General features: G+C 64.0%; 54 protein-coding genes, 1 tRNA gene and 1 pseudogene (1 of these 56 only partly in view). 29 read left to right on the forward strand and 27 right to left on the reverse strand.

From position 1 onward, the window contains the following. The 8 genes and pseudogenes from AC629_RS14465 to AC629_RS14495 form a co-directional block, all read right to left on the reverse strand. On the reverse strand, positions 1 to 1075 hold a 1075-nt coding region (locus AC629_RS14465; RefSeq protein WP_143199136.1), incomplete at its 3' end, for a tannase/feruloyl esterase family alpha/beta hydrolase. Positions 1076 to 1170: 95 nt separating this feature from the next. After that, a complete protein-coding gene (locus AC629_RS14470) occupies positions 1171 to 2628 on the reverse strand; it encodes a GntP family permease (protein ID WP_084805394.1) in 1458 nt (485 codons plus the stop codon). A gap of 3 nt (positions 2629 to 2631) precedes the next feature. Next, a complete protein-coding gene (locus AC629_RS14475) occupies positions 2632 to 3651 on the reverse strand; it encodes a patatin-like phospholipase family protein (protein WP_084805395.1) in 1020 nt (339 codons plus the stop codon). A gap of 107 nt (positions 3652 to 3758) precedes the next feature. Then, positions 3759 to 5003, reverse strand: a complete 1245-nt coding sequence (gene serA, locus AC629_RS14480) for a phosphoglycerate dehydrogenase (RefSeq protein ID WP_084805396.1) — start codon at positions 5001 to 5003, stop codon at positions 3759 to 3761. Between the two features lie 99 nt (positions 5004 to 5102). Continuing rightward, positions 5103 to 6335, reverse strand: a complete 1233-nt coding sequence (locus tag AC629_RS14485) for a rhodanese-like domain-containing protein (protein WP_084805397.1) — start codon at positions 6333 to 6335, stop codon at positions 5103 to 5105. A 173-nt stretch (positions 6336 to 6508) separates the two neighbouring features. Further along, a complete protein-coding gene (locus AC629_RS14490; RefSeq protein WP_084805453.1) occupies positions 6509 to 7798 on the reverse strand; it encodes a DUF1963 domain-containing protein in 1290 nt (429 codons plus the stop codon). A gap of 153 nt (positions 7799 to 7951) precedes the next feature. Further along, positions 7952 to 8106 (reverse strand): annotated as a pseudogene (locus AC629_RS45285) (PepSY domain-containing protein); the annotation flags it as partial. A gap of 59 nt (positions 8107 to 8165) precedes the next feature. Continuing rightward, positions 8166 to 9050, reverse strand: coding sequence for a dihydrodipicolinate synthase family protein (locus tag AC629_RS14495; RefSeq protein ID WP_084805398.1), 885 nt, complete (start codon positions 9048 to 9050; stop codon positions 8166 to 8168). A 176-nt stretch (positions 9051 to 9226) separates the two neighbouring features. On the opposite strand from AC629_RS14495, the gene AC629_RS14500 reads away from it, so the two are divergent. Further along, a complete protein-coding gene (locus AC629_RS14500) occupies positions 9227 to 10639 on the forward strand; it encodes an FAD-binding oxidoreductase (RefSeq protein WP_084805399.1) in 1413 nt (470 codons plus the stop codon). Between the two features lie 23 nt (positions 10640 to 10662). Next, positions 10663 to 11343 carry a GntR family transcriptional regulator gene (locus AC629_RS14505; protein WP_084805400.1) on the forward strand — a complete coding sequence of 227 codons (681 nt, stop codon included), beginning with the start codon at positions 10663 to 10665 and terminating at the stop codon, positions 11341 to 11343. Positions 11344 to 11349: 6 nt separating this feature from the next. Here the strand turns inward: AC629_RS14505 and AC629_RS46800 are convergent, their stop codons facing one another. Further along, complete coding sequence (locus AC629_RS46800) at positions 11350 to 11514, reverse strand: hypothetical protein (RefSeq protein WP_168195481.1); 165 nt, start codon at positions 11512 to 11514, stop codon at positions 11350 to 11352. 229 nt (positions 11515 to 11743) lie between these two features. Next, positions 11744 to 12595, reverse strand: coding sequence for a DMT family transporter (locus tag AC629_RS14515; protein ID WP_245331861.1), 852 nt, complete (start codon positions 12593 to 12595; stop codon positions 11744 to 11746). Positions 12596 to 12871: 276 nt separating this feature from the next. Here AC629_RS14515 and AC629_RS14525 point away from each other — a divergent pair, with 276 nt between their 5' ends. Continuing rightward, positions 12872 to 13738: a beta-keto acid cleavage family enzyme gene (locus tag AC629_RS14525; RefSeq protein WP_084805403.1), complete on the forward strand. Its 867-nt coding sequence runs from the start codon at positions 12872 to 12874 to the stop codon at positions 13736 to 13738. A 46-nt stretch (positions 13739 to 13784) separates the two neighbouring features. On the opposite strand, the gene AC629_RS14530 is transcribed toward AC629_RS14525, so the two are convergent. The 5 genes from AC629_RS14530 to AC629_RS14550 are packed head-to-tail and all read right to left on the reverse strand — an operon-like array spanning position 13785 to position 19234. After that, positions 13785 to 15350, reverse strand: coding sequence for an ABC transporter substrate-binding protein (locus tag AC629_RS14530; RefSeq protein WP_084805404.1), 1566 nt, complete (start codon positions 15348 to 15350; stop codon positions 13785 to 13787). Between the two features lie 26 nt (positions 15351 to 15376). After that, positions 15377 to 16402, reverse strand: coding sequence for an ABC transporter ATP-binding protein (locus AC629_RS14535; protein WP_084805405.1), 1026 nt, complete (start codon positions 16400 to 16402; stop codon positions 15377 to 15379). Further along, a complete protein-coding gene (locus AC629_RS14540; protein WP_084805406.1) occupies positions 16399 to 17388 on the reverse strand; it encodes an ABC transporter ATP-binding protein in 990 nt (329 codons plus the stop codon). Before AC629_RS14540 ends, AC629_RS14535 begins: the two co-directional genes overlap by 4 nt. Next, the gene (locus AC629_RS14545) at positions 17385 to 18278 is read right to left on the reverse strand and encodes an ABC transporter permease (RefSeq protein ID WP_084805454.1); all 894 of its coding nucleotides are present in this window, start codon (positions 18276 to 18278) and stop codon (positions 17385 to 17387) included. The genes AC629_RS14540 and AC629_RS14545 overlap by 4 nt, the downstream gene beginning before the upstream one ends. A 14-nt stretch (positions 18279 to 18292) precedes the next feature. Then, entirely contained in the window at positions 18293 to 19234 is a 942-nt protein-coding gene (locus AC629_RS14550; RefSeq protein ID WP_084805407.1) for an ABC transporter permease, read from the reverse strand. A 206-nt stretch (positions 19235 to 19440) separates the two neighbouring features. Between AC629_RS14550 and AC629_RS14555 the strand changes: the two genes are divergently transcribed. The 3 genes from AC629_RS14555 (at position 19441) to AC629_RS14565 (ending at position 23999) form a co-directional block, all read left to right on the forward strand. Continuing rightward, positions 19441 to 20478, forward strand: a complete 1038-nt coding sequence (locus tag AC629_RS14555) for a LacI family DNA-binding transcriptional regulator (protein WP_084805408.1) — start codon at positions 19441 to 19443, stop codon at positions 20476 to 20478. 2 nt (positions 20479 to 20480) lie between these two features. Further along, positions 20481 to 21893: an amidase gene (locus AC629_RS14560; RefSeq protein ID WP_168195483.1), complete on the forward strand. Its 1413-nt coding sequence runs from the start codon at positions 20481 to 20483 to the stop codon at positions 21891 to 21893. Positions 21894 to 21977: 84 nt separating this feature from the next. Continuing rightward, entirely contained in the window at positions 21978 to 23999 is a 2022-nt protein-coding gene (locus tag AC629_RS14565) for a YgiQ family radical SAM protein (protein WP_084805410.1), read from the forward strand. Between the two features lie 280 nt (positions 24000 to 24279). Here AC629_RS14565 and AC629_RS14570 read toward each other — a convergent pair whose 3' ends face one another. Then, complete coding sequence (locus AC629_RS14570) at positions 24280 to 25359, reverse strand: alpha/beta hydrolase (RefSeq protein ID WP_245331862.1); 1080 nt, start codon at positions 25357 to 25359, stop codon at positions 24280 to 24282. A gap of 301 nt (positions 25360 to 25660) precedes the next feature. Then, positions 25661 to 25861: a hypothetical protein gene (locus AC629_RS14575; protein WP_245331863.1), complete on the reverse strand. Its 201-nt coding sequence runs from the start codon at positions 25859 to 25861 to the stop codon at positions 25661 to 25663. A 338-nt stretch (positions 25862 to 26199) separates the two neighbouring features. Between AC629_RS14575 and AC629_RS14580 the strand changes: the two genes are divergently transcribed. Beyond that, the gene (locus AC629_RS14580) at positions 26200 to 27294 is read left to right on the forward strand and encodes an AraC family transcriptional regulator (RefSeq protein ID WP_245331864.1); all 1095 of its coding nucleotides are present in this window, start codon (positions 26200 to 26202) and stop codon (positions 27292 to 27294) included. Positions 27295 to 27434: 140 nt separating this feature from the next. On the opposite strand, the gene AC629_RS14585 is transcribed toward AC629_RS14580, so the two are convergent. Continuing rightward, positions 27435 to 28811, reverse strand: coding sequence for a tetratricopeptide repeat protein (locus AC629_RS14585; RefSeq protein ID WP_245331865.1), 1377 nt, complete (start codon positions 28809 to 28811; stop codon positions 27435 to 27437). Positions 28812 to 29166: 355 nt separating this feature from the next. On the opposite strand from AC629_RS14585, the gene AC629_RS14590 reads away from it, so the two are divergent. From AC629_RS14590 to AC629_RS14605, 5 genes are all read left to right on the forward strand, one after another. After that, positions 29167 to 30189 (forward strand): LLM class flavin-dependent oxidoreductase, encoded by a 1023-nt coding sequence (locus AC629_RS14590; RefSeq protein ID WP_084805412.1) that lies wholly within the window; start codon positions 29167 to 29169, stop codon positions 30187 to 30189. Between the two features lie 45 nt (positions 30190 to 30234). Beyond that, on the forward strand, positions 30235 to 30360 hold the full coding sequence (locus tag AC629_RS49835) for a hypothetical protein (RefSeq protein WP_283846589.1): 126 nt from the start codon (positions 30235 to 30237) through the stop codon (positions 30358 to 30360). Positions 30361 to 30735: 375 nt separating this feature from the next. After that, positions 30736 to 35559 carry an NAD-glutamate dehydrogenase gene (locus AC629_RS14595; protein WP_084805413.1) on the forward strand — a complete coding sequence of 1608 codons (4824 nt, stop codon included), beginning with the start codon at positions 30736 to 30738 and terminating at the stop codon, positions 35557 to 35559. A gap of 28 nt (positions 35560 to 35587) precedes the next feature. Beyond that, the gene (locus tag AC629_RS14600) at positions 35588 to 35911 is read left to right on the forward strand and encodes a hypothetical protein (protein ID WP_084805457.1); all 324 of its coding nucleotides are present in this window, start codon (positions 35588 to 35590) and stop codon (positions 35909 to 35911) included. A 198-nt stretch (positions 35912 to 36109) separates the two neighbouring features. Beyond that, positions 36110 to 37093 carry an alpha/beta hydrolase gene (locus AC629_RS14605; protein WP_245331866.1) on the forward strand — a complete coding sequence of 328 codons (984 nt, stop codon included), beginning with the start codon at positions 36110 to 36112 and terminating at the stop codon, positions 37091 to 37093. Positions 37094 to 37104: 11 nt separating this feature from the next. On the opposite strand, the gene AC629_RS14610 is transcribed toward AC629_RS14605, so the two are convergent. Then, positions 37105 to 38634, reverse strand: a complete 1530-nt coding sequence (locus AC629_RS14610) for an MFS transporter (protein WP_084805415.1) — start codon at positions 38632 to 38634, stop codon at positions 37105 to 37107. A 167-nt stretch (positions 38635 to 38801) separates the two neighbouring features. On the opposite strand from AC629_RS14610, the gene AC629_RS14615 reads away from it, so the two are divergent. Beyond that, complete coding sequence (locus AC629_RS14615; RefSeq protein ID WP_084805416.1) at positions 38802 to 39656, forward strand: LysR family transcriptional regulator; 855 nt, start codon at positions 38802 to 38804, stop codon at positions 39654 to 39656. Positions 39657 to 39752: 96 nt separating this feature from the next. Here AC629_RS14615 and AC629_RS14620 read toward each other — a convergent pair whose 3' ends face one another. Continuing rightward, positions 39753 to 40238, reverse strand: a complete 486-nt coding sequence (locus AC629_RS14620; protein ID WP_084805417.1) for a MarR family winged helix-turn-helix transcriptional regulator — start codon at positions 40236 to 40238, stop codon at positions 39753 to 39755. 102 nt (positions 40239 to 40340) lie between these two features. Here AC629_RS14620 and AC629_RS14625 point away from each other — a divergent pair, with 102 nt between their 5' ends. From AC629_RS14625 to mctP, 6 genes are all read left to right on the forward strand, one after another. Beyond that, a complete protein-coding gene (locus AC629_RS14625; protein ID WP_084805418.1) occupies positions 40341 to 41504 on the forward strand; it encodes an MFS transporter in 1164 nt (387 codons plus the stop codon). Between the two features lie 154 nt (positions 41505 to 41658). After that, positions 41659 to 41961, forward strand: a complete 303-nt coding sequence (locus tag AC629_RS14630) for an alpha/beta fold hydrolase (protein WP_084805419.1) — start codon at positions 41659 to 41661, stop codon at positions 41959 to 41961. 298 nt (positions 41962 to 42259) lie between these two features. Next, positions 42260 to 42751, forward strand: coding sequence for an aminoacyl-tRNA deacylase (locus tag AC629_RS14640; RefSeq protein WP_084805458.1), 492 nt, complete (start codon positions 42260 to 42262; stop codon positions 42749 to 42751). Positions 42752 to 42845: 94 nt separating this feature from the next. Then, the gene (locus tag AC629_RS14645) at positions 42846 to 43268 is read left to right on the forward strand and encodes a CBS domain-containing protein (protein ID WP_084805420.1); all 423 of its coding nucleotides are present in this window, start codon (positions 42846 to 42848) and stop codon (positions 43266 to 43268) included. A 321-nt stretch (positions 43269 to 43589) separates the two neighbouring features. Beyond that, a complete protein-coding gene (locus tag AC629_RS14650) occupies positions 43590 to 43826 on the forward strand; it encodes a DUF3311 domain-containing protein (RefSeq protein ID WP_084805459.1) in 237 nt (78 codons plus the stop codon). A gap of 70 nt (positions 43827 to 43896) precedes the next feature. Continuing rightward, positions 43897 to 45450 carry a monocarboxylate uptake permease MctP gene (mctP, locus tag AC629_RS14655; protein WP_084805421.1) on the forward strand — a complete coding sequence of 518 codons (1554 nt, stop codon included), beginning with the start codon at positions 43897 to 43899 and terminating at the stop codon, positions 45448 to 45450. Positions 45451 to 45533: 83 nt separating this feature from the next. Here mctP and AC629_RS14660 read toward each other — a convergent pair whose 3' ends face one another. Further along, entirely contained in the window at positions 45534 to 45836 is a 303-nt protein-coding gene (locus tag AC629_RS14660) for a Dabb family protein (protein ID WP_084805422.1), read from the reverse strand. Positions 45837 to 45864: 28 nt separating this feature from the next. Next, entirely contained in the window at positions 45865 to 46590 is a 726-nt protein-coding gene (locus AC629_RS14665; protein WP_210419043.1) for an SDR family NAD(P)-dependent oxidoreductase, read from the reverse strand. Positions 46591 to 46816: 226 nt separating this feature from the next. Here AC629_RS14665 and AC629_RS14670 point away from each other — a divergent pair, with 226 nt between their 5' ends. From AC629_RS14670 to AC629_RS14685, 5 genes are read left to right on the forward strand one after another with little or no spacing between them, the layout of a single operon-like run. Next, the gene (locus AC629_RS14670; RefSeq protein WP_084805423.1) at positions 46817 to 47215 is read left to right on the forward strand and encodes a cupin domain-containing protein; all 399 of its coding nucleotides are present in this window, start codon (positions 46817 to 46819) and stop codon (positions 47213 to 47215) included. Positions 47216 to 47272: 57 nt separating this feature from the next. Next, entirely contained in the window at positions 47273 to 48490 is a 1218-nt protein-coding gene (locus AC629_RS14675) for an ABC transporter substrate-binding protein (RefSeq protein WP_502693014.1), read from the forward strand. A 17-nt stretch (positions 48491 to 48507) separates the two neighbouring features. Then, complete coding sequence (locus AC629_RS14680; protein WP_210419044.1) at positions 48508 to 49074, forward strand: SDR family NAD(P)-dependent oxidoreductase; 567 nt, start codon at positions 48508 to 48510, stop codon at positions 49072 to 49074. After that, positions 49019 to 49252, forward strand: coding sequence for an SDR family oxidoreductase (locus tag AC629_RS49840; RefSeq protein ID WP_283808475.1), 234 nt, complete (start codon positions 49019 to 49021; stop codon positions 49250 to 49252). The genes AC629_RS14680 and AC629_RS49840 overlap by 56 nt, the downstream gene beginning before the upstream one ends. A gap of 33 nt (positions 49253 to 49285) precedes the next feature. Further along, complete coding sequence (locus AC629_RS14685; RefSeq protein ID WP_210419045.1) at positions 49286 to 50122, forward strand: IclR family transcriptional regulator; 837 nt, start codon at positions 49286 to 49288, stop codon at positions 50120 to 50122. Positions 50123 to 50267: 145 nt separating this feature from the next. On the opposite strand, the gene AC629_RS14690 is transcribed toward AC629_RS14685, so the two are convergent. The 5 genes from AC629_RS14690 to AC629_RS14710 form a co-directional block, all read right to left on the reverse strand. Next, entirely contained in the window at positions 50268 to 50462 is a 195-nt protein-coding gene (locus AC629_RS14690) for an autotransporter domain-containing protein (protein WP_084805426.1), read from the reverse strand. After that, entirely contained in the window at positions 50456 to 50746 is a 291-nt protein-coding gene (locus AC629_RS50165) for an autotransporter outer membrane beta-barrel domain-containing protein (RefSeq protein ID WP_349531107.1), read from the reverse strand. The genes AC629_RS14690 and AC629_RS50165 overlap by 7 nt, the downstream gene beginning before the upstream one ends. After that, a complete protein-coding gene (locus tag AC629_RS14695; protein WP_349531106.1) occupies positions 50743 to 51729 on the reverse strand; it encodes an autotransporter outer membrane beta-barrel domain-containing protein in 987 nt (328 codons plus the stop codon). Before AC629_RS14695 ends, AC629_RS50165 begins: the two co-directional genes overlap by 4 nt. A 198-nt stretch (positions 51730 to 51927) precedes the next feature. Further along, positions 51928 to 52004: transfer RNA gene (locus AC629_RS14705), tRNA-Arg, on the reverse strand. A gap of 204 nt (positions 52005 to 52208) precedes the next feature. Then, a complete protein-coding gene (locus tag AC629_RS14710) occupies positions 52209 to 53708 on the reverse strand; it encodes a sensor histidine kinase (RefSeq protein WP_143199138.1) in 1500 nt (499 codons plus the stop codon). A gap of 349 nt (positions 53709 to 54057) precedes the next feature. Between AC629_RS14710 and rpmH the strand changes: the two genes are divergently transcribed. The 5 genes from rpmH to AC629_RS14735 form a co-directional block, all read left to right on the forward strand. After that, positions 54058 to 54192, forward strand: a complete 135-nt coding sequence (gene rpmH / locus AC629_RS14715; protein ID WP_008542748.1) for a 50S ribosomal protein L34 — start codon at positions 54058 to 54060, stop codon at positions 54190 to 54192. Between the two features lie 27 nt (positions 54193 to 54219). After that, entirely contained in the window at positions 54220 to 54630 is a 411-nt protein-coding gene (rnpA, locus tag AC629_RS14720) for a ribonuclease P protein component (RefSeq protein ID WP_084805427.1), read from the forward strand. Positions 54631 to 54646: 16 nt separating this feature from the next. After that, a complete protein-coding gene (gene yidC, locus AC629_RS14725; protein WP_084805428.1) occupies positions 54647 to 56500 on the forward strand; it encodes a membrane protein insertase YidC in 1854 nt (617 codons plus the stop codon). Positions 56501 to 56676: 176 nt separating this feature from the next. Further along, on the forward strand, positions 56677 to 57330 hold the full coding sequence (gene yihA / locus AC629_RS14730) for a ribosome biogenesis GTP-binding protein YihA/YsxC (RefSeq protein ID WP_084805429.1): 654 nt from the start codon (positions 56677 to 56679) through the stop codon (positions 57328 to 57330). After that, a protein-coding gene (locus AC629_RS14735; RefSeq protein ID WP_143199139.1) for a DUF423 domain-containing protein crosses the window boundary here: on the forward strand, positions 57327 to 57498 show its start. 197 nt of this gene lie beyond the right edge of the window; only the first 172 of its 369 coding nucleotides appear in the window; the start codon lies at positions 57327 to 57329; the stop codon falls past the right edge of the window. The genes yihA and AC629_RS14735 overlap by 4 nt, the downstream gene beginning before the upstream one ends.

A 57498-nucleotide genomic window follows, 5' to 3' on the forward strand; every position in this document is an offset into this window, starting at 1 on the left:
TCCAGCCGCCGGTCGGCCCGATCGCCGGCGTGTCCTCGCCCGACACGCCCCAGCCCGGATAGTCGTCGAGACCGTTGGCGAGCGCGAACGGAAATTTGTAGCTCGAATGCAGGGTGTCGACCGCCTTGATCTGCGCGTCCGTCAGACACTGATCGCTGCTCTGGCCATTGGCGCAGCGCAGCGTCTCGACCTTGAACGCCGCCTTGCAGGCCACGGGATCCTGCACCAGCGCATCATCGGAGCCGTCGGCCTTGTCGCAAGCCGCCCGCACTGCATCGGCCACGAGCTTCACCTGCGCCGGATTGATCCAGCCAGCGCCCATCGTCGCAAGGCCGGAGCGCGTGCCGGCATGCTGCAAGCCGACCCAGTTGATCACGGGCACGCGGGCAAAGATGCCATCGAAATCGTCGGGATAGCGCTGCGCCATGGTCAGGCCTTCGCGGCCGCCTTCGGACGAGCCCATGAAGTACATCTTTTCCGGCTTCTTGCCGTAGGCGCGCTCCATCAGCGCAACAGCCGCATCGCGCACCTTCTTGTAGGCACGATGGGCGAAATTCTCGAAGGCTTCGTCATTGAGCGCGAAGAGCTGCGGCGGTTCGCCCGGCTTGGACTCGTGGCCGGAATCGGTGCCGTAGGTGACGAAGCCGCGCGCCAGCGGCGACGGCTTGTCGTAGGGATAGGCGGGCGGCAGGCCAAGGCCGGTGATGAGCACGCCGTTGAAGCCGCCACCGCCATATTGCACCGAGCGACCGTTCCACTCGACAGGAAGATTGACCTGGAATTTGATCGGTGGCGCCTTGGGGGCGACAGGGTCGATATGGCCGAGCACCTTGCAGAAGCCGTGATTGGCGGGCGTGATGCGCCCCGACGGCGTCGGCCCACGCTCCGCAACAGCGAGCTGCGACGGCGCCTGCAGGGTCGCGGAATCGATCTTCACGGCGTCGGCGCCGCTATTGAGGCCCTTGCAGACCGTATCGGCATCTTCCGGAAGCGTCGCCGCGGACACGGCGTTCGTGCCAAGTGTGGTCATCGCGACCGCGAGCAACACACACAGTCCTGCACCCGTACGCGCCATCGTTTCCACCCTTTTTCTGTTCTCGCCTGATCCAGCAGGCGGCCGCATTCAATGCGACCTTCGCCGCCCCGTCAACGAAGGACATCCGTGCCTGGTCAGAACGATCCCAGCAAGCTGCCGACGCCGATCACGACGACCAGCGCCAACAGCGACGACACGATGCCCACCATCACGATGTCGAAATAGCTGTCGCGATGGGTCAGGCCGCAGATCGCAAGCAGGCTCACCACGGCGCCATTGTGCGGCAGGATATCCAGCGTGCCGGAGCCGATCACCGCAACGCGATGCATCAGCGCGAGGTCGATCCCGGTGCGCGAGGCAAGCTCGACATAGGTCTGACCGAGCGCGTCGAGCGCGATGGTCAGGCCGCCCGATGCGGAGCCGGTCAACGCGGCCAGGATGTTGGTTGCCACCGCCAGTGACACCAGCGGACCGCCTTCGATCGCGAGCACCCAATCGCGCACCACCGTGAAGGCCGGCAGCGCGGCGACGACCGCACCGAAGCCGACCAGGCTCGCGACGCTCAGCGCCGGCAGTACCGATGCATTGGCGCCGGCATCCATGCTCTGCCGCAATGCCGGCAACCGGGACCAATTCAGCACGATGGTCGTGAGAATCGCTGCAGCCAGCGCCACCACAACCGACCACACGCCCGCAACCGCGGCCAGCGACGTGTTGCCGAAGCGCTGCTCGGCAAGATAGGAGACGTCGAGCCGCGGCAGAACCACGAGCGACATCAGGAGATTGACGGCGACGACGACGACCAGCGGCACGATGGCGCTCACGATCGGCGACGGCGCGCTACTGCGATGTCCGTGCTGCAGCTCGGCCGGGTCGAACTCCCGCGCCGTCGTCGCGCGCTCGCGCACGAGTTCATCGGCGGCTGCACGCTCAGTCGCATCCTCCCCGTCCTCGTCGCCATAGCCTTCCCCGGCGCGGCGGGCCGCCGCTTCGGCCCGGCCCAGCCACCACAATCCCGTCGCGAGCATGACGAGGGAGGCAAGGATGCCGAGACCCGGCGCGGCAAACGGCGTCGTGCCGAAGAACGGCATCGGGATCGCGTTCTGGATCGACGGCGTGCCCGGCAGCGCCGACATGGTGAAGGTCGAGGTGCCCAGCACGACGGCCGCCGGAATCAACCGGCGCGGGATTGCGGCCGCACGAAACAGGGAACGCGCCATCGGCACGATGACGAAGAACGCGACGAACAGGCTGACGCCTCCGTAGGTCACCGCCGCGCCGGCCAGCACGACTGCGAGAACCACGCGACGCTCGCCCAGCTGCTCCGCCATGAATCCCGCAACCGACGTCACCGCCCCACTGTCGTCCATCAGCTTGCCGAAGACAGCGCCGAGCAGGAAGATCGGGAAGAACTGCGCCAGGAAACCGGCGGCACTTGCCATGAAGACCTGCGTCAGATTTGCGAGCAGCGGCTCGCCGCCGAAAAGCGCGGCGACAAGCGCGGCGAAAGGCGCCAGCAGTAGAACGCTCCAGCCCCGAAAGGCAAACGCCACCAGCAGTCCGAGCCCGACGAGAAGGCCGAGAAGACCCATACCTCAGCACTCCGACAGCAGGACATCGAGATCCGCGGTCGAGCGCTGGCCGATATCGGCGCCGTGCTCGGCGAGAAATGCCTCGGCCGCGAGCCGGCCCTCGGTCCGGAGCATCGAGACGAATTCCCATTCCGCATTGAGTTTTGACGATGCGCCGAACTTCGCCAGCATATCGCTCTTGATCCGGTGCGTCCGCATCTTCGCCCAACGCGCGCCCTCGCCGCTGCCGGGATCGGCGGCCTGGCGCAGCAGCGCGATCATGCGCAACTCCTTCATCAGCGGCGAATTGAAGGAGATCTCGTTGAGCCGGTTGAGGATCTCAGCCGCCGTGCGCGGCTCCTCCGGCCGTTCGGCCGGATTGATCTGGACGAGAATGGTGTCGTAGGCGCCGCTTTCGCGCACCAGCGGCGTGATCGTCGGGTTGCCGGCGAAGCCACCATCCCAATAGAGCTCGCCGTCGATCTCAATCGCGCGGAACATGGTCGGCAGGCAGGCCGATGCCAGCAGGACGTCGGCGGTGATCTCCGGATTGCGGAAGATGCGGCCGCGCCCGGTCCGCACGCTCGTCGCGGTGACGAACAGCTTGATCGATGAGTGCGCGAGGCGCTCGAAATCGATGCTCTCGGCCAGTACAGCGCGCAGCGGATTGTAACCGGTCGGATTGAGGTCGTAGGGCGAGAGCACCCGCGACATGAGGTCGGTGAGGATGTAGGCCGGCGACGTATCGAGCGTCCAGCGGCCCATTAGCCGATCGAGCGGCGAGCGCTGCAGCGGGCTGAAGGCCGCGGCCCGGGAGACTCTCCGCCAGTACTGATCAAGCGCGTCGCGCGCGCCCTCCGCGCCGCCCACTGTCCATCCGTGCGCCAGCACGGCCGCGTTCATCGCACCGGCGGACGTTCCGGAGATCGCGGCGATTGTGAGCCACTTTTCCTCGAGCAGGCGGTCAAGCACGCCCCAAGTGAACGCGCCGTGCGAGCCACCGCCCTGAAGTGCGAGATCGATCAGTACGGCGTCCCGTTCCATCGGCACCCACCCAACTGAAGCTCAAACTCGACGCGATTTATAGCACGCCGAGAATGACAGCAGTGTAGCGAGCTATGGCCGCGAGATGCAACCGCAACGTGATGGGCCTAGTGCTCGAACACGAGCCGCGCGCCGACCGTACCTTCGAGGCTGCGGATCTGCCGGAGCAGCGTTGCCGAATCCTGGCCGCCGAGGTCAGCGTCGAGCACGACGTAGCCGAGGTCGCCGGCCGTCTCCAGATATTGCGCGGCGATATTGATGTCGCGCTCGAGGAAGACCTCGTTGAGCCGCCGCAGCATGCCCGGCACATTGCGGTGGACATGGCTGAAGCGCGCGCCTGAGGGGCGCAGATGCAACTGCACTTCCGGGAAATTCACCGCACCCATGGTCGAGCCGGTGATGAAATAGTCGACGAGCTTGCGCGCCACCTCGCCGCCGATCCGCTCCTGCGCCTCCTCGGTCGAGCCACCGATATGCGGGGTCAGGATGACGTTGCCGAGCCCCTGCACCGGGCTCTTGAAGCGGTCCGCGTTCGAGGACGGCTCGACCGGAAACACGTCGATGGCCGCGCCGGCGATGTGACCGTCGCGCAGGGCGCCCGCGAGTGCATCGAGATCGACGACGGTGCCGCGGCTGTTGTTGATCAGGAACGAGCCCGGCTTCATCGCCCGCAGCTCCTTCTCGCCGATCATGCCGGCGGTCTCGGGGGTCTCGGGCACATGCAGGCTGACGACGTCGCTCTGCGCCAGCAGCTCTTCCAGCTTCTCGACAGGCTCGGTGTTGCCGTGACGGAGCTTGTCGGTGCGATCAAAGTAGATAACCCGCATGCCCATCGCTTCCGCCAGCGTGGAGAGCTGCGAGCCGATATTGCCGTAGCCGATAATACCGAGCGTGCGGCCGCGCACCTCGCGGCTGCCGGTCGCCGATTTGTCCCAGCCGCCTCCATGGGCCGACACCGAGCGCGGGAATATCTTCCGCAGCAGCATCACGATCTCGCCGATGACGAGCTCGGCGACGCTGCGCGTATTGGAGAACGGCGCGTTGAACACGGGAATGCCGCGCTTGCGCGCCGCCAGGAGATCGACCTGGTTGGTACCGACACTGAAGCAGCCGACCGCGAGAAGTTGGTCGGCGGCCGCGAGCACCTCATCGGTGATCTGGGTGCGCGAGCGGATGCCGAGCAGCGATACGCCCTTCACCGCCTGCCGCAGCGCCTCGCCGTCGAGCGCCTTGGTCAGCCGCTCGACATTATTGAAACCCGCGCTCCTGAAAAGGTCCACGGCGCTGTCGTTGACGCCTTCGAGCAGCAGCGCCTTCGCATTCCGCTCGGGGCCTTGGCCTGGGGCTGACATAGAATCTCCATCAATGGCGGCTTTGCCGCAGCTCATAGACCGCGGATGAAGCGCAGCACAATAGGGTTTGGATATGGGGAGAAGATGGCCGGGCGGTAGTCAGATCACGTAAAACCCGTGCGTGCCGTCACGGCGGAGCTGTTCGACCAGGCCATATTCCCAGTCGAGATAAGCCTGCATCGCGCGCTCGGCGACCTCGGTCCCCTCGTAGGGACGGCGATAGCGATGCGCCGGATCCAGCTTCGGAAGGACGAGCGGTGGCCCGACTTCGAGCGAGGCGTCATAGCCGCCTTCCAGCACAAAAACATCCCAGCCCATTTGCGCGAGCCAGGACGCCGTCATGTCAGCACGCACACCCTTGTCGTCGGTCAGGACGATGCGCGCACCGCACACCGGCGCGGCCATGTCGGTCTCCTGGACGAGCTGGCCGCCCGGATAATGGCGGAACCCGGGGAAATGACCGGCCGCATATTCCTCCGCGTCGCGCACGTCGAAGCGATACAGCGTGCGATCGGTCTCAGTGAGAAGCGCGGACATCTCGTTCGCGCCGATATGACGAACACCGGCGCGATAGGCGACGTCGCGCGCATTGGCAGGGCCGCCCTCGAACGGTCCGACCGCGCCGCGCCTATCAGCGCCGTGATCGAGCGTGTGCCGCGCCAGCGTCCAGCCGATCGTGCCGTTGCGCAGCGCCCGCACCTTGTTGGGTACGCCGGCATTGATCAGCGACTGCGTGCCGATGATCGAGCGGGTGCGACCGGCGCAATTGACGATGATCGTCGTATCGGGATCTGGCGCGGCCTGCCCCGCCCGCAGCACCAGTTCCGCGCCCGGCACACTCACCGAGCCCGGAATGTTCATGGTCGCGTATTCGTCGAAGCGGCGGACGTCGAGGATGGCGATGTTGGCCTTGTCCGCGATGAGCTTTGCGACCTCGTCGGCACTGAACGAGGGTGTATGACGGCGCGCCTCGACCAGCTCGCCAAAGGCCTTGGAGTAGGAATTGACGTCCTCGAACACCTCGTAGCCGGCGGCGCGCCAGGCCTTCAGCCCGCCGTCGAGTGCGCGGACGTTGGTGTAACCGAGACCCGCAAGACGCTCTGCGCCAGCGGCCACCAGCCCCTCGCCGTCATCATAGAGCACGACCGGCACATCCTTGCGCGGCAGCCTCACCTCGGCTTCGATCGCAATCCGGTTGACGGCCATATTGGCCGCGAACAGGGGATGGCCGGTGGCGTAGGCGGCCTCGGATCTGAGATCAAGCAGCGCGATCTCCTGGCGTAGGAGCAGTGCGCGGCGAATATCGGCGGAGGTGACGGTCGGAAACTTCATGGCGCGAACCCCGGGAAAACGGCCAAGAGCTTTTGAACGATTGTCGTGACGTTGGCTAGCCATGCCAACGAGTAGGGGAAAAGGCGGCGGCCCTCTCGGACATGGCCAAATCGAGGGGGATGCGATGCTCGGCGCCCTTGGCGCGTTCGCAATCTCACCGTTCGGACATTACGCTAGTCGCATTCGTATGTGGCGACAGCCTGCGAAAAGTCGAGCTCCGCGAGGGCATCCGGATCGATCCAAAAATGAAGGACACACCCGATGTTGGAGTGCCAATCAAAAAATGCGAGATCGCCTTGTATCTGGAGCAATAAAATGTCCTCCGAATGCTCCTCCGTCGCATCTTGCGGACCGCTGCCATATCCCAGCATCTGGTGAAGCGCCGTGCTGAAATGACGGTATTGCCCATCTTTCGCGGTCGGAGTCTTCCAGCGGTTCTGCCGCGCGAGGTTCACAAGATAGCTGAGCGGGGCGTCGTCGCGAATATCGACGTCCTTGGCGGCCATGCAGCGGACCGTATGGTTGATGGCATTGCCTAGGTCCGCCGAGATCTCGCTCGTGTACGTGGATACCTGCCCCTTCATCTTCTTGTAGGCCTGCGCGACGTCGAGCCACCAGGACCTGAAGGTCGCTTTTGTATCCGCATCGACATCATCCATTGGGGTCAGCGCCCGACAACGCTCAAGCCACCCGATTGCACCGACGCGAAGGCGCTTCAATTCCACGGCTGCCTCGTCGATGAGCGGCTTGTAATAGGACCCAGGTGTTAGATCGCGCTGCACGTGCGACAACACCGATCGAACTACATAGGCGATCAGGAGCCAGTTGAAGGGCCAATGCTCATCTTTCTCATATTCGGACTCACTTCTAAATTGAAGCAGATCCAGTTCCTTCGGCTCGCCCGGGCCCAACGCCTTACATAGTTCCTCGATCATGAGCTCACCGCCCACGGCATCCTCGGAGAAGAGGAAGTCGCGGAACGGCCGGAAAGAAAGTGGGTACTTGAACTCGACCTTGGAATGAAAATCGAGGGCTGGATCGAGCCACTTGACCTGGGCGTCACCGTCGGTGCCGGCGAGCGGCATCAGATCCGGCGGTGGGGCACGGTCGGCATACGTATCACCAGCTGTATCACTATAGAGGACGCGACACGGTGGATGCCCTTCGCCAACGAATACCGAACTGCAGAAGAAATAGAGCGTGCCTCGCTTCGGAAGCGGCGACCATTTAGCGCCAGGCACTTCGGCCAGGTCGATCTGGGCCACGAAGGTGAGCGCAACTGTCTCCAACGTCTGATTCGCTGTGACCTCCGCCGTCGGCCACTCGAGTTGCGGGGGCAACCTGGGGAGGCCGCCGAAGAAACTGCGCGCCGGGTGCGTAAGCGGCACGGGCAGGTCACTGCGTCTAACAAGCACGGCAGGGAGTGCCGTTTCTTCGATCTCATCTCGTTCGGATAGCGCCATCCAGACCACCGCGACCCTAGCGTGTATTGCAAAGATCGAACAATTTCACGAAACCTAAGACAAGTACTTCTTGTCCGCCGCGCGGCATGCGCTTCGTTGCGCCCCCGCGAGGAGCCGCTTGGGGACTACTGAGCGGTCGAACCGGCCTCGCGCTCACTCGCCCGGAACGAGTCGCTCGAGCTCTGCGCCAGGCGCCGCAGCTTGCGGAGCGACAGATAGAGCAGGATGCCAGTGGCGGAGAATAGCGGCATCAGCGCCGCGGCGGTCATGAACGCGAGCTTGCCGGGCCAACCCAGAACCGCGCCACGCAAGCCGCGACATTCTGCACGCGACTTCACTGCAACCTGTCGAGGCGTTTGCCGCGATCTCACGCGATGGCAGGTGCCATCAGTTCGTCAAGCTTCCGCTTGAGCGCCGTGCCATCGGTCAGCGCGCGGAGCGGCGGCCGCACGCGCAGCCACGCGCGATCGCCGGTCTGCGCCGCCAGGATCGCCTTCAGCGTCGCAAGGAAGGATGGCGTCTTCACCACAACATCGATCGCGGCTTGCATGCGCGCTTCGACATCCTTGCCGTCGATCATGCCCTTGACCAGCGCGGGCATGACATTGGCCATGCCGCAGATGGTGCCGGCCCCACCAGCGGCGATCGCGCGGGTGATATCGGCTTCGTTGCCGACGGTGATGGCGAGCTCGGGAGCGGCGGCTCGGAACGCCTGGAACTGCTTGAAGTCACCGCTCGAGTCTTTCAGACCCGCGACCAGCTTGCCGTAGCGCTTGCGCAGATTCGCGGCGACAGTCGTCGGGATCGCAACGCCTGAGACCTGCGGGATATGATAGAGCGAGGCGCGCAGGCGTTCATCGGCGACGCCATCGATGATCGCGGCAAAGGCATCCTCGATGCCCTCCGGCGTGACGGAGCGATCGAAGTAGGGCGGCAGCAACAGTACGTGTCGCAGGCCGAGGCCGAGCACGGCGCGCGTCAGCACGACGCTGTCACTGATGGCGGGAAAGCCGCCGCCGACCCCAATACGTTCCGGCGCGACGCCGGCCTTGAGGACAGCCTCGATGGTCGCGACGCGTTCGGTGACATTGAAGGAGGTGCCCTCGCCGGTGGTGCCGAACAGCACGACACCGTCGACGCCCTTGCCGAAGAGCTGCTTGGCGTGGGCGGCGAGCCTTGCGGAATCCACGCTGCCGTCCATCGCCAGCGGCGTCGCCGATGCCACCCAGAACCCGCGAATTGCCTCCGTCATCGCACCATCCCCTGCTGTCGCTTCGGACTAAGCGCCTGATCCATAATGATCTTTTGCGCTTCCCCAAGCCTTGTTTTTGCTTTACTTTTCATCTTGTACCTTACATACAAGATAGAGGCAAATCTCAGCCCCTATGGGCGCCCAGCAGGCGCAGCCAGATCTTGAGGAGGTCGCGCATGGAAATGGTGACCCCGACCGGACATCCCGGCCAATTGCTCGGTGCCCTGCGCGACAAGCTTGGCGCGGCCGGAGTGCTCATCGGCACCGATGTGCCCGCGCGCAATTGCAACGACTGGAGCGCGAGCCTGCCGCAAACGCCGCTCGCGGTGATCCGCCCGCTCGATGCGCAAGGTGTTGCCGACGCGATCGCTACGTGCCGGCAGGCGCATCTGCCGTTCGTGCCGCAGGGCGGATTGACCGGGCTGTGCCGCGGCGCCTCGCCCGAAGCGGGCTGGGTCGCGATCTCGCTCGAGCGCATGACCGGCATCGAGGAGATCGATCGCGCCTCGGCGACGATGACGGTGAAATCAGGCACGCCGCTGGAGACGATCCAGAAGGCCGCCGACGAAGCCGGCTTCTTCTTTCCGCTCGACCTCGGCTCGCGCGGCTCCTGCGCGATCGGCGGCAATCTCTCCACCAATGCTGGCGGCAATCGCGTGATCCGCTACGGCATGACGCGCGAACTGGTGCTCGGCCTCGAAGTGGTCCTTCCCGACGGCACCATCATCACCAGCCTCAACAAGCTGATGAAGAACAACGCCGGCTACGACCTGAAGCATCTCTTCATAGGTTCCGAAGGCACGCTCGGCATCATCACCCGCGTGGTGCTGCGGCTGTTTCCCAAGCCGCGCTCGACCATGGCCGCGCTCTGCGCGCTGAAGGACTATGCGGCGGTGGTCGCGCTGCTGGATGCAGCGCGAAGCGGGCTCGGTCCGCTGCTGTCGGCATTCGAGGTGATGTGGCCGGACTATTGGGACGTCATCACGACGCGGGCCGGCGTGAAGCCGCCGGTCGCGGCGGGCCACGGCCTCTACGTGCTGGTCGAGGCACAAGGCACCGACGAAAGCCTCGATGCGCCGCGTTTCCAGAGCTGGCTCGAAGAGCTGATGGAGCGGGGGCTGCTGGTCGATGCCGCCGTGGCGCAATCGCTGGCGCAGGCGCAGGGCTTCTGGCGCGTGCGTGACATCTGCGCCGAGTTCGGCCAGGTGCTGGGGCCGCACATCTCCTACGACATCGGGCTTGCGGTCGCGCGCATGGACGAGTTCGTCACACGCTGCAAGGCAGCGCTCGCCGACGGCATCGACGGCTGCGAGAGCGTCTATTACGGCCATATCGGCGACGGCAATCTCCATCTCGTCTCCTGGGTCACCGGCCTTTCCGTCGAGCAGCAGCCGAAGGAAGCGATGGATGCGATCATCTATGGGCTCGTGCGCGAGATGGGCGGCAGCGTCTCCGCCGAGCACGGCATCGGTACGCTGAAGAAGAAGTGGCTGGGTCACGCCCGCGGCGATGCCGAGATCGCGCTGATGCGAACGCTGAAGGCCGCGCTCGATCCCGATCATCTGCTCAATCCCGGCAAGGTGATCTGATCGCCGAAACGCGAGAGCCCCCGATGAGATCGCTGAAGATCGATATGCCGAGATCGCTGTCTCAGCGCGTGATGCAGCGGCTGCGGCAGGCCATCATCGACGGCGAGTTCGCGCTCGGCGCTGCAATCTCCGAGGAGATGGTGGCGAACTCCTTTGGCGTCAGCCGCACGCCGGTGCGCGAGGCGATGGGCCAGTTGCAGGCGCAAGGGCTCGTGGTGATCCGGCCGCAGGTCGGCAGCTTCGTGTTCACGCCGAGCGCCGGGGACTTCAATGCGCTCTGCACCTTCCGCATCGCGCTCGAGCCCAAGGCCGCCGAGCTTGCCTTCCGCCACGATCGCGACGGCGCGATCGCAACGATGAGCGAGGCGATCGCGGCGATGGAGCCGGCGGTCACGGCCAGGGACAACATCGCCTACGGTCGCGCCGATGCCGCCTTTCACGAGGCGCTGTTCGCGCATTGCGGCAACCGCTATCTCATCGAATCCTACCAGCTCGTTTCGGGCCGCGTCGCCGCGCTTCGCACCAACCTGACCTCGCCGATCGACGTGCGGACCCGCACATCCTTCGACGAGCATCGCAAGCTGCTCGATCTGTTCGCGCGCGGCGAGTTCGCCGCCTTCGAAGCGCTGATGACAACGCACATCACCAATTCGGGGGTGGTATACGCCAAGGCCTTGAAGGTGGAGGCGCTGAAGGTGGACTGAGCGCTTCTATCGCGCGTCTTTCGGTGCGGGCCTGTCCAGAAAATCCAGCGCGGTGTTTATCTGTTCGAGCTGGTTCTCGAGCCTGTCGCGGTCTTCGACCGACCGCGCCTTCTCGAGCTGTTCGACGAGCTTCTGCTTCCGCGACAGCAAGTTCTCTATGACTGTGCTCACAGCTCCCCCATCGCCCGGGGCGAATATCGACGCGAATTCAGATCCTTGACACGAGCGCGCGAGCCGGGCTCGCCGCAAACCCTTCATCAGAATGTTCGCGGAGGCGGTTGGTTCCTGCACGTGAACCGCCGCGCTTGTGAATGGAACTAACGGCGCAGGCTCGCCCAGACACCGCCCAGGATAAGCAGGCCCCCGAGGAAATGGATCGGCCTCGGCGGTTCGCCGAGGATCACGAACGACAACAGAGCGCTCGCAATCGGCCCGATATAGAGCACCAAGAGGTCCGCACCGAGCCGAACTTGCCGCCGAGCCAGGCAAAACCGGCATAGGCGAGCAGGCCGGGCACGATCCCGGCGAAGACGTAGGCCGAAAGCGCCTTGGTGCTGAAAACCTGTGCAGGCATGGTCCACATCTCCATGACCGCTGGTGGTAGCGAGAACAAGGCGCCGGCGGCCGAGAACATGCTGATGCGTGCAAGCAAGGATGCCTTTGGCGCGGCGCGAGATTGCAACAGCGTGTAGCCTGACCAGCCGAGCATCGCGATCACGACCAGGCCGTCGCCCGACGCGGTCTCCAGCTCGATCAGAGTCTCCGGATGCCCACCGGAGATGATGAGCAGCGCGCCGGAAAGCGCGAGCGCCGTGCCGAGCCATTGCAGCGGGCCAATATGCTCCATGCCGAGTGCGGATGAGATCGGCAGCACTGTGATCGGCGACAGCGCCGTGATCAGCGCGATGTGGATCGCCGTCGTCGACACGCCCGCGGCATAGACGGGACCGCCGCAGAGGAACATACCAGCCCGCGGCGAGGGTCGGCCAGATGTTCTTAGCCAGCGGCACGCGGCCAGCGCGAACTTCCGCAAGCGCGATCGGCGCAAGCCCGATGGCGACGATGCTCCAAAGAAGGCAAGCGCGAAGGGCGGGACCGAGCCGGCAAGCCCGCGCGCCAAAATCTGATTGGAGGCCTGCGCGGTCGCCACCAGGATGAAGCCGATCAACGCAATCGCGCCGAGCCAGCCGGCAGCAGACGGCGCTGTGCCGGTGACCGCTTCGTGACCGCCTTCAGATGTTGCCTTGTCCATGGAGCCATCGAATATCCGATGCGGCCCGCGATGAGAACCCGGAAGACGGCTTGCTGATGAGCATATGCGGCGATTGCAGTGTTCACGGGGCGCGAGGCAGGGCTCCCGAGCGGCACTGGAGCGACATGGGCGCGGGTCACAGAGACCAACAGCACCCCAAGCAGCGCGCAGAGCATGGACGGCATCACCCGCCTGACGGCACTGACCTCGTGCGGCGTGCGTGATATTGTCTTCCAAGACAAACACCGCGCGTTCGGCGGATGAGGGAGGCGCGCCATGCACAAAGTCTGGATCGAGGCGGCATTGAACGGGCCCTGGAGCCGCGCGCATCAGCCCGGCATTCCCGATACGATTGATGCGATCATCGCCGAGGGCATCGCCTGCGCCCAGGCCGGCGCGGCAATCGTCCATGCGCACGCCTATGACGGCGGCGGACCGCAAACCTTCGACTGGCAGGTATATGCGCGCATCATCGAGGGCATTCGTGCCAAGGTCGACGTGCCCGTCTACCCATCCATCCCCGGTCTAGATACGCGCGGCAATGTCGCAGACCCCATAGCGCGCTTCGCCCATATCGAGGCGCTGGCCGAACGCGGGCTGCTCGAATTCGCAGTGGTCGATCCCGGCAGCGTCAACTTCACGCTGACTGCGACCACAGCACAGGCAAAGCCGGCGGAGACCTATCTCAATCCGGAGACCCATATCCGGCATGGGCTTGCGGTTGCCAAACGCCACGGTATCCACCCCGCCTTCGCCATCTACGAGCCTGGCTTCATCCGCGCCGGCGCAGCGCTTGCCCGCGCGAGCGGCGTGAAGACGCCGATCTACCGCTTCATGTTCTCGCAGCAGTTCGCGTTCTGCTTTCCGCCTAAGCCTTATGGCCTCGCGGCGCTCGTCACGCTGGCGGAGGAGGAAGCGGCCGGCGCCCCCTGGATGGTGTCCGGCCTCGGCGTCGACGTCGCGCCGCTGATTGGCGAGACCGTGGCGCGCGGCGGCCATATCCGCGTTGGGCTGGAGGATGCGCTGCTGGGCTCAACCGCGACCAATCTCAGGCTGGTCGAGGACGCCGTACAGATGGTGTGCAAGCACGGCGGCGAACCGGCCACTGTCGCCGAGGTCAGGCAGGCACTCGCCGGCGGCTAACAGTTTTCGGCCGGGCCATCGCGAACGCGATGCCCGGCCGTTTCAGCTACTTCTTCGTGATGTTCCAATACACCGGCACGGCGGCCTTCACGATGCCATCGACATTGCCGCGCACGGCCCGCACCAGATAGAGCTGCGCCGCCGGCCAATAGGGCACGTAATCGACGGCCCGGAGCTGGAGGTCAGTGGCGATCTTCTTTTTCTGCTCGGGGGCGGTTGCCAGCGCAAACTCGCTGCGCAGCTTCTCGATCTGCTCGTCGCAAGGCCAGCCGAACCAGGCCTTGTCGCAATTGGCGCGCAGACCAAGGTGTCCGACCGGCTCGAACATGTCCGCGCCCGTCGGCCCCGACATGAACAGCGACCAGCCGCCCTTGTCGACCGTTTCCTTCGACGCCCGGCGCCCAACCAGAGTGCCCCAATCCATCGCCTGCGGTTCGACCTTGAGGCCGATCTGCCGCATCAGTTGCTCAGCGACGAGGCTGAACGTGTTGGTCGGGCCGCTCTCGGTCGCATGCAGCACCACAACCGGCGTGCCGTCATAGCCGCTCTCGGCGATCAGCTTCTTGGCCTTCTCGATATCCGGCTTCACCCAGCCGTCGGCAGTGAAGTAGGGCGACGAGCACATGTAGAAGCTCAGGCAGTTTTTGTAGAGCATTGGATCGCTGACATACGCGCGAGCGAACTTCTCCTGGTCGATCATGTAGCTGATCGCCTGCCGAACTTTCTGGTTGTTGAACGGCGGCACCGAGGTGTTCATGCGGAACACCATCTGCATGCCAAGCGTGTCCTGCGGCATGGTCTTGATGTCGGCATTGCCGGCGAGGGTTGGCAAAAAGTCCGGTGGCACTTCCTCGAAAATGTCGATCTCACCGGCCTGCAGCGCATTGAGCGCGGTCTGCGCGTCGGGAATGTAATGCCATTCGACGCGATCGACCTTGGCGAGCTTGCTGCCGGCAAGCCCGCTCGCCGGCTCCTGGCGCGGCTTGTAGCCGAGGTTCTTGACGTAGACGACCTTGGAGCCCGGGACCCACTCGTCCTTCTTCATGATGAAGGGACCGGAGCCGGTCGCATCCGTGATGGCGGTGTCGGCCGGCGTCGCTGCGATCGACTTCGGCATGATGAAGGGCACGTTGGAGCTCGGCTTGGACAGCGCTTCGATCACCAGGCCCCAGGGACGCTTGAGCTTCAGCTCGAAAGTCTTGTCATCCTTGACCGTCAGACTGTCGCTGACGGCGGCGAGCTGCTGGCCAAGGCCATCGCGCTGCCACCAGCGCTTCAGCGAAGCCACCGCGTCTTCAGCGGTGACGGGCTGGCCGTTGTTGAACGTCAGGCCGCCGCGCAGCGTGAAAGTATAGCTGAGCTGATCGCCGCTGACCGTGAAGGCTTCGAGCATCTGCGGCTGCGCGACCAGCTTCTCGTCGAGCGAGAACAGCGTATCGTAGACCATATAGCCGTGGTTGCGGACCATGTAGTCGGACGTGATGACAGGATCGATTTGCTTGAGATCGCCAAAGGGGCGGATCTTCAGCACCGTCTCGGCAAGGGCTGACGACATCGTGCCCAGCAAGCCCGCCGTAACCATGACGGCAAGCAATCTGTTCGGCCGCTTCATTCTTGTTACTCCTCCCAGTTACTGTTTTAGGTGACGGCGTTGGTAGCCGCCGCACCTGGACGCGGAGCGTCGAAGCGTGGCAGCGATTGCGCGTGATGGCAGGCGACGGCATGGCCGGGCGCGATCTCGGTCATCGCCGGCGTCTTCTGCGCGCACAGATCCGTGGCGAACGGACAGCGCGTCCGGAAGCGACAGCCGGACGGCAGCGCGGCGGCGCTCGGCACTTCGCCTTCGAGAGCGACGCGGCGGCGCCTGTTGCGCGGATGAACCGCGGGGACGGAATCGATCAATGCGCGCGTATAGGGATGCGCCGGTGCGGCGAACACGGCCTCCGCCGGTCCCTGCTCGACGATGGCGCCAAGATACATCACTGCAACGTCGTCGGCGAGGTAACGCACCACGGCAAGATCGTGCGAGATGAAGAGATAGGAGATCCCGATCTCACGCTGCACGTCCTTCAGCAGATTGAGGATCTGCGAGCGGATCGACACGTCGAGGGCCGCGACCGCCTCGTCGGCAACGATCAGCGCGGGATCGGCCGCAAGTGCCCGCGCGATGCCGAGGCGCTGCCGCTGTCCACCCGACAAATGATGCGGCAGGCGCGCGTGAAAATGTTGGGGCAGACCGACCTGGTCGAACAGGCGCGCGACCTTGCGCCGCCGCGTCACGGCATCACCGATGCCGAAATTCTGCAAGGGCTCTTCGACGATCTCTGCCGCCGTCATGCGCGAGTTGAGACAGGCGAACGGATCCTGGAACACCATCTGCACCTGCTGGCGTTTCTTTCGCAGCGTCTCACCGGCGAGACTGCCGAAGTCTTCGCCGTTGATGCGGACGGAGCCCGCCGTCGGCTTCAACAGGCGCACCACCATGCGGCCGATCGTGGTCTTGCCGCAGCCGCTTTCGCCGACGAGACAGAAGGTGCGTCCACGCGCGACCGCGAAACTGACGTCGTCGACCGCGCGCAGCTCGCGCCGGCCGAACAGGCCGAACGGCCCCTTCTGCGAGGTGAAGATTTGGGTCAGGCCGGAGACTTCGAGCACGGCGCTCATGCGAGCACCTCCGCCCCGGCCTTGCCGAGCCAGCAAGCGGCCTGGTGCTCCCCTGCGCCCGACAACAACGGCATTTTCGACTGACAGATCGGCATAGCGACGCCGCAACGCTGGTGGAAAGCGCAGCCGGTGCCGAGCGAGGCCGGGCTCGGCACGTTTCCAGGAATCTCGGCGAGACGATCTCGCGTACCGCTGTTGAGCTGCCCGATGGCGCCGAGCAGGCCACGCGTATAGGGATGGGCCGCCGCATCGAAGATGTCGTTGACGCCCGCCTGCTCGACGATGCCGCCGGCATAGAGCACAACGACCCGGTCCGCCATTTCCGCGACGACACCGAGATCATGCGTGATCAGCAGAACCGACGTACCGAACTCGTGGCGAAGATCGTCGATCAGGGTCAGGACTTGCGCCTGGATGGTGACGTCGAGCGCAGTGGTCGGCTCGTCCGCGATCAGCAACGCCGGGCGCAGGGCGAGCGCCATCGCGATCATGACCCGCTGCCGCATGCCGCCGGAGAGCTGATGCGGAAACTCCGACGCGCGCCGCCGCGCATCCGGAATGCGGACGAGATCGAGCAGTTCGATCGCTTGCCGCCGTGCCTCCGCCTCGGACACGCCGCGGTGCTCGACGATCACCTCGGCGATCTGCTCGCCGACCCGCAACAGCGGATTGAGCGACGTCATCGGCTCCTGGAACACCATGGCGAGGCGATCGCCACGGAGCTTGCGCATCTCCTCAGTACCGAGCCTGACGAGATCGCGTCCTTCGAAGAGAATGCGGCCGGAGGTGACCTGCATGACGCTGCGGTTGAGCAGGCCGATGACGGAAAGCGCGGTCAGGCTCTTGCCGCAACCGCTCTCCCCTACAAGGCACAACGTTTCGCCCGGATCGATCGCGAAGGAGACGTTGCGAACGAGCGGTACGGCAGCGCGTCGCGCGTTGAGCGCGATCGAGAGGTTCTCGACGGAGAGCAGCGGAGCACTCATCGCACCTCGCCTCCTCCAAGGCTCGGATCGAGCAGGTCACGCAGGCCGTCTCCGAGCAGGTTGGCGGCGAGTACGGTGGCTGCGAGCATCAAAGCCGGAAAGCCGAGGATCCACGGCGCGATCTGGAGGAACTGGCGGCCCTCCGACATCATGTTGCCCCAGCTCGGCACATCAGGCGGCGTGCCCGCGCCGAGAAAGGAGAGGATCGATTCAAGGATCATCGCGGAGGCAAAGACGTAGGTCGATTGCACCATGATCGGCCCTGCGGCACCGGGCAGGATGTGACGGCGCAGGATGGTCGTGGTGCGCCCGCCGCAGGTGATGGCGGCCTCGACATAGACGCGTTCACGCAAGGTGAGGACGCTGGCGCGCACCACGCGCGCCATGCGGGGAATTTCCGGCAGGCTGATCGCTGCAACGATCACGATCGGCGACGCGCCGATCAAGGCGACGAGCGCGATCGCAAGCAGGATCGCGGGAATGGCCATGACCGCGTCCATGGCGCGCATCACAACCTTGTCGACGCTGCGGAAATAGCCGGCGACAACACCGACGGTCACGCCGACCAGCGTGGTGAGAATCGCAACGGCAATACCGACCGACAGCGAGACGCGCGTTCCCCACAATGCGCGGGCGAAGACGGAACGGCCGACCTGGTCGGTACCGAAGGGCTGCACCAGCGACGGCGACTCCAGCCGGCTCAAGGGATCGAGCGCGGCCGGATCCGGCGTGATCCACGGGCTCGCAACGGCCAAAGCGCCAAAGGCGAGCAGCACGGCACAGCTCGCAGCCAGCATCGGCTGGCGAAGCGGTAGGCTTGCGATCCGCGCAAACCTGTTGACGCGGATGCCCGGCGTATCGATCCCGTCTGCTGCAGTGGTGATCGTCATCGGCTCGTCCCGCATCAGTACCGGATCCGCGGATCGACGACGGCGTAGAGAATGTCGACCACGAGATTGACGACGACGTAGACGAAGGCGAACAGCAGGATCAGCGCCTGCACCACCGGATAATCGCGCCGCAGGATCGAGTCCGCCGTCAACCGGCCGAGACCTGGAATGGAGAACACGGTTTCGGTGACGACGACGCCGCCGAGCAGCGCCGCAAATCCGATACCGACAACCGTGATGATCGGCACCGCAGCGTTGCTGAGCACGTGCCGCGCGATGATCTTGCGGGTGGACAGCCCCTTGGCATGGGCGGTGCGGACATAGTCCTCGCGCAGCACCTCCAGCACGGCGGCGCGGGTCACGCGTGCGATCAGCGCGATGTAGAGGAAGGACAGCGAGATCGCAGGCAGCACCAGCGAATGCAACGAGGCAAGCACGCCCTGCGACAGCGGCTTGTAGCCCTGAACCGGAAACCAGTGCAGGCCGAGCGCCAGCGTATAGACGAGCGCGAAGGCCACGACGAAGACCGGCAGCGAGAACCCGAGCACAGCGCCCGCCATGGTCAGGCGCGCAACGATCCCCCTCGGGCGATAGGCGGCGACGAGGCCAAGCGGCACGGCTACAACGACTGCGATCGTGATGGTCATAAGCGAGAGAAGCAGTGTCGGCTCGATGCGCTGCGCGACGAGCTGCGAGACAGGGATGCGGCTGAACAGCGACAGGCCGAAATCGCCGCTCAGCATGCGTCCCGCCCAGGCGAGAAAACGCGGCAGCAGCGGCAGATTGAGTCCGAGCGCCTGTCGCACCGCGTCCACCTGCTGCGGCGAGGCGAAGTCGCCGGCGATCAGCACCGCGGGGTCGCCCGGCACAAGGCTGAGCAGCAGGAAGACGAACACCGCGACCGCGAGCAGCACGGGAATGGCTGCGAACAGCCGGCCCAGCACATAGCCGGTCATGCCGCCCCCTCCGCTCCCCCGATGCGCTCCGGCGATCGCCGGATGCAACGCCCGCCCCGCACCATTGTCTGCCCTCACTAAGTTAATCGTTTTTCTAAGTAAGCACGGACAACCATCATGCGCAATAGCGAGATACTGTCGGCAATATTCCGACTTGCCAGCGACAAATCGCGACGGTAAAGAAAACGATTTACAGGAGGAGCTCAATGTCCGGAGGACCGTTGCCCACCATCCATGAGGTCGCGCGGCTGGCCGGCGTTTCCGTCGCCACCGTGTCGAAGACGCTCAACCGGTCGGGCAAGGTCAGCGCGCTCCTGCAGGAGCGCGTCAACGCAGCCGCTCAAAAGCTCGGCTATGCGCCGCATGCGAGCGCGCGCAGCCTGCGCAGCGGCGCCACCCGCATCCTCGGCCTGCTCGTAGCCGATCTCGCCAATCCCTATTTTCTCAAGCTCGTCGAAAGCATCGAGCGGCTGTCGAGCGCCGCCGGCTATTCGGTCATCCTCTGCAACAGCGCCGAAGACCCAGAGCGCGAGGAGCGGCATCTCGCCATGCTGCTGTCGCAGCGCGCCGACGGCGCCATCGTCATTCCGACGCGGCGCGGCTGGAGCGGTCGCCAGGCGGCGCTCGCGAACCTGCCGATGCCCGGCATCCTGGTCGACCGGCGGATTGAAGGCCTCGACCTCGATTCCGTCACGACCGACAATGTCGCGCTGGGACGACTCGCGGCCGAGCATCTCGACGATCTCGGCCATCGCCGCATCGCCGTGATCATGGGCTCGCCCGAGCATCAGATCGCGCGCCACCGGCTTGATGGATTTAGAAGTGGTTTGGCCGCGCGCGGCGTCACGCTTGACGAACGGCTGATCGAGAAAGACAATTTTTCAGAGGCCGCAGGCCACGCCGCCGCGCTTCGGCTGCTCGCGCATGCAGAGCGGCCGACTGCTGTCTTCGCGACCAACAATCATCTCGCGCTCGGGCTGCTGCGCGCCATCACCGAGCGGAACGTTTCTATACCGGACGAGCTCTCCATCATCGCCGTCGACGAACTGCCATGGGCCGGGCTGGTGCGGCCGGGCATGACCGTCGTGACGCAGCCGTCCGAGGCGATCGCCGAGACCACGGTCTCAACGTTGCTGTCGCGCATCACCGAAGGCCGGTCTGGCCCTGGTGAGGACGAGGCCAAATCGATCCAGCTTCAGCCAGCGCTCGTGGTGCGCGGCTCCACCGCCCCCATGCGGAAATGAATATGAGTGATGCGTCCGGCCTCGCGCCTTCCACCGGCATAGTTGCGCTTTCCGCCGTCGAAGCCATCGCCGAAATTCGCAAAGGCCATCTGTCGCCGCTCGAGGTCGTCGATGCCGCGATCGGCCGGATCGAGGCGACGGATGCGGGAATCAATGCGATTCCGGTTCGCTGCTTCGAAGCCGCGCGCAGCGAAGCGCGGCGGCTGATGGAGAAAAATGCCGCTGGCGAGGACTGGCCGTTGCTCTGCGGACTCCCGCTGGCAGTCAAGGACAACACGGATGTCTTGGGCGTGCCGACCAGTGGCGGCAGCGCGCTGACAGCAGGCCGCGTGCCCGATGTTTCGAACCCTACCATCGACCGCCTGCAGCGCAATGGCGCCATCGTTGTCGGCAAGAGCAATCTGTCGGAGCTCGGCGGCGCGAACACGACCAACGCGCTGTTCGGCGCGACGCGCAATCCGTTCTTCCCGGCGTTGACATCGGGCGGCTCCTCCGGCGGCTCGGCGGCGGCGCTCGCCGCGCGTCAGGTCTTTCTCGGTCACGGCAACGATGTCGGCGGCAGCCTGCGTACGCCGGCCGCATTCTGCGGCGTGGCAGGCCTCAGGCCGACGCCAGGTCTCGTGCCACGCAAACCGCTCTCCGATCCCTTCGACACGGTCTTCGTGGAAGGGCCGATGGCCCGGACGATTCCAGATCTTGCCTTGATGCTCGATGCGATGAGCGGCTTCCACGCGCCTGACCTGGTGTCGCGCGAGCAGCCTGCATCGTTCCAGAACGCAGCCGCGCGGCCGAGCTGGGCAGGACGGATCGCGGTCTCCTGGGATCTCGGCCTGCTGCCGGTCGATCAAAACATCCGCTCCGGCTTCCGCGGCGCGATCGATCGGCTTCAGCGCGCCGGCTGCGCGATGAGCGAGACCGCGCCCGACATCGCCGGGCTGCCGGGTGTCATCCGCGCGCTCCGCGGCCTCGCTTATCTCGCGACCTGGGGCAGGCTCTGGCCGCAATCGCGCGACCGCTTCACGCCCGAGGTCGCCGGCGACATCGCCCATGGCGAAAGCCTGTCCGCAAGGGACATCGCATCCGCGATGGAGCGGCGGGCGGCGATCTACCGGCGCATGCAGGGCTTCTTTAGCGAGTTCGACATCCTGATCTGCCCGACCACGCAGGTCGCGCCGTTCCCCGTCGAGATCATGTGGCCGGCCGAGATCGACGGCACACAATGCGAGAGCTACATCGACTGGATCATGATCACCTATGTCTGGTCGATCCTCGGCTGCCCCGCACTCGCGGTGCCCGCCGGCCACGACCGGGCCGGCATGCCGGTCTCGCTCCAGATCGTCGGCCCGCCGCACAGCGAGGAGCGTCTGATCTCCTTCGCCGCCCGCGTCGAGCAGGCGTTTTCCGGGCGGTCCTGAAGCCCCCGAAGCACCGCGGAACCTTAAATCTTTCACGCGCCCGTCGGTTGAATTCGGAGGCCCGGGGTCTTATCCGTAGCCCACATGGACACCCAGATTATCACCGCCGAGAAGCCCCTGATGGCCCAGGCGCGGCCCCGCAAGCCGGCGCCGTTCCTCCCGATGAGCCGCGCCGAGATGGATGCGCTCGGCTGGGATGCCTGCGACATCGTGCTGGTGACGGGCGATGCCTATGTCGACCATCCGAGTTTTGGCATGGCGATCATCGGCCGGCTGCTCGAGGCGCAAGGCTTTCGGGTCGGCATCATCGCGCAGCCCGACTGGCATTCGGCCGAGCCGTTCAAGGCGTTGGGCAAGCCAAAGGTGTTCTTCGGCGTCACCGGCGGCAACATGGATTCGATGGTGAACCGCTACACCGCGGACCGCCGCCTGCGCCATGACGATGCCTATACGGCCGGTGGCGAAGGCGGCAAGCGGCCGGACCGCTGCACCATTGTCTACGCCCAGCGATGCCGCGAGGCGTTCAAGGATGTGCCGATCGTGCTCGGCGGCATCGAGGCCTCGCTGCGCCGGATCGCGCATTACGACTACTGGTCGGACAAGGTGCGCCGCTCGGTGCTGGCCGACGCCAAGGCGGACCTCTTGCTCTACGGCAATGCCGAGCGCGCCGTCGTCGAGGTGGCGAACCGGCTCGCCGCCGGCGAAGCACCGCGCGAACTCGATGATATCAGGGGCGTTGCGCTGTTCCGCCGAGTCCCCGAGGACTATTCCGAGCTGCACGCCGACGATCTCGATTCCGCCGACGAGGGCGCATCGCGGAAGCCCGGCGCCACGGTGATCAGGCTGCCGGCGCTCGAGCAGGTCGAGCAGGACCGCGAAGCCTATGCGCGGGCATCGCGCGTGTTGCACCGGGAGAGCAATCCCGGCAATGCGCGGCCGCTGGTGCAGCGCCATGGCGATCGCGATCTGTGGCTGAACCCGCCGCCGATCCCGCTCACCACCGAGGAGATGGACGCGGTCTACGACCTGCCTTACGCGCGCGCACCGCATCCGTCTTACGGTGACGCCAGAATCCCCGCCTGGGAGATGATCAAGTTCTCGGTGACGATCATGCGCGGCTGCTTCGGCGGCTGCACGTTCTGCTCGATCACCGAGCATGAAGGCCGCGTCATCCAGAACCGCTCGGAGGACTCGATCCTGCGCGAGATCGAGAAGATCCGCGACAAGACGCCGGGCTTCACCGGCGTGATCTCCGACATCGGCGGCCCCACCGCCAACATGTACCGGATGGCGTGCAAGGACCCGAAGGTCGAGGCCGCGTGCCGGCGGCCGTCCTGCGTCTTCCCCGAGATCTGCCCGAACCTCAACACCTCGCACGACGATTTGATCCGGCTCTATCGCAAGGTGCGCGAGACCAAGGGCATCAAGAAGGTGATGGTCGCCTCCGGCGTGCGCTATGATCTCGCGGTCGAGAGCCCCGAATACATCAAGGAGCTCGTCACCCATCACGTCGGCGGATACTTGAAGATCGCGCCTGAACATACCGAGCGCGGTCCGCTCGACAAGATGATGAAGCCGGGCATCGGCGCCTATAACCGCTTCAAGCGGATGTTCGATGCCGCGGCCGAGCAGGCCGGCAAGAAGTACTATTTGATCCCCTATTTCATCGCGGCGCATCCGGGCACGACCGACGAGGACATGATGAACCTCGCGCTCTGGCTCAAGAAGAACCGCTACCGCGCCGACCAGGTGCAGACCTTCCTGCCCTCGCCGATGGCGACCGCGACCGCGATGTACCATACCGGCGTCAATCCGCTGCGCGGCGTACGGCACGGCGGCAGCGACAAGGTCGAGGCGATCAAGGGGCTGCGCCAGCGCCGCCTGCACAAGGCGTTCCTGCGCTACCACGACCCCGACAACTGGCCGGTGCTGCGCGATGCGCTGAGGGAGATGGGCCGCGCCGACCTGATCGGCTCCCGCCCCGACCAACTCGTGCCCGCGCACCAGCCCCCCGGCACCGGCAAGGCCGCCGGCACGAAGCGTCCGGTGCGTCCGGGCGGCAAGACGCAGCGCTTCACGACCAAGGGCGTGCGGTTGATGAAGTAGCGGGCATGCCGGATGCGATTGGGTTCGGCCTGACGCTTTCGTGCCCTCTACAACATAAATGTCGAAAACAACCCCATGCAAAGTAGCCGGCGGGTGCCGGCGCGATGCCCTGTGGACGCAGCGAAGCCGTTGACGCGTCGGGTAAACTCAGGAAGGCGGCGCAATCGGCCGCCCTACAGCCACACAGCTTCTACTGGAGGCTGAAATCCAGTTGACATACCGCGAGAAGGATTGACTTCCTCCAATGACCGGCCAGTCGCTTGTCCGCGGCGATTGCCAGCTACTCGGCAAGCCTGGCAAGCGGATTTGCGGCTGCATGCTGTTCACTCAACACCTGACCCTGCGCCATGCGTTTGCGGATCATTGCGACAACAGGACCGACCTGCTCGAAAGCCCGGTCGTGAGCGTCATCGCCCGCGACGGCCAGCTTCGTCAGGTCGTAGACGTCGATCCGGTCGCGCTTGAGCTCGCTTTGATAGGGCTCCTGGTTCGGATCAATATCGCCCAGCCGGGGGACATCCCCCCAAAGCGTCTTCGACAGCGAGAGCGCTCCATCGTCACGCGAGACGAACAGGGCGATTGGCGGCCGCGCGCCTTCCATCCTGGACAACTGCGATCTGAAGACATCGACATCGACGTCCGGAGCGACCAGCATCACATGCTTCAGCTTGCTGCGTCCGGACGCAACAGCCGGGCTACGGATCGCACGCGTACGAAGCGCTTCGAGGGCGATCCAATTGCCCATCGAGTGAGCCAGAAGATAGACCTCGGAAACGGCGGGCTGGCTGTCGAGCGAACTCAAGACGTTATCGAGCGCGTCCCGCGAAAAGTTGGCGCTCTCCCGGTCGTAAGTATAGGCGCGCAGTCTCAGTTCGCCCCGCGACGGCCAGGTGAAGAGCACAGGAACGACCGGCGCCTTTGAATCGTGAACAATCTGCGCGAGGCGGTACACCGCATCATCGAAGCGATTGTTAAAGCCGTGAACGAACACGAGCACCTTGTTGCGGCCCGACTGCTTCACAGCCGCCGCGACGGATGCGGAGAACCGCGTTTTGTCGAGATAGTCCGCCGAAACGGTCGTGAAGTCCCGATGGGGGTCGCCGGGCAGGCGTGCAGGCCATTGCACCTCACCGATCTTCCGCGAAGCATCGGGCGGTATCGAGACGGTCACCTCGGCAAACGAGAGCTCGTCCGAGCGCTCCCCGCTGAACATCTCGCCCGGATCGACATCCGATCGCCGGCGATTTGTTACGACATAGATCGGAACATTCGTGTTTCCGGGAGAGGCTTGCGCCGTCGGAACGAGGACACCTTGCGACGGACGCCCGGCGCAACCGCCAAGGACGGTTGCGACCGACAAGGCAAACCAAATCGCTGGAGCAATGATGCGACTCGTTCCAGTCACCGACAACACCCACAAAAAACCACGCACTGGCGCAAACAACCCCGCGGTCCGAAGCCGCGCCGGCAGCATTGAATTTCGACCAATCTATACCGGCTGAGCGTGTTGCGGTGTCGCAGCGGGGCAACACCTGAACCGGGAATTGCCAGACGTTGCCTTGCACACACCCGGGTGGACCAAAACGGGACAAGGGAGATGTGAATGTCGAGCGTCTCGCGTCTCACGAAAATGAGGGCGCTCGCGGTCGGCGCGGCAATTGTCAGCCTTCCATTTCGCCGGCCGCGCGCAGCGACGCCCCAGCCTGGCCGCTTGCCCGCGAAGCAAAATCCGCGAACACGGCGGCCGCTTCGTCAAGATTTTGGCAGCCGCAGCTGTCGAGCGAGGAATGAACACGAAGGTCGAACAGCTCGATCCAGAACAAGGGTGCTGCGGGTACACTGGCTCCGAGCGCTTCGAACATGCTGATCTCGCAGTCCCCAACACGTTCGAGCGCAACCGCTCGGGCGCCATGGGCGACATGGGGAATTCCGAGCAGCTTTTCGTAGCCTCGCGTTATTTTCAAACGAACCGAGGCGTCGTCGTCACAGCTGGACATCAAGATCTTCGGACTTTTTGGGGGGGGGGAAGGCCCGTTTCGGGGAGGAGAAGGCCCTCCCTTGAGGGCGAAAGTCCGATTTAAGTCACGCAACCCCCGGTTTCTTGATATCGTAAGCCAATAATTTGACTTCTCACGCCGCGATCACGATCTGCGAGCCCCGGGAACCCGGGGCCGTTGCGGCAACGACGAGGGGGTTTGGTGTGCCGGCTGCCCGTTCGCCCCACCTGCAGGCGATACCCAGTGCGACCGGCGCAATCGCCCGCCTGGTATGGGCGCGCCTGCTGGAAGCCGGCATCGAGGCAGACAGCTTGCTGTCCAAGGTCGGATTGACCGTCAAGCAGATCCAGGACCGCAAGGCGCGCCTCAGCGCTGAAAGCCAGATCCGATTTCTCGAGCTTGGCGCCGAGGCATTGCAGGACGACGCCCTGGGGTTCCACCTGGCGCGCGACTTCGACCTTCGCGAGATCGGCCTGCTCTACTATGTCGCGGCGTCTTCCAGGACAATCGCCGAAGCCCTGTCGAAGGCCGAACGCTATTGCCGTCTCGCCAACGAGGGGATTTCGCTGCGATTTGCCGCGAAGGAAATGGCGATTACCCTGAAATATGTCGGTGTGAAGCGGCGGTCGGATCGGCACCAGATGGAATTCTGGCTCACCTCGATCGTTCGAATGAACCGCGTCCTGTCAAATCGCCGCATGGCGCCGAATCGGATCAAAGTAGCCCATCACCGTCGCACGATGCCCGCAGAGATAAGGTTGTTTCTCGGTTGCCGGATCGAGTTCGGATCCGATGTGGATGAGATCGTCCTCCCTCGATCCGCGGGCCCCATGCCGATCGAGAGCGCCGACAACTACTTGAACGATCTGCTGGTGACATATTGCGAGGAAGCACTGGCGCACCGGAAGCCTGGCGGGGGCTCGCTCCGGGCGTGCGTCGAAAATGCAATCACGCCGTTGCTTCCCCACCGCGAGGCGCGGGCTGAAGAGATTGCTCGCCGTCTCGGCATGAGCCATCGCACGCTCGTGCGGCGCCTCGCCTCGGAGGGATTGACCTTCGCCGGCATTTTTGACGAGCTGAAGATCGACCTCGCCAAGAGCTATCTAAAGAAAGATGAACTATCGATTTCGCAAACCGCCTGGCTCCTCGGCTACGGCGAGATCAGCGCATTCACCCGCGCCTTCAAGCGCTGGACCGGAGTGACGCCAAGACAATGGCGTGCCGACGGCAATCCCAAACGCACCAGCGACGTGCCTCCTCGCACAAGGGTCGCGCAGGCAAGCTCCTCCCGGCGGTAGCACGGGGAGAGGCATTGAGATATTCGCACCTTGCACCCGCTTAGCATGCGCCAGATCGACTCGAATGCTCGCCTGCACGGGTGTCCCCGACACCAGGCCCGGCAAGATCGCGCCTGAAGTTCAATTCTCGTATTACCCCCTCATTGCTCGCGAACGCCAGCCTTTCTCAGTCCCTCGAGGAGGTCGTCGAACTCCCGACGAAACTGCGGGTTGCTCGAAAGTGCGTAGCCGAATTGTTGGAGCCATTGGACCGTGAAATCCGGCCGGGTTGCATTCAATTCGGCTAACATTTGTTGGGCCATGTCCAATTGGCCCGTGGCTCCATAAGCTGAAACCAGATCCGCATACGGCCACCAGTCTAATTTGTTCAGATTGATCGAGCGTCTGCATTCCTCAACGGCTTCGCTATATTGGTGCACATGCACGTGAGCATGACAGAGGAAGAAGTGCCATCTGCCAGCGGCCTGATCTTTGGGGCTTAGGCGCAAAGCGATCTGAATGGGGGAAAACGCTTCGCGCGCACGTCCCGCCGTAACAAGTGCGATCCCCCTTGATGCATACGCGACCGGCGAATTAGGGTCGATTTCCAAAGCGGCGTCGAATTCAGGCAGCGCTTCGGCGGGATTTCCGGAGATCAAAATGGTTCCCTTGGCTATGTGCGCGTTTGCGGTCGCCGGGCGTTTTGCAAGAACCTGATCGATTAGTTTGGTCGCCGCCTTTTTGTCCTCGACCACGGACGTTGACCATCCGTTGATCACGTCACGGGCTATGCACCACGCTTTCCCGAGGATTGCGTCAACGTTGTCCGGATCGAGGCGCAGCGCGCTGTCGAACAGCTCCTTTGCCTGCGCGTTCGTTGACTTGGTCACGGGCTCATAGAACTTCGCCCAGCCGCGCATGCTGAAATCCACAGCATCTGGGTTCGCTGACTTATCCAATTGGCTGCGCTGGCTTTCGGCCTCGACGAGTTGGACGCTGAGAGAGCGGGCGAGCCGCGCCGTGACCTGCTCCTGCAGGGCCGCAAGATTTGTCCGATCACCGTCAAAACGGTCCGACCAGACATCGCGACCAGTCGACAGGTCGGCAAGTGACACATTCATACGGACCTGATCTCCGGCCCGCTGCACCGCGCCCTGTACCGCCCAGCGAATGCCAAGGTCCTTACCGAGCGTCTTAAGATCGACCTGCTTGTTCTTGTAGGTAAAGGCCGTCCCGCGACCAATCACAAAAGCCCCGGGCATTTGCGCGATATCGGTCGTCAGGTCAGTTGCGATACCGTCTGCAAAATAATCCTGCTCCGGATCATTGTTGAGGTTTGCAAATGGCAGCACGACAAGCGACAGGCGAGGAATGATGGCGGGCCGATCAGTGGCCTCTCTCTGTGTCCTTTGCCCTTCCGGCAGAACCTCGCTGCGGACCACATTCCAGACATTCCAATAGCCAGCGAGGCCGCCGGCCACCGCACCAACCGCGGCAACGAGGCGAGCACGCCGCCGGCAGATTGCAAGCGTGCCCAAAGCCGGTGTCTAAAATTCCGGTCTGATGGCACTTTGTCCGGCGGACTAATTTCAGATTCCGGCTTATCTGATGGCTCGTCTGCCTCGGAGTTCGTCACCTTCACCTCCTGCCAAGGAGCTGACGTCACATAAAGAAGGTAGCACATTCTCAAAGATTGAGGTCGGTCAAAGGTGCTGACAAGGTTCGGCTCGATTTTCGGTACCGCAACCATTGATTGCCGAACGTCCGCCGCAGCGCATCTCAGCCCGCATCTGTGTGCGCGCCAATGAGTGCGCACATGTAACTCCCGCCAAAATCCCCTCCTCGTCAAAATGTTAGACGACTAACGCCGCCCGATACTCAATAGGTTGCTCCATGAAAAAGATCGGATTTCTGTCCTTTGGACACTGGACGCCCTCCCCGCAATCGCAGACCCGCTCGGCGGCAGACACGCTGCTGCAATCCATCGAGCTTGCCGTCGCGGCGGAGCAGCTCGGCGCGGACGGCGCGTATTTTCGTGTGCATCACTTCGCGCGCCAGCTCGCCTCGCCCTTTCCCCTGCTTGCCGCGGTCGGCGCGAAGACCAGCAAGATCGAGATCGGCACGGCCGTGATCGACATGCGCTACGAGAACCCGCTCTACATGGTCGAGGACGCAGGCTCCGCCGATCTCATTGCCGGCGGAAGGCTTCAGCTCGGCATCAGTCGCGGCTCGCCTGAGCAGGTGATCGATGGCTGGCGTTATTTCGGTTATCGGCCGGCTGACGGCCAGAGCGATGCCGACATGGGCCGGCGCCACGCGGAGGTCTTCCTCGACCTTTTGCGCGGCGAAGGTTTTGCGGAGCCCAATCCGCAGCCGATGTTTCCGAATCCACCGGGACTCTTGCGCCTGGAGCCGCATGCGCAAGGGCTGCGCGAACGGATCTGGTGGGGCGCCGGCTCGAACGCGACCGCGGTCTGGGCAGCGAAGCTCGGCATGAATTTGCAGAGCTCGACGCTGAAGAACGACGAAACCGGCGAGGCCTTCCACGTGCAGCAGGCCGCGCAGATCCGTGCCTTTCGCGCCGCGTGGAAGGAAGCCGGCCACACCCGTGAGCCCCGCGTCTCGGTGAGCCGCAGCATCTTCGCGTTGATGGACGATCGCGACCGCGCCTATTTCGGTCGCGGAGGCGAAGGCGAGGACCAGATCGGCTTCATTGATCCGCAGACGCGCGCGATCTTCGGCCGCTCCTATGCCGCAGAGCCTGATGCGTTGATCGAGCAGCTCCGCCAGGACGAGGCGATCGCCGAGGCCGATACCTTGCTGTTGACCATCCCCAACCAGCTCGGCGTCGCCTACTGCGCGCATGCGATCGAGGCGATCCTCGCACATGTCGCGCCTGCGCTTGGCTGGCGCTGAGGCAAAGGCTGAGGGCCGCGGCCCTCGCATTACTCATCCGAGGCCATGGAAAGCGCCGGCGACAATCTCGCAGTGAGGACGCCGAAATTCGGCGGATTCGTTCCCCGCAGCTGGGTCGAGAGTTTTGCCGCGATGCGTCACGTGGTGATGGCGAGCGACGCCATCAGCTAGGCGCCCGGTCCGACTCCTGGAACCTTACTGGCACAGACGTGAACTTGCGCACCTGGTGATTCGAATTCGGCCTCGTTACCCGGCGTCATCGCACGCCCGCTCCCACCGTGACGACCTTCGTCAAGGTCATCTCGGCGATTGCCACGAACAGGCCGATCCCCCCGAAACCTGACCGGCGCGCGAGATCGTCGCCGGCCACATTTTAGCACGCCTCTCACGACAGCGTGCGCCTTTCGCTTCGGGATCGTAGTATGATCGTCGGAAGCCGTCGAAGCTTCGAGACCGAGGATTTCGCGTAACAGCGGATCCGGCGCTCGAAGAGATGAACTCCAGAATCAGGCTGGTGATCGCGGCTGCGGTCGGACGGCGCGGCAAATGGAGGACATTATGGCGTGGCGCGACGACAAGGCCCGGGCAACCCTCATCCGCGACGCAGCGGGCAGCGTGCCGGCGGGCAAGAGCCCCCGGGCCTTTGCCGAGCCGTTGTTCGGCTACACAAATATCGAGGATCTCGCCAATTACGACGCCGCCTCGCTTGCCCTCCTGGCGGAGCAAGCCTGGGAGCACGTGCAGCGGCGCACGGCCGGCAGCGCCGATATCCGCGTCGTCAACCCGACATTGCCGAACGGGCGCGAGATTTCCGTGCTCGAGATTCTGAACGACAACATGCCTTTCCTGTTCGATTCCACCATGGCGGAGCTTGCCGAGCAGGGCATCGAAGTCACCCTCGTCGCTCACCCGATCATCGCCGTGGAGCGCGATCATGAGGGCAAGCTGCTGCGGTTCTACGGCGAAGCGCTGCCGGAGGGAGCAAAGGGCGCGCGCGAAAGCCTGATTCATCTCCACATCACCCGCCTGGACGCCGATGCCGATCGTCAGAAGCTGATCGACGGCCTCACCGGGTCGTTGAGCGATGTCCGCGCCTGCGTCGCCGACTGGCGCACCATGCGCGACCGCGTCGAGGAAGCGATCAAGACGTTCTCTTCCAATCCGCCGCCGCTGCCGATCGACGAGGTCGCCGAAGCCAATCAGTTCCTGCAATGGCTCTGCGCGGACAATTTCACCTTCCTCGGCGTGCGCGAATATCGCTTCTCGCCCGACAGCGACGCGTCGGACGACATTACAACCGGCGAAGGCCTCGGCATCCTGCGCGATCCGAACGTGAAGGTCCTGCGCCGCGGTACCGAAATGGTGGTGATGACGTCGGAAATCCGCGAGTTCATGCACGAGCCGACCCTGCTGATCGTCATCAAGGCCAATGTCTCCAGCCGCGTCCATCGCCGCATCCGGATGGATTATGTGGGCATCAAGCTCTATTCGCCCGACGGCCGGCTCGAAGGCGAGTTGCGCGTCGTCGGCCTCTTTACCTCGGGCGCCTATACCCGCTCGGTACGGCAGATCCCTTATGTGCGCCACAAGGTTTCGCGGGTGCTGCAGCGCGCAGGCTTCGACCCGAACGGCCATTCCGGCAAGGCGCTGATGCATATTCTCGAAGATTATCCGCGTGACGATCTGTTCCAGATCGACGTCGACACGCTCTACAACTTCGTCATTGAGATCCTGATCCTCTACGAGCGCCCGCGCGTCCGGGCGCTGACGCGGGTCGACAAGTTCGATCGCTTCGTCTCCGTCCTTACCTTCATTCCGCGCGACAAATACGACACCAACGTCCGCACGCGCGTCGGAGCCTTCCTGGCGCAGGCCTACAAGGGGACGATATCGGCATCCTACGTGTCCTTCCCCGAAGGATCGCTTGCGCGCGTCCACTACATCGTCGGGCGCTATGAAGGTAAAACGCCCGTCATCGAGCGCGCCACGCTCGAAGCCGGGATCAGCGCCATTGCCGCGACCTGGGTCGACAAGATGAAGGCCGCGCTCACTGCGTCGACCGATGGCATGCGAGCGCGCATGCTCACCAACCGTTATGCCCGGGCCTTTACCGGTGGCTACACCGAAATTTTCAGCGCGGAGCAGGCAATCGCCGATATCGCCACCATCGAAAAGCTGACGCCAGCCCGCCCGATAACGATTTCGGTTCACCGCTTCGTGGAGGACGAGCCCAAGCGCCTCGGCTTGAAGGTCTTCTCCGACGCCGCACCGCTGTCGTTGTCCTACCGGGTGCCGGTGATCGAGAATCACGGCCTGCGCGTGGTCGACGAACGCACCTATCAGATCGTGCCCGGTAACCGGCCGGAGCCGGTCTGGCTGCACGACATGACGATCGAGACCAGTGACGGACAGCCCATCGAGATCAACCCGGAATTCAGCCATCGCCTGGAAGCCTCGATCATGGCGGTGGTCACCGATCGTGCCGAATCCGATGGATATAACGGGCTGATCCTGCGTACCAACCTGAGCTGGCGGGAAGTCTCGACCATCCGGGCGCTGTCGCGCTATCTGCACCAGATCCGCGCTCCGTTCACCCAGGATTACATGTGGGAGACGTTGCGCAAGAACGCCGCGATCACGGCCAACCTGGTCGCGCTGTTCCAGACCCGCCTCGATCCGCGCCTCGCGCTGACGGATCGCGAGCGTTCGGCACGCGAGGCGGCCCTCCTTGCCGAGATCGAGGAGCAGCTCAAGTCCGTCGCCGCGCTCGATGAAGACCGCATCCTGCGCCGTTTCACCAATCTGGTGCAGTCGGCCATCCGCACCAATTTGTGGCAGGTCGGCGGGGACGGACATCCGCGTCCGGTGATCTCATTCAAGTTCGACGCACGCCGGATCGAGGACCTGCCCCCGCCCCGACCGCTCTACGAGATCTTCGTTTATTCGCCCCGTGTTGAAGGCATTCACCTGCGCTTCGGCAAGGTGGCGCGCGGCGGACTGCGCTGGTCCGACCGGCCGCAGGATTTCCGCACCGAGATCCTCGGCCTGGTCAAGGCCCAGCAGGTCAAGAACGCCGTGATCGTGCCGGTCGGCGCCAAGGGCGGCTTCGTGCCGAAGCGCCTGCCGTCGCCTTCCAATCGCGACGCCTGGTTCGCGGAAGGCACCGAAGCCTACCGCATCTTCGTTCGCTCGCTGCTCGAGCTCACCGACAATCTCGATGGCGACGTCGTCGTGCCGCCCGACTCGACCATGCGCCACGACGGCGATGACCCCTACCTCGTCGTCGCCGCCGACAAGGGCACCGCCACCTTCTCCGACATCGCCAACGCGATCTCGGCCGAGGAGAACCATTGGCTCGGCGATGCCTTCGCATCCGGCGGCAGCCAGGGCTACGACCACAAGAAGATGGGGATCACGGCGCGCGGCGCCTGGGAGGCGGTCAAGCGCCACTTCCGCGAGCTCGGCACCGACATTCAGACCATGCCGTTCACTGCGGTCGGCGTCGGCGACATGTCCGGCGACGTTTTCGGCAACGGCATGCTGCTCTCTCCGGCGACAAGGCTTGTGGCGGCTTTTGATCATCGCGACATCTTCATCGATCCGTCGCCCGATCCGGCCATCAGCTTCGCCGAGCGCAAGCGCCTGTTCGACCTGCCGCGATCGAGCTGGCAGGACTACGACAAATCGCTGATCTCGCAGGGTGGCGGCGTGTTCTCACGCCAGCTCAAGGCGATCCCGCTCGCTCCGGAAGTGCGCACCCTGCTCGATCTCGACAAGCCGCAAGCCACGCCTTTCGAGGTGATGACGGCGATCCTGAAGGCTCGCGCGGACCTCTTGTGGTTTGGCGGCATCGGCACCTATCTCCGCTCCTCCGGGGAAAGCGACGATCAGGTCGGGGACCGCGCCAACGATCCGATCCGCATCACGGGTCGCGACGTGCGCGCCCGGGTGATCGGCGAAGGGGCCAACCTCGGCGTCACCCAGCGCGGCCGCATCGAGGCGGCGCAGAAGGGCGTCAAGCTCAACACCGACGCCATCGACAATTCGGCCGGCGTGAATACGTCCGACGTCGAGGTCAATATCAAGATCGCGCTGGCGCGCCCCGAGCGCGAGGGACGCCTCAGTCCCGCCGACCGCAACAGCCTGCTCGCCGCGATGACCGACGAGGTCGGCGCGCTGGTGCTGCGCAACAACTATCTGCAGACGCTGGCGCTCTCGCTCGCCGAGCGTAAAGGCGTGGCCGAGACCGGCTTCCTCACCCGCCTGATGCAGTCGCTCGAACATCGCGGCTTGCTCAGCCGCGCGGTGGAATTCTTGCCCGACGACGCAGCGCTCACCGAGCGCACACGACGCGGCCAGTTCCTGACGCGGCCCGAGCTTGCCGTGCTGCTCGCCTACGCCAAGCTGACACTCTATGACGACCTGCTCGTCACCAGCGTGCCTGATGATCCCTATCTTGCCCGCGAACTATCTCAGTATTTTCCGCGTGAGGTTCAGGACCAGTTCCCCACGGCGGTTGAGTTCCATCGCCTGCGTCGGGAGATCATCGCGACCAGTCTCGTCAATGCCGTAATCAATCGCGGCGGCCCGGCCTGCGTCGTGCGCCTGATCGACGAGACCGACGCCGATATCGCAACCATTGTGATGGCCTATGTGGCGGTGGACGAATCCTACGGACTGAAGTGGCTCAATGACGCGATCGACGCACTCGACGCCTGCATTGACGGACAGTTGCAGTTGTCCCTCTACGCGACCGTCCAGGATCTCTTGCTCTCCCGCATGGTCTGGTACGTGCGCAATGTTGATTTCAAGGACGGCCTCGAGGCGGTCATCGCGCGTTTCGGCCCGGCGATCCGCCAGATCGCCGCCGGGCTCGACACCGCCCTGCCGCCGGACTTGCAGACCGCGCGCGGCAAGCGCCGGCAGGAACTCACCGACGCCGGTGTCCCGGCCGGCCTCGCCGGCGAACTCGCCGATCTCGACGCTCTGGTCTCGGCACCCGACATCGTGACTGTTGCCGAGCGCACCAGGCGCCCGATCGGCGACGCCGCCGCGACCTTCTTCGACGCCGAGGCAAATTTCCGTCTCGACCGCATCATTGCCGCCGCGCGCAGCGTGCCGGCAAACGATTATTTCGAACGTATGGCCATCGATCGCGCGGTTGAGCAGATCGCTGGCGCCGAAAGAAGGCTGGCCGCGGATATGCTGGCAACCGGCCAGTCCGGCCATCCTGCCGTCGAGACATGGCTCGCGGCGCACCCCGAAGCGACGCGTATCCGGCGCTCGGTCGAGGAAATTGCTGCCAGCGGCCTGACCATCGCCAAGCTGACGGTGGCGGCGAACTTGCTGGGGGATCTTGTCAAGGGCTGATCAGGCGTCCGCGCAAATGGAGGGTCCAATGATCCACGCGACTTGCCACACCGCCGACAACGTCATCTGTCTCGAGTTCGATGCCACACCCTGGTTCAGCGAGGCCGACGCTCCGAGCATCATCGATCTGGCCCGGCGGAAATGGACAAGCGCAGCGATTGCAGAGTCGCTTGAGCGCCGGCGCGGATATGAACGCCTGCATAACCTCATGGAATATGCGGCGAAGCGACTTCAAGAGGAGTCCCTGGAGGACCCGACCTGGGAGACTTTCGAGTGTGTCGTCGACGGGCCTGAAGCCCTGGCCTGGCTCGAGAAGAACCGGCCTGAAGTTGTGACAAGGATGAAGCCTTGATCCGCGTCCTGCAACACCGTCACGGCAAGAATCCTGAGCCAGAGTCGGCATCAGTCCTTATCGGTTCTGATTGAAGCGGAACCGGATCGCCCTTTTCTCGCCGCCATCATCATTCACGCAGCGACCAGGGCAAACGGTGGGCAGCGTTCCCGAAGGTTCCGTGTGATCGTCCGACATCTTCTGCAACATGAGACTCTCGTGTCGCGCCGCGCGCTCCTGGGCGGGCTCGCGTCGGCAGGCAGCGCCCTCGCGCTTGGCGGATGCGCAGGCTTGGGCGCGGCCGGCGCGCGCTTCGACGCGTCGTCCCTCTCCGTTGACCCCACATTGCTCGTCACCACCACGCGCAAGCCCGTGAACGGCGGCCGCACGAAACCCTGGTTCGGGCCGGAACGCGCGACCACATTGACGGTCGCGCGGGCGAAGCTGGTGGCGCCGGACGAGAGCCGTCTTTCTCTCGCCTCGGTCGGACTTGGCGATTGGCGTCTTGATCGGGTCGAACCGGTGTCGGCCGACGTTGGCGATCTCCTTACGCAGGCCGGCGGGGGAGACGTGTTGATCTATGTGCACGGCTTCAAGCAGACATTCGAGACAGCGGCGCTCGATGCCGCCCATCTTTCCGACGGGATCAGGTTCCACGGCCGGACCATGGTGTTCTCCTGGCCCTCCAGGGCAGGACTGTTCGACTATGCCTATGACCGCGAGAGCGCAATGTGGTCCCGCGACGATTTCGAACGCGTGCTCTCTTCCATCGTGTCGGCCTCAGGCGGCGGCCGCGTGCACATCGTTGCGCACAGCATGGGAACCATGCTGACGCTCGAAAGCCTGCGTCAGCTCTATGCGCGATACGGCGACACCGTTGCGAGCAAGATCGGCGCGATCGTGTTTGCCGCGCCTGATATCGACATGGACGTGTTCTCGTCGGCGATCCGCCGCATCGGTCCGCTTGCCGGCAAGATCACCGTGATCGCCGCGACGAACGATCGCGCACTGGCGCTTTCGGGGCAAATCGCAGGTGGAATGACCAGGGTCGGTGCCGCCGAGAAGACCGCAATCCAGCAGCTCGGCGTGCGCGTGGTCGATGCTTCCCAGGAAGGCTGGGGCATCATCAACCACGATCTGTTTCTGTCGAATGCGGAAGTGCAGCGGGTGATCCGCCGCTCGATTGACGGTACGGCTGCGTAGGAGGGCGCCTGCTACATCGACGAACCATCGAGATGTTTTCGCGATCCGCCGAACACCGTGAAGCTGAGTGCTGCGAGGAGCCAGACACTGACGCCGCCATAGAGCATAACTCGGCCAAAGCCGTCGGCAAGGGCGTGGTGAACAAGAGCATCTGATACTCCCTGCCCTGATGAGTTGGCGGTGCCGGCCGCAATTCTCTCCGCGAGAGAACGCAGCGCGGAGGCATCCGTGTCGAGCGGCAGGTTCGCTTCAAGTGAAGACAGCACACCCTCGACCAGAATGAACCCCATTATCGGGATGTTGATGGCGAGCGAAATCATGCGCGCGCTCATGTCGATGCCCGACGCCATGCCGGAGCGTGCCGGAGGGACAGCGCCCGTTGTGGTGTTGGTGACTGGCGTGTTTGTCAGTCCCAGCCCTACGCCGGAAAGAATGCAGCCTGGCAGCATGGTCAGCCAGCTCGCGGTCTCGGCACCACTGCCGAGCTTCATCAGGACGAAGCCAAGGCCGATCGTGAACAGGCCGGCGGGGATGACGAGGCGAGCCTGATAGCGCAGCGACAGACGCTCGGCCAACGGTGGCACGACCAGGGCCGGCAGCGTATAGGCGAGCAGGCCCAACCCGGCGGCGACGCCGTCATAGCCAAGGCCCGCCTGGAACCAGATCGGCAGATAGATCATGAAGGGCCAGAAGCTCACGTTCATCGCTACGGAGCCGATAATCGCACCCGAAAACGCACGGATGCGGAACACCGAGAAGTCGAACATCGGCCTCGGGGCGAGCTTTTCGACGATAACAAACGCCATGAAGCTCGCGACCGCTGCACCCAGGATCGAAAGCGCCGTCGAACTGCCGAAGCCAAATTCAGGCCCCTGAGTGATGAAGAACGCCAGGCAGAACACCGCTACAGACAGTGTAGCGATGCCGGGAAGATCAAGACGGATCGCCTCAGGATCTCGCGATTCCTGCACGCCGCTAACCGCCAGCAGCAACGCCACGATGCTGAGTGCCACATGGACGAGGAACACCCACTCCCAGCTCCATAGAGCAGCGATAGTGCCTCCGATGAGCGGACCAAATCCCAGCCCTACGCCTGAAACAATGCCCCACCAGCCGAAGGCCATGCCACGCTCGCGCGCCGTGCGAAACTGGTGCGACAGGACGGCGATCTGGCACACCAGCATCGCACCGCCGCTCAACCCTTGAAGAAAACGGGCGCCGATCAGCACCGGCACGCTTTCGGTGATCCCGCAAGCCAGAGAGGCCAGACCGAATGCCGCGATGCTGCCGATGAAGATGCGCTTGCGACCGAAGCGGTCGGCCAGCGCGCCCGTCGCCATCAGCACCATCGTCACGCCGATCGTATAGGCGTTCATGATCCACTGAAGCTGCCGGAAATCCGCATGCAGTAGCTGTTCCAGCGTCGGCAGGATCGCCGGTACGCTGGAGATTTCCAGCCCAAACATCAAGGCAGAAAGACAAACGGCAGCGAGCGCTATGGCGCTTCTGCTGCTGGTTGGTGCGGATACAGCAAGGGTCATGCTTCAGCCTTTCGTCGTCGGGAACCGCAACGGCGAAATCCGGTCATGACGGAAGGCGCACTCGCATCGGTCCGCGTGTTGCAGAGTTGAGGCAGCCTAGCGAAAGCTTGACCATAACTAAATTGGATGCTTCGATATTTCAGAGATAACAAATTCGGATTATTAAGATGACTACGCTTGATGTGGACTCTGTCCAGGCGTTCGTCGCCATAGCCGATCTACAGAGCTTCACCCGCGCGGCCGAAGCGCTCGGAACCACACAGGGCGCTATCAGCGTGAAGCTTAAGCGGCTTGAAGACCGGCTCGGCCAGCGGCTCATCGAGCGGACGCCCCGCTCGGTACGCCTGTCGGCGCAAGGTGCCGTGTTCCTCGTGGGCGCGCGCGAATTTCTTACTGCTCACGACCGTGCCATGGCGGGCCTTTCGGCAGGACCTCGCCGCTTCGGCCTCGGCATCGCAGCCCATGTCGCCGGACCGGAGGTGCCGACCCTTTTGGCCCGCCTCAACGCCCACGATCCCGGCCTGACGATAGAAGTGCGGATGGACAATGCGCGCGTGCTGCTGGACGCCTTCGATCGCGGCGAACTCGACGCTGTTATCATTCGGCGCGAGGACGACCGGCGCGATGGCGAGGTTCTTGGGCCGGAGCATTTCGGCTGGTTCGCTGCCCCGCAGTTTGAACATCGTCGGGGCGAACCGTTGCGGCTAGCTGCGCTATCGCCCGCCTGCGGTGTGCGCGACATTGCCACCCGCGCGCTGGACAGTGCTTCCATCCCCTGGACGGAGATCTTCCTTGGCGGCACGTCATCGATGGTAACGGCCGCCGTCTCGGCCGGCCTCGCCATTTCGGCCTTTTCGCGTCGCCTTGCGCCTCCCGGCACGATCGAGGTCAGCCAGCGCTTCGGCCTTCCGCCGCTTCCCCCCTCCGAGATCGTGATGTTCTCCACGCTCACCGACCTGAAATCCCGTGAAGCTCTGCGGACGATCGCTGCCGGCTTCCGCGACCATCGACCGAGTTCGTGAGGGAAAGAACAGCATGCCCCGCTTCGTTGTCATTCATGGAGCTTGGCATGGCAGCAGGTCCTTGGATCGCGCTGCGCTGTTGTCAGAGGTCGCCCGTCATCGTATCGAGACGAGCATCTTCTCCAGCAGGGCGGACAATCGCGCCTGCTCGCCATCGTTGAGCCCGGACATGATTGCGTGCTGGTTCGCGACATGCGCCGTGACCGCTTTGTCAATGAGGTCGAACCCGGACGTGGTCAAGGCGACGAGCGTGCCGCGCCCGTCCGCCGGATTGGGGCGGCGTTCGATGAAGCCCGCCTTTTCCAGCCGGTCGATGCGGTTGGTCATGCTGCCCGACGAGATCATTGCGGCTTCGTAAAGTGCGGTCGGCGTAAGAGCATAGGGTGAGCCGCTGCGTCGCAGCGTCGCCAGCACGTCGAACTCCCCCGGCTGGAGGCCGAAGGAAGCGAAGACCGGATTCAGCCACTCGCGCGTGACGATGAGCACGACCTCAGCCAGACGCCCCAGCAGAACCATCGGTCCTGTCGCAAGATCGGGTCGCTCCCGCGCCCATTGCTCCGCAGCCCTCCTCGCCCTGTCCATCGCCGACCACCTATCTTGACATCGAGATACATATCTCTACATCAAGATAGATAACAATCGTTACCTTTGTCAAAGGCCTGGTCGATCCAGGCGGGAGTCCCCATGACATCAGTGCAAGCCCGGCTGGCATTTCCGGCCACGATCCTGCTTGTCGGCATCAATCTGCGTCCGACGATCGCGGCGATCGGCCCTTTGCTCGACGGCATCCAACGCGACACCGGGCTGAGCGACAGCGGCGCCAGCCTGTTGACGGCTCTGCCCGTCGCCCTGATGGGTATCTGCCTGCTCGGCACGGGCCGGCTTCAGCAGGCTATCGGACGCCACCGCGGCGTCGCTGTCGGGCTGGTTTTCATCGGGTTGGCCTGTCTGGCGCGATGGGTCTCGCATGGCATGGGCACATTGCTGGCAACGGCGATTCTGGGCGGTGTGGGCATCGCCATGGTGCAGGCGTTGATGCCGGCCATCATCCGCGAGCAGGCTGGCAATCGATCGGCCGGCCTTATGGGGCTCTATTCGACCGCCATCATGGGTGGAGCGATGGTTTCGGCGGCGGCAAGTCCATGGATCGGTAATCTGGGGGGATGGTCCGTCGCGCTGGGGATTTGGGCCCTGCCGGTTGTCGCAGGCTTGTCGGCATGGCTGATGCGCGGCCACGTCAGCAGGACAGGAAATGCGTCTGATGGTTTTGGGATCTACAGGAAGGCGCGCGCCTGGCTGTTGCTTGCCTTTTTTGGATTTGGGACCGGCGCCTACACGCTTGTGCTGGCATGGCTGCCGCCTTTCTACACCCAGCTCGGATGGCCGGCGACGGTGGCAGGTGCGATGCTGGGCGCGCTGACCTTCGCGGAGGTGATCGCGGGCATCGCGGTGTCGGTCTGGATCGATCGCTTCCCGGATCGTCGCCCGGCATTGTTCCTCGCAATCGCTGCTCTGCTGGCCGGGCTGGCCTGTCTCTGTCTCGCGCCGCTCGCACTGGCCTGGCCGGCGGCGATATTGGCTGGCCTCGGCATCGGCGCACTGTTTCCGCTATCGCTGATCATTGCCATGGATCATGGCACCAACGCCGCCGAGGCCGGCGCGATCGCGGGCTTCGTGCAGGGTGGCGGCTATCTGCTGGCGGCGCTCCTTCCCCTGGTTGCCGGCCTGCTCCGGCAGGAGTTGAGCGATCTCACACCGGCATGGCTGTTAATGGCCGGCCTCTGCGTGGTTCTGGCGGGTATGGCGCGTCGCTTCCGGCCCGGCGACCGCATTGCTCTTTCCGCCTGATCGAAGGTGATCCCATGGCTTTCTACAATGCATTCTCCCGTGGCAATTACTTCATGGCCTTTGGCGAGGGCCGCCCGATCCTGCTCCTGTCGCCCGACTTGAACAGACCTGGCCATCGCTTGTCTCGCCGGCCTTCCAGGCCACGGCGGAAGGAATGCGAACCTATCAGATCTGGCACGGCATCGCCGCCACGACGGACGGGCGTTCGCTGGCGCATGTCGCACGGGGAATAGGTGGGTTCGACGTGCGCGACCGCCTCGCGACTCTGCCGATGCCCGCCCTCTTCATTGCGGGATATCTCGACAGGATGTCGGTCCCCGAAGAGAGTCAGAGAATGGCGAGTGCCGCGCCGCGCGGGCATTATGCGTGCATCGGGGGCGCGGCTCATATCTCGAATGTGGATTCCGCCGAAGCCTTCACCGATCGGCTGATGGCGTTTTTGGTTCCTGAAGCTTGAGGCATCCAGCGCTCTGTTCTCTCGCAGCGCGTCGAGGTCGCCGATAGCGAAGTTCGCATCATGGGATCGAGGTCAGAACTGCTGCGAACGCTTGTGGCCGCTTCCAGCGGGAAATCAGCGGCGTTCGGCGTTCATAGTTTTGTACCGAAGTGGCGCGCCCGGAACGATTCGAACGCCCGAACCAATTGCGGCATTCGAGGGCAAAGCCTATGCTGAAGTCCGGCAATCACGCGGCCGCCCATCGTGGGGCGGGGGCAGCCTCACGGTGGATGGCTCGCATACCCATCCGGAGGACGCCATGTCCATTGCTCCCACGCTGCACCGATATCTGGCTGCAGAGAACATCCAGTATGCCGAGATCCCGCACGATCTCACCATGTCATCCACCCGTACGGCGCAGGCTTGCCACGTCTCGGGCGATCGTCTCGCCAAGGCCGTCGTACTGCGGCATGACGGCGGCTATATGCTCGCGGTCGTACCCGCATCGCACCATCTCAACCTGCCCGACTTGAAAGAAAGGCTTGGCGAGGATCTCGTGATGGCCAACGAAACCGAGATCAACCGGCTGTTCGCGGATTGCGCGCACGGCGCCGTGCCGGCCGTCGGCCGGTGCTACGGGCTCGATCTCATCGTCGATGACAGTCTCCGGGCCCAGCCCGAGGTCTATATCGAAGCCGGCGATCACGAGACACTGCTCCAGCTCACGCATGCGCAGTTCGAGCACCTGACGGCCAATGCGCCGCATGGACGCTTCAGCATGCACGACGGACGCGGCACGTCGACGAACTGATCCTAGCGACGCCTTCGTCGCAGCGCGCGTGCGGTCGCGCGCGGTTCGTTGTATCGTCACATCGCGGGGGCTGCGTTCACAACGGAGGTCCTCCATGAAGGTCAAGGAAGTAATGCACAAGGGCGTCGATTGGGTCAGCCCCGACACCCCAATCACCGAGATTGCGAAGTTGATGAATGGGCACGACGTCGGCTGCATTCCGATCGGCGAAGACGACCATTTGATCGGGATGGTGACCGATCGCGACATCGTCTGCAAAGGCCTTGCGAGCAAGGACTTCAACGCCGCGCGCATGACAGCGCGGGACGTGATGACCGAAGGCATCCATTGCTGCCGGGAAGACGACGACCTAGCGAAAGCCGTGCATCACATGGAGACGCTGAAGGTCCGCAGGCTGCCCGTGATCAACAAGAGCAAGCGGATGGTCGGCATGATCAGCCTGGGTGATGTCGGCCAATCCGCCACCGCGGATCTGTTGACCCAATGGGTCAAGAGCGTGTCGGCTCATCATCATTGAGACAATGCCGCCTCATGCGGAACTGCGTCGGATCGCTCACCGAACCCGCCGCCGGCGAACGGGCGGCGGGTGATCCGTCATTGGCATCCAGCCATTGTGACAGTCGACGCGTATGCCGTTGTGCTGCAATGCGGCTGAAGGCTCGCCATAACCGAAAGAGGGATGGAACTCGGGAACAGGTGATGCGTTACGACGACGCGGATGAGAAGGCTGCGTGGGAAGGTGACGAGCCCCGGCTTTCGCTGCCGGGATCATCGAGATAGCTTCGCTACAGTCCGCTTCATTGACCGGCATCGGCGCACCTCGGTGAAGGAGGTCTGCATGTCAAATGGCGTCGGTTCGAAATCCAGCATCCAGCAAGCAGCCACCGGCCGCACCGTATGGAGCTGGTGGTATCTGCTCTTCCTCATTCAATTCGTCGCCGTTCTCTGGCCACCGTTCTACAACGTGGAAGAACCTGACTTCATCGGCATTCCATTCTTCTACTGGTACCAGCTTCTCTGGATCATCCTTGGAGCCATCCTGACCGCAATCGTCTATTTCGCAACTGAGGACTAGCCGCGCCCGCGGGCGCGATCACACAGGAGGGAAGACGAATAACGAAGGAGGGCCAATCGGGAGGAATGCCGTGCAGGACGTAAACTGGACTGCGTTGAGCATCTTCGTGGTGCTATTTGCCCTGATCACGTGGCTCGGCTTCGCTGCAGCGCGGTGGCGCAGGGGCGACCTCGATCAGTTGCACGAATGGGGCCTGGGCGGACGCCGCTTCGGCACAATCGTCACCTGGTTCTTGATCGGCGGCGACCTCTACACGGCCTACACCTTCATTGCCGTTCCGGCGCTGGCTTTCGGGGCCGGCGCGGTCGCCTTCTTCGCTGTCCCGTATACGATCGTCGCTTATCCCATTCTCTTCCTGTTTTTTCCGCGGCTTTGGTACGTCTGCCACCGGCACAACTACATCACGGCCGCCGACTTCGTCCGCGGGCGCTTCGGCAATCGCTGGCTCGCACTGGCGATGGCGGTCACCGGCATCGTCGCGACGTTGCCCTACATTGCGCTCCAGCTTGTCGGACTTCAGGTCGTGATCGGAGGGATGGGCGTTTCCGGCGAGGGCTACAGTGGCGACCTGCCGTTGCTGCTCGCGTTCATCATCCTCGCTGCCTTCACGTATTCCAGCGGACTGCGGGCCCCCGCGTCAATCGCCATCGTCAAGGACATCCTGATCTACGTCACGGCGTTCGCCGCTGTCGTGGCCGTTCCCATACAGCTTGGCGGCTTTGAAAAGATCTTCGCAGCCGTACCGGACTCGAAACTCCTGCTGGCTACGCCCGGCGCCAATACGACCGGCGCGTACGGCGCATACGCGACGCTGGCGCTCGGATCGGCGTTTGCGCTCTTCCTTTACCCCCATTCGATCACGGGCATCCTGAGTGCCAGCAGCGGACGCGCCGTTCGACGCAACGCGGCACTTCTGCCGGCTTATTCATTCATGCTTGGCCTGCTTGCACTCGTCGGCTTCTTCGCGATTGCCGCAGGCGTCGGCAATCTTCCCGAATACGCAACCGGCTTCAGACAGTTCGGCAACAACTTTGCGGTGCCGGCGCTGTTCCTCCACACCTTCCCGTCATGGTTTGTCGGCATCGCCTTTGCCGCCATCGGCATCGGAGCGCTCGTGCCGGCTGCGATCATGTCGATCGCTGCCGCCAATCTCTACACGCGCAACATTCACCGCGAATTCATCAACGGTGCGCCCACCGACAAGCAGGAAGCGCAGATGGCAAAGTGGGTGTCGCTCATCGTCAAGTTCGGCGCGCTGGCCTTCATCGTGTTCGTGCCATCGAAATTTGCGATCTACCTGCAGCTCCTCGGTGGAATCTGGATCATCCAGACGCTGCCTGCCGTGATGCTCGGCGTCTACACGCGTTGGTTCAACGATTGGGCGCTGGTCGTCGGATGGGCCGCGGGAATAGTCGCAGGCAGCGCAATGTTCGTCGCCGCGAACCTCACCCCGACCTATGCTCTTGCGGTAGGCGATTTCACCTTTCCCGGCTATTCGGCGCTGTACGCCGTGATCCTCAACCTCATTCTGACAATCGTCCTCACGCCGCTGTTCAATCTCGTCCGCCACACGTCGGCCGATGAGACTCTCGCGGCCGAGTATCGGGCGCCGTTGCGAACCTGAGGAAGCATCGCCCGGCTCGACGAGCCGCGACGGTGGCCAGAGCGGTGCCTTGCGGTCTCAATCCCGATCGTTTCGGCGAGCCCTCACGAGAGGGTCTGGATTTCGCTATCGCAAACCACCAGACGCGCGATGAAACCGGCCATATAGGCCTTCATTTCCTGGTGAACCGAGCTGACCTGATAGCGATCGTGAGCGGCCGAATCGGCAAATGCGCCTATGACAGCATACTCCAGCCCGTCGGAGCGGCTTGCCACGTTACGCTGAAAATCATAGTCGGCGACGCCGTCGCATTCCGCCCTGATGCGCGCGCAATAGTGCCGGACGCGCTCATGGAATTGCGCATCGGCATCACGACTGAGCTGCATCATTACCACGTGCAGGAACATCAATTTGCAGGCGCGCTGGGCGCCCCCCTTACATACGCGCCAGGAGACCGCCGTCGATCGCGAGCACATGCCCATTGACGAACGCGGCGGCCGCCGAAGCCAGGAACACCACGGCCGGAGCGACATCCTGCGGAGTCGCCCAGCGGCCGGCCGGCACAGCCGAAGACAGGAAAGTCTGGAACTGCGGATTGTCCTGCAAGCCTTGCGTGAAGTCGGTGCGCACAAAGCCCGGCGCCAACGCATTGCACGTGACTCCGCGTGCGCCATATTCAACCGCCAGCGCCCGCGTGAATGCGGCGATAGCTCCTTTGGCGGTGGCGTAGGCGGCGATGTTGGGCATGGCGGCCTGTCCTGCCACCGAAGACATCAGCACGATGCGCCCGAAGCCGCGTTGCGTCATGCCGGGCAGCACGGCGCGAGCGCAATTGAACGCGCCATTGACATGGACATTGTGTAAGGCCTGCCACTCGTCCAACGACATCTCCACCACGGGCTTGCGGTTCTGGTTGCCGGCATTGCTGACCAGCACATCGATGGGCAGGCCGTCGGCCTCAAGTTGCGCCAGCGCCTTGGCGACGCCTGAACCGTCGGCTACGTCGAAGGCCAAGCCGCGGGCCGCGATGCCCTCTTGAGCCAACTGCGCCGCCGCCTCCTCGCAGGCCTGCGCGCTCAGGTCGTTGATGACGACGCGCGCCCCAGCCAGGCCCAGACCGCGTGCAATGGCGAACCCCAACCCGCGTGCTGCGCCCGTCACGAGCGCTGCTCTCCCCCCCGAGACCAAAGGTCTCGCTCAGGTAGTCATGCTTCAACTTTTGTCCCCTCGGTCATCGAGGCCGACCTCTTGCCGCCTGACTCCCCCTTCGGAGCGAGCCTGCGTCGCAGCGTCCGCCTTCAACAAAGTCGCAAGATATAAGACTATTTACAAATACTCAATGGAGAGAATATCATTAAATCTCCAACAGGAATTTGGAGGAGACACCATGGCTTTGGAAACACCCGGCCGCCCTGACCTCGACGCGCTGCACCCGCTGGCGTCGCGCTTTCTGAAAGTGGGCGAATTACCCTGGAAGCCCACGCAAGTGCCCGGCATCGACATGAAGGTGCTGATGCAGGACAAGGAGACCGGCCTGCTGACCGCATTGTTCCGCTGGCAGCCGGGCACCGAATTGCCGCTGCACGAACACGTGGAAGTGGAGCAAACCTTCGTACTTGAAGGCTCGATCGTTGATGAAGAGGGCGAGGTTAGTGCCGGCGACTATGTCTGGCGCCCCCGCGGTAACCGCCACATCGCGCGTTCGCCGAATGGCGCCCTGGTGTTGAGCTTCTTCCTGAAGCCGAACCTGTTCATCGACGCATTCGCCGGCCAGACGCTGGAATAGGCGCACCCACGTGCCCGGTCAGCATAGGCCGGCGCTAAAGCCAATCCCCGAGGAAACATGCCCATGCAATTCAAATACAAGAACGTCGTTGCCGCCTGCCTGCTCAGCGCCCTGCCAATGGCGGCACACGCGCAAGTGTCCGACAATGTCGTCAAGATCGGTGTGCTGGGCGACCAGTCCGGCATGATGGCCGATCTCTCCGGTCAGTTTGGCGTCGAGGCGGTCAAGATGGCGGTGGAAGACTTCGGCGGCACCCTGCTCGGCAAGCCGATCGAAGTCGTCTCGGCCGATCACCAGAACAAGGTGGACACCGGCTTGTCCATCGCGCGTCGCTGGTACGAGAATGAAAACGTCGACATGATCCTGGACGTGCCGAACTCGGCCATCGCGCTGGCTGTGCAGGATCTGACCCGGCAGAAGAGGCGCGTGGTGATATACACCAGCGCCGGTTCGGGTGAGTTGACGGGAAAAGCCTGTTCGCCAAACGGCATCCACTGGACCTACGACACCTATGCCTATGCGACCGGTGTGGCCAGCGGCGTCACGGAGGACGGCGGCAAGAGCTGGTTCTTCGTCACCTCGGACTACGCATTCGGCCATTCGCTCGAACGCGATGCCTCAGCGGTGGTGAAGGCCAGGGGCGGCGAAGTGCTGGGCAGCGTCCGGCACCCGATCTCGACCTCCGACTTTTCGTCCTTCCTGCTGCAGGCTCAAGCTTCGAAAGCGCAGGTCATTGGTCTGGCCAATGGCAGCGGCGACACCATCAACAGCATCAAGCAAGCGTTTGAGTTCGGCATCATGGGCAGCAAGCAGCGGGTGGCCGCGCTCTTCATGAGCATCGTCGACGTGCGCAGCCTGGGCCTGGAGTATGCACAGGGGCTGAACCTGGTGGAGCCGTTCTACTGGGACCAGGACGATAAGGCGCGCCAATGGTCCGAACGTTTCTTCAAGCGCACCGGCCGCATGCCCTCGATGGTACAGGCCAGCAATTACGGCGCGACCATGCACTACCTGAACGCCATCAAGGCGGCCGGCAGCGATGCATCCGAACCCGTATTGAAGAAAATGCATGAAACTCCTATCAATGATTTCATGACCGACAACGGCAGCATCCGCGCAGACGGCCGCGTCATGCGCGATCTTTATCTGTTCCAGGTCAAAAAGCCGGCGGAATCGAAACGCGACTGGGACTACTACAAGCTGGTGCGCAAGATCCCCGCCGAGCAGGCATTTCGACCGCTCAACCAGGGCGCATGCCCGTTGGTGCAGCAATGAGCGCGGATGCTACCGGCTTGCTCGCCGGGAAGCGCGCGGTGGTGACGGGCGGGGCCAACCCGCGCGGCATCGGCGCGGCGATCGTGGAGTTGTTCCTCGCGCAGGGCGCCAGCGTCGCCGTGCTGGACAGCGCCTACCCCGCCGCCCAGCAACCTGTCCTATTGGACCGACGCGTCAACCTGCATTGCGATGTCGCTGATATCGCGTCCTGCGATCAAGCCATAGAGGCGGCCGTCTCCGCGCTAGGCGGCATCGACGTACTGGTGAACAATGCCGGCATCGTGGCCGCCACGCGCATCTGGGACATGCGCGACGATGAGTTCCGCCGCATGATCGAGGTCAACCTCACCGGGACCTACAACATCACGCAGGCGGCGTTGCCGGCATTGATGCAAAGCGAGCGCAGGCCCGCGATCGTCAACCTGGGATCGACTGCAGCTCTGCGGGGCGGCGGCCTGCTGGGCGGCTCGCACTACGCAGCTTCCAAGGGGGGGCGTCATCAGCTTCACCAAGGCCCTGGCGCGCGAATTGGGACCACGCGGCATTCGCGCAAATTGTGTGGCGCCCGGCATCATCGAAACTGATATGACTCTCGGAAAATTCGGCGATGATTGGGAGCGGGATCTGAAACAAGGCATTCCGCTGCAACGCTTCGGCTCGCCAACCGAAGTGGCGCAGGCCATCCTGTTCCTCGCATCCGATCTCTCTTCCTATTCAACCGGCATTGTGGTCGACGTCAATGGCGGCTTCCACATTCACTAGGTAAGCCAACACGCAATGAGCTCTCCAGATCGCATGCTGTCCATTCTGGACCTCTTCCGCGACGACACGACCGCCGTGTTCCAGGAAGATGTCATGGCGCATCTGGAGTGCTCCCGCGCTACTGCATATCGTTACCTGAAATCGCTGACCGAAAGCGGGCTGCTGACCCCCACTGCGGGCGGCGCCTACGTGCTGGGCTCACGCATCATCGAACTTGACCGCCATCTTCGTCAGCACGATCCCCTGATGCGCGCGGCGCGCGATGTCATGCGCGCCGTCGGCGACGAGCTGCATGCCAACCTGATGCTTTGCAGTTATTACGGCGACAAGGTCATGTGCGTAGACCGCTACTGGCCCGACACCTCCATCGAGTCGAGTTACACGCGCGGACGACCTTTTCCGATGTTTCGCGGAGCAACGGCCAAGCCCATCCTGGCAAATCTACCGCCCTATCAGTTGCGCAACCTGATGCTGTGGCATGCGAACGAAATCCGCAGCGCGGGGCTGGGCGAAAACTGGGATCAGTTCCGCTCCAACCTCAAGCGCCTGCGTAGCGCCGGCGCGTACGTCTCGCACGGCGAGGTCGATCGTGGGCTTCTGGGAATCGGAACGGCTATCTTTAGCCCCGAGCAGAAGGTTGTCGGCAGCCTGGTCTTCATCACGTCGGAGGCGCGTACGCCACCCGAGCGTCTGGCACTGCTGCAGGCGCGCATCCAAAGCGCCGCCAAGCAAGTCTCCCAGAACCTGCACTCCCCACGCGCGAATAGTTCTGCAATCGGCATTTTGCCCTCGCGACCGCGCCGCCTGAAATCCCCCGCCGGCACAGATGCTGCCGACGCGGCAATCGCAAGGCTCTCGAAACGGCCATGAAGGGTAAAGCGCGTGCTCCGCGCAGGCGGAACTGCGGCGTTTCAGTTGTGATCCCTATCGGTCAGCGATCGCTATCTAGCGTCAGACCCTCCACGGAATTGCACCGGTCTCGGAAGAGAACGAGATGACGGGATTGCCACGGAACTCATTCCACAGATTCAGTGCGAACCCAGGCGGTGATGGTGCGCGGCGTGTCATCGATATTCCAGGTGCGTCCGAACCGCGCACCGATCCGGCCGAGCAGTGAATCGACATCGGCAAACCGGACCTGCGCGCCAATGTCGGAAGCGCTGTTGATATTGATGTTCTGGTAGGCCAGCTGCGCTTGCGCCCTCACCATTGATAGCGCAGGCCGGCGGTGCCTTTGACGCCGTTGCGCTTGCCGCCGCCGTCGTTGCTGATGGCGAACTGATAGCCGGCATCGGCATAGGCGGAGAAATGCGCGTCGATCTTGGTGGAGAAGCCGGCATCGACATCCATGTACTGCGCGTGCGAGATCAGCGGCACGCGGTCCACCCCGAACATCGTCGTCGGGTTGCCGTCAAAGTCGGCCCAGACATTGGCGCGCACATAGGGCTGCCACACCTGCCCACTGTCGGTGGTGATGGTCCACTTGCCCTTCAGTCCGAGCCGCGCGGTCGTGCCTGAGGCCGTGCCAGCGCCACCGGACCGAGCCCGTCAAAGCCGGAATCAAAGCTGACCCACTGCCACAGCACTTGCGCTTGCGGCTCCAGCACAAAACCCGGCCCCAACATCGGCAACGCGATCGGATAGCCGCCCTCGAGCGAGGAGATGAAGCCGGACCCCGTGGTATCAAGACGCGCGAACTCCGTGCTCGCCGAACCACCATAGCTCGTGCCCTGCAGCACCAGGTCGAGATACCAGCCTTGAGGCCCGTAGTGGGTCCAGTACGCGCCGCCCGAATAGGCATTGAGGTTGAGGCCGCCGGTATGCTGCAGCACGTAAGCCGTCGCTGATGGGTTGGTGACAAGGCCAGTGACATCGACATTGGCGTTGCCATAGGCAAAATAGAGGCCGCCATAATCCTTATGTCCTGATATCAGGCTGTCGCTGCGCAAGACATCGAAACCGACCTGGAAGCCGGCGAGCCGACCATCGGCGCGCGGATCAGCGAAGGCCTGATAATGGTTGTCGATCTGCTGGCCGAACGCCCGGCCCCAGACCGCCGGACGCCAACCCTCCGGGCCGCAGTCGGTCGGTGGGGCTTTGGTATAGAGGGGCGGCGCCTTGGTGTAGACGGGTTGTTGCGCCGGCTGACACGGCACGCCCGCCTGATAATAGAGCGCGCCCATGCGCTCATCATGGGTGCCGAGCATGCCGCGCCCGAGCTGCTGCGCGATCGGCTGCACCACGCCGTAAGTGGCAAGCTCCGGCCCGATGATCGGGAAGGTGCCGGGGCCGGGCGTTGGCGGCGTCGGCGGCAACGGCCCTGGTGGCTCCGGCGGCTGTGGTCCCACAACAAAGGTCGAGCGCAGATACCAGTTCTCTGGATTGCTGCCGTCAACTCCGCCGTGGAACAGGCGGTAGTCAAAAGCGCCGCCGCGCAGCTCCGGATTGGCGAGCGTGAAGGCTCCCGCCGTGGTCATCCCCTCAAGAGATCGCAAGCGATCTGCAGATCTCGCGGGCAACGGTGCGGAATCAGATCAAGGCGATCTTCGGCAAGACCGGGCCCATCGACAGAGCAAGCTCGCCGTGCTGATCGCCCGGCTCAGCTTGAATGCTGATCCGAGATCGTCCATCGCTCTAGGGATCTACGGAACTCCGCAGTGAAAGCGGAGCCAAAATGGCGCGCCCGGAACGATTCGAACGTCCGACCCTCAGATTCGTAGTCTGATGCTCTATCCAGCTGAGCTACGGGCGCGTGTTTCGCAAACAGCGATTGCGGGCGTGGCCCGCGACGCTTCTCCCGGAGGGCCGGGAGGGGTGCGAAAGAGCGCTCTGACTAACCGCTCTTGTCCCGATTGGCAAGGTCTGCATGAGCGGTATTTTGGAGCATTTCCACCTCTCGATTGTCATTCCGGAGCGCGACGAAGTCGCGAGCCCGGAATGACACAACGGCCGTGCCCTACGCCCTTGCCCGCTCGTTGCGGATGGAGAGCAGTTCCACAGGGCGGTCGGGGATGACGATCCGGAAAGTGGCGCCGATGGTGCCTTCGACGAGGTGAATGTCGCCGCCATGGGCGCGCACCAGCTCGGCGGCTATGGCAAGGCCGAGGCCGCTACCGCCGGGACGACCGGAGGTCTGGAACGCCTCGAACAGGTGGTCCCGGGTCTTCTGGGGCACGCCCGGGCCGGTATCGGAGACCTCCAGGATCGCGACGGCGCCTTCGCGCTTGCCGGTAATCCGGATCTGCTGCGCGCCGCCATCGCCCGAGGAATGGCTTTCCAGCGCCTGGGCAGCGTTTCGGACGAGGTTGAGCAGCACGCGGAACAGCTGGTCGGGATCGGCATCGATCACGAGCCCGCGCTCGATCGCGGCGACCCAGGCGATCGAGGCGTCGCTGGCGAGCCCCGCGGTCTCGCGCACCTCCAGCACGACCGGCTCGATCAGGATCATGCGGCGGTCGGGCGCGGCCTCCTGGGCGCGGCCGTAGGACAGCGTCGACTGGCAGAAGGCGATGGCGCGCTCGAGCGAGCGCACCAGCTTCGGCGCGAAGCGCTGCACCCGCGGATCAGGCACGCTGGCGAGCTGGTCCGACAAGAGCTGCGCCGACGCGAGCAGGTTGCGCAGATCATGGTTGATCTTGGAGACGGCCAGGCCAAGGGCGGCAAGCCGGCTCTTCTGGTGCAGCATCGACATCAGGTCGCGCTGCATGTCGGACAATTCGCGCTCGGCCACCCCGATCTCGTCGCTGCGCTGGCTCGGCACGATGATCCGCGCCGAGCTCTCGGGGTTTTCGTGGAAGCCGACCAGGCTCGCGGTCAGCCGCCGCATCGGTCGCACGAAGAGGTAATGCAGCGCGAGATAGACGAGGCCCGCGGTGAGCACCCCGATGATCAGCGCAACCACAACGAGGTTGCGCGAGAATCGATACATCGACTGCCGCAGCGGCAGCTCGTCGGTCACGATTTCGATAAACTGGGCATTGCCAACACCGGGCCCCACGATCCGGATCGCCTGGTTGCCGGTCTCCAGCATCATCCGGAACGAACCGGTGATCGCCTCCCAGGCCGTCATGTCGCGCAGGTCGATGTCATGCTCGATGGCGGCCGGCAAATTGTCGCTGGCGAGCAGCCGGCGCTGCTGGCCCATCTTGATGGCGACGGCGCGGGCATTGATGCTTTTCAGGATCTGGCGCGACAGCGATTCGGGGACCATGCCGAGTGGCGCCGCATCCAGCACCAGCGCCGCCGTGTTGGCGGCCGCCACGCGGTCGTTGAGCCGGTTGACCCAGAAGTTGGCGATGGCGGGCACATAGAGTAGGACGGCCGCGATCATCACCAGGGGAACGGTGAGCAGCAGCAGCTTGCCGGACAGGCCGAGCCCGCTAGACCCGCGCGGCCGCATCGCCGGCTGGTCCGGCTGATCCTGATCGTGGATCGGCTGGAGGTCTGTCGCTGCCACGAAATTCGCCCTCGCTGCTCGGCGGATGAAGGATGCGGCCGGGCCCCTGGTCCGGTCAAATTACGGATCGCTAATCTGCCAAGGTGGGATGTAAGCGCTGACATCGCGAGTCGCCACCTCAACGGTTTAAAACCCCGCACAAACAGCGATATTCACCGGTGTCGTGCGCTCTTGCGGCGTTGACGAAAAGAAGGCGCTCCCTTATAAGCCGCGCAAATTGTCCGCGATGACCCGGTGTGACACCGGGAGCGGCTCTCTTTGGGGCCGAAAAGGGCCCATTTTGGGCCGCATCTTCAGGACTTTACCATCAATTCTACAGGCAAATTGCCCGGTCAGCGGAGAAAAAGCCGTGAAGCGGACTTATCAACCCAGCAAACTCGTGCGTAAGCGCCGTCACGGCTTCCGTGCCCGCCTCGCTACTGCCGGCGGCCGCAAGGTCCTCGCCGCCCGCCGCGCCCGCGGCCGCAAGCGTCTGAGCGCCTGAGCCGGACCCCCTTTTTGGGATTTCATCATGGATCGGCTGAGGCAGCGGGCGGATTTCCTCGCCGTTGCCAATGGCGCGCGGGCGAATAGCCCCGCGTTCGTCCTGCAAAGCCGCCGCCGCGACGACAGCGGCCCGATCCGGATCGGCTTCACCGTTACCAAAAAGAACGGCAACGCCCCCGAGCGCAATCGCATCCGGCGCCGGCTTCGCGAATTGGTGAAGCGGCTCGATCCGGTGTCGATGCAGCCCCATCATGATTATGTGCTGGTTGGCCGAAGGGACGCGCTCTCGCGTGACTTCGCCACCATGCTCGACGATCTGCGCATAGCGTTCACGAAGCCCGCGCGGCATACGCCCAAAGGACTGTCCAAGGGACCGGCGAAGGGACGCGGCCAGAGGCCAGGTGCCACCGCCGCCGCCAGCCGCAAACCGGATTGATGACGAGACCCTAGAGATGACCGACAATCGCAATACCATCCTCGCCGTCATTCTGTCGGGCCTGGTGCTGATCGCCTGGCAGTATTTCTACAACGTGCCGCAGATGGAGAAGCAGCGCGCCCAGCAGCAGGTGCAGGCCGAGCTCCAGAAGAATGCGCCGCAGCCAACAGCCACCGCGACGCCGGGCGCCGCGCCGCAAGCCGGTGGCGCGACCCAGCCGTCAGCGGCTCCGGCCGCGAACCAGCAGGCCCAGCCGGTCGTTGCCCGCGACACCGCGATTGCGGCCAGCCCGCGCATCAAGATCGACACGCCGCGGCTTGCCGGCAGCGTTTCGCTGAAGGGCGGACGCATCGACGATCTCGCGCTGGTGCAATACCGCGAAACGGTCGACCCGAGGTCGCCGCCGATCATCCTCTATTCGCCCTCGGGCACCGCGGAGCCCTACTACGCCGAGTTCGGCTGGGTAGCGGCAACGGGCGTGACGGTGAAGATGCCGGACGCTCAGACCGTCTGGCAGCAGGACGGCAGCGGCAGCCTGACGCCTTCGACGCCGGTGGTGCTGAAATGGGATAATGGCGAGGGCCTCTCCTTCCGCCGCACCATCTCGGTCGACGACCACTATCTCTTCACCGTCAAGGACGAAGTGAGCAATGTCGGCAACGCGCCGGTCACGCTCTATCCGTTCGCGCTGATTTCGCGCCACGGCACGCCGCAGGTCTCGGGCTACTACATCCTGCATGAAGGCCTGATCGGCTATCTCGGCGACCATGGCTTGCAGGAATACGCCTACAAGAAGATCGACGAAGCCAAGAAGGTGAACTTCAAGGCCACCAATGGCTGGCTCGGCATGACCGACAAGTACTGGGCCTCGGCGCTGCTGCCGGACACCAGCGCCCAGATCCAGGCGAGTTTCTCGTCGAACCCCGTCGGCAACGTCCATACCTACCAGACCGACTATCTGCTCGATCCCGTCACCGTCGCGATCGGCGGCACCGCCACGGCGAACGCGCGGCTGTTCGCCGGCGCCAAGGAAGCCGGCGTTGTCGGCGTGTTCCCGTTCGCCGGCCTCGGCGGCTACAACAAGGCGCTCGGCCTGAACCATTTCGATCTCTTGATCGACTGGGGCTGGTTCTACTTCATCACCAAGCCGATGTTCCTCGGCCTCGACTTCTTCTACCGCTTCTTCGGCAATTTCGGCATCTCGATCCTGCTCGTGACCGTGATCGTGAAGCTGCTGTTCTTCCCGCTGGCGAACAAGTCCTACGCCTCGATGGCGAAGATGAAGTCGATCCAGCCGCAGCTTCAGGCGCTGAAAGAGCGCTATCCCGACGACAAGGTGAAGCAGCAGCAGGAGATGATGGAGATCTACCGCAAGGAGAAGATCAACCCGGTCGCCGGCTGTCTTCCCGTGGTGATCCAGATCCCCGTGTTCTTCTCGCTCTACAAGGTGCTGTTCGTCACCATCGAGATGCGGCACGCGCCGTTCTACGGCTGGATCAAGGACCTCTCCGCGCCGGATCCGACCAACCTCTTCACCCTGTTCGGCCTGATCCCGTTCGATCCGACCACGCTGCCGGTGTTCGGCCACTACCTCGCGCTCGGCATCTGGCCGATCATCATGGGCATCACGATGTGGTTCCAGATGAAGCTGAACCCGACGCCGCCGGATCCGACCCAGCAGATCATCTTCAACTGGATGCCGCTGATCTTCACCTTCATGCTGGCGGGCTTCCCGGCGGGCCTCGTGATCTACTGGGCCTGGAACAACCTGCTCTCGGTGATCCAGCAGAGCTTCATCATGCGCCGCAACGGCGTGAAGGTGGAGCTGTTCGACAATCTCAAGGCGACGTTCGCAAGGAAGGCGACGTAGCGAGCGTCGCCGTTTGTTGGCGGGCGTAAGTGCCTCCACATCGTCATGCCCGGGCTTGTCCCGGGCATCCACGTTTTGGAGGGTGCCACACCGATAGGCGTGGATGGCCGGGACATTTGAACGGGAAGATGCGCTTCGCGCTTTTGCCCGGCGATAACGAGGGATGAGGCCTTCGCATGACCGACGACAAAGATGCGAAGCTGATCGAAGCCGGGCGAAAGCTGTTCGCCCGCGACTGGCAGTTCATCTGGGCCTCGCCCTCGATTGAAACTCTGCCGCAGATGACGGGGCTCGAGATTGCCTTTGCCGGCCGATCCAATGTCGGCAAGTCGAGCCTGATCAACGCGCTCACCGGCCGCAACGCGCTCGCGCGCACCTCGCACACGCCGGGCCGCACCCAGGAGCTGATCTTCTTCGAGGTCCCCGGGAAAAGTGACCTGCGCCTCGTCGACATGCCCGGCTATGGCTACGCCAAGGCGCCCAAGACACAGGTCGCGTCCTGGACCGAGCTGATCCACAAATTCCTGCTCGGACGCGCCTCACTCGCACGCGTCTACGTGCTGATCGACGCGCGGCATGGCCTGAAGGACGTCGATCTCGAAGTGCTCAAGACGCTCGACCGCTCGGCCGTCAGCTACCAGATCGTCCTGACCAAGGCCGACCAGGTGAAGGCCTCCGAGCTTCAGTCGCGCATCGCCGAGACGGAGGTCGCGCTGGCAAAACATCCGGCCGCATTCCCGAACGTGCTCGCGACCTCGTCACGGAGCTCGACCGGCATGGCCGAGCTGCGCGCCGCGATGGCGAAGCTGCTGGAAGAGCGGGCCTCGTGACGGCTGCATTCCGCCTGTTGCTTGGGCTTGCCGGTTTGATGGGCGCTTGCGGCGTCGCGCTCGCTGCCGCCTCCGCCCATGGCACGGAAGCGAGCCGGCTTGCTTCCGCCAGCGCCATGCTCCTGTTTCATGCAACTGCCATATTGGCCTGCGTCGCATTGCTCGCGC

The sequence above is a fragment of the Bradyrhizobium sp. NAS80.1 genome (assembly GCF_001908205.1).
In the GTDB taxonomy this organism is placed as follows: Bacteria; Pseudomonadota; Alphaproteobacteria; order Rhizobiales; family Xanthobacteraceae; genus Bradyrhizobium.

Bases quoted from the DNA above. Each gene is read 5' to 3' on its own strand.
- AC629_RS14670 (WP_084805423.1), top strand. From the start codon at position 46,817: ATGGCTTTGGAAACACCCGGCCGCCCTGACCTCGACGCGCTGCACCCG.
- AC629_RS14515 (WP_245331861.1), bottom strand. From the start codon at position 12,595: ATGGACAAGGCAACATCTGAAGGCGGTCACGAAGCGGTCACCGGCACA.
- AC629_RS14490 (WP_084805453.1), bottom strand. From the start codon at position 7,798: ATGGCGCTATCCGAACGAGATGAGATCGAAGAAACGGCACTCCCTGCC.
- AC629_RS14495 (WP_084805398.1), bottom strand. From the start codon at position 9,050: ATGACGGAGGCAATTCGCGGGTTCTGGGTGGCATCGGCGACGCCGCTG.
- AC629_RS14575 (WP_245331863.1), bottom strand. From the start codon at position 25,861: ATGTTCGAAGCGCTCGGAGCCAGTGTACCCGCAGCACCCTTGTTCTGG.
- AC629_RS14535 (WP_084805405.1), bottom strand. From the start codon at position 16,402: ATGAGCGCCGTGCTCGAAGTCTCCGGCCTGACCCAAATCTTCACCTCG.
- AC629_RS14630 (WP_084805419.1), top strand. From the start codon at position 41,659: ATGCGAACCTATCAGATCTGGCACGGCATCGCCGCCACGACGGACGGG.
- AC629_RS14625 (WP_084805418.1), top strand. From the start codon at position 40,341: ATGACATCAGTGCAAGCCCGGCTGGCATTTCCGGCCACGATCCTGCTT.
- AC629_RS14475 (WP_084805395.1), bottom strand. From the start codon at position 3,651: ATGGAACGGGACGCCGTACTGATCGATCTCGCACTTCAGGGCGGTGGC.
- AC629_RS14500 (WP_084805399.1), top strand. From the start codon at position 9,227: ATGGAAATGGTGACCCCGACCGGACATCCCGGCCAATTGCTCGGTGCC.
- AC629_RS14610 (WP_084805415.1), bottom strand. From the start codon at position 38,634: ATGACCCTTGCTGTATCCGCACCAACCAGCAGCAGAAGCGCCATAGCG.
- AC629_RS14620 (WP_084805417.1), bottom strand. From the start codon at position 40,238: ATGGACAGGGCGAGGAGGGCTGCGGAGCAATGGGCGCGGGAGCGACCC.
- AC629_RS14640 (WP_084805458.1), top strand. From the start codon at position 42,260: ATGTCCATTGCTCCCACGCTGCACCGATATCTGGCTGCAGAGAACATC.
- AC629_RS14545 (WP_084805454.1), bottom strand. From the start codon at position 18,278: ATGACGATCACCACTGCAGCAGACGGGATCGATACGCCGGGCATCCGC.
- AC629_RS14560 (WP_168195483.1), top strand. From the start codon at position 20,481: ATGAGTGATGCGTCCGGCCTCGCGCCTTCCACCGGCATAGTTGCGCTT.
- AC629_RS14590 (WP_084805412.1), top strand. From the start codon at position 29,167: ATGAAAAAGATCGGATTTCTGTCCTTTGGACACTGGACGCCCTCCCCG.
- AC629_RS14685 (WP_210419045.1), top strand. From the start codon at position 49,286: ATGCTGTCCATTCTGGACCTCTTCCGCGACGACACGACCGCCGTGTTC.
- AC629_RS14505 (WP_084805400.1), top strand. From the start codon at position 10,663: ATGAGATCGCTGAAGATCGATATGCCGAGATCGCTGTCTCAGCGCGTG.
- AC629_RS14555 (WP_084805408.1), top strand. From the start codon at position 19,441: ATGTCCGGAGGACCGTTGCCCACCATCCATGAGGTCGCGCGGCTGGCC.
- AC629_RS14550 (WP_084805407.1), bottom strand. From the start codon at position 19,234: ATGACCGGCTATGTGCTGGGCCGGCTGTTCGCAGCCATTCCCGTGCTG.
- AC629_RS14470 (WP_084805394.1), bottom strand. From the start codon at position 2,628: ATGGGTCTTCTCGGCCTTCTCGTCGGGCTCGGACTGCTGGTGGCGTTT.
- yihA (WP_084805429.1), top strand. From the start codon at position 56,677: ATGACCGACGACAAAGATGCGAAGCTGATCGAAGCCGGGCGAAAGCTG.
- rnpA (WP_084805427.1), top strand. From the start codon at position 54,220: ATGGATCGGCTGAGGCAGCGGGCGGATTTCCTCGCCGTTGCCAATGGC.
- AC629_RS14615 (WP_084805416.1), top strand. From the start codon at position 38,802: ATGACTACGCTTGATGTGGACTCTGTCCAGGCGTTCGTCGCCATAGCC.
- AC629_RS14645 (WP_084805420.1), top strand. From the start codon at position 42,846: ATGAAGGTCAAGGAAGTAATGCACAAGGGCGTCGATTGGGTCAGCCCC.
- yidC (WP_084805428.1), top strand. From the start codon at position 54,647: ATGACCGACAATCGCAATACCATCCTCGCCGTCATTCTGTCGGGCCTG.
- AC629_RS14660 (WP_084805422.1), bottom strand. From the start codon at position 45,836: ATGTTCCTGCACGTGGTAATGATGCAGCTCAGTCGTGATGCCGATGCG.
- AC629_RS14540 (WP_084805406.1), bottom strand. From the start codon at position 17,388: ATGAGTGCTCCGCTGCTCTCCGTCGAGAACCTCTCGATCGCGCTCAAC.
- AC629_RS14695 (WP_349531106.1), bottom strand. From the start codon at position 51,729: ATGACCACGGCGGGAGCCTTCACGCTCGCCAATCCGGAGCTGCGCGGC.
- AC629_RS14690 (WP_084805426.1), bottom strand. From the start codon at position 50,462: ATGGTGAGGGCGCAAGCGCAGCTGGCCTACCAGAACATCAATATCAAC.
- AC629_RS49835 (WP_283846589.1), top strand. From the start codon at position 30,235: ATGGAAAGCGCCGGCGACAATCTCGCAGTGAGGACGCCGAAATTCGGC.
- AC629_RS14530 (WP_084805404.1), bottom strand. From the start codon at position 15,350: ATGAAGCGGCCGAACAGATTGCTTGCCGTCATGGTTACGGCGGGCTTG.
- serA (WP_084805396.1), bottom strand. From the start codon at position 5,003: ATGTCAGCCCCAGGCCAAGGCCCCGAGCGGAATGCGAAGGCGCTGCTG.
- AC629_RS14485 (WP_084805397.1), bottom strand. From the start codon at position 6,335: ATGAAGTTTCCGACCGTCACCTCCGCCGATATTCGCCGCGCACTGCTC.
- AC629_RS14600 (WP_084805457.1), top strand. From the start codon at position 35,588: ATGATCCACGCGACTTGCCACACCGCCGACAACGTCATCTGTCTCGAG.
- AC629_RS14675 (WP_502693014.1), top strand. From the start codon at position 47,273: ATGCCCATGCAATTCAAATACAAGAACGTCGTTGCCGCCTGCCTGCTC.
- AC629_RS14525 (WP_084805403.1), top strand. From the start codon at position 12,872: ATGCACAAAGTCTGGATCGAGGCGGCATTGAACGGGCCCTGGAGCCGC.
- AC629_RS14565 (WP_084805410.1), top strand. From the start codon at position 21,978: ATGGACACCCAGATTATCACCGCCGAGAAGCCCCTGATGGCCCAGGCG.
- AC629_RS14650 (WP_084805459.1), top strand. From the start codon at position 43,590: ATGTCAAATGGCGTCGGTTCGAAATCCAGCATCCAGCAAGCAGCCACC.
- AC629_RS14595 (WP_084805413.1), top strand. From the start codon at position 30,736: ATGGAGGACATTATGGCGTGGCGCGACGACAAGGCCCGGGCAACCCTC.